The sequence below is a fragment of the Poseidonibacter ostreae genome (genome assembly GCF_009208075.1).
Classification (GTDB): domain Bacteria; phylum Campylobacterota; class Campylobacteria; order Campylobacterales; family Arcobacteraceae; genus Poseidonibacter; species Poseidonibacter ostreae.
In genome coordinates this window covers 57,672-115,342 of the sequence record NZ_WFKJ01000003.1, presented here as the reverse complement: position 1 = coordinate 115,342, position 57,671 = coordinate 57,672, and the positions used below count along the sequence as shown (strand labels likewise).

The following is a 57,671-nucleotide window of genomic DNA, read 5'->3' as shown; positions in this document are numbered from 1 at the left end:
AACTTCATTGTGTTGAGATAATAAAATACCATTTGATAGTCCTACATATCCTGTTCCAGCTATAGCTATTTTCATTTTACTTATATCCTTTTAAAATATGTATTGGAAAAAATGATTTTGTTTTCATTTTTAGTTGTTGATGTAAATCTTTATCAAAAAAATCATATATATAATTTGCCGTAATTTGTGCTAATAATGTAGCAACGGCTGCACCATTAATACCATGTGTAGGTATTAGAATATAATTCAAAATTATATTAAGTGCAGCACCAAGTAATGTTCTATAAAATGACTTCTTTGTCAAATTCTCAGCTGTTAAGAACCTACCAAAAGCAACCCCTAAAAATACAAATACTGCAGTCCAAATATGTATCATTAGCACAGGCCCAGATTGATTGTACTGCTCCCCATATAGTACTTCTACAACCCAATCAGAGAGAAATGTCATAGGAAGAGCTATAGCTATTGCCATCCATACCATCATGTCGTAAAGTTTTTGGAGTCTTGAGTAGTAGAGTTCTTTACTTTGTTTTTTAGCGTTTAGAATCGCAGGAAAAAGTGAAGATGCTATTACCATAGGTATGAAGTACCATAGTTCACTTATTCTTACTGCTGCTGCATATTGTCCTACTGCTTCAGTATTCATCATCTCTTTTATCATAACTTGATCGATTTTCATATATATGGAGATAACTATTCCACTAAGAATAAGAGGCCAAGAGTCTTTTAAAAGTGAAACTGCCATTTCTCTTTTGAATTTTAAATTTTGAATTTTGAATTCTGAATTATTTTTTATATAAAAATAAATAAAACCACACGCCAAAATAAAACTATCAAATAGTATTACCCATGCAAAAGCGATAAGTGGTGCTTCATTGAGGATAAGTATTACTTTTACGATACTAGTTAGCAAAAGTGAAAACACATTTGTATATACTACATATTTACTTAAAACTTTTGATTGGAAATACAAATCGACTACGTTAAAAGACTGAAATATCGTAGCAGATGCAATGATAAATACTAAAGCATTAGTATAAATGTCATTTGAAGTAAAGTTTATAGCAATAGCAAGTATAAGTAACACTACAATAGCTCCTATAACTTTGAGCCAAAAAGCAGTACCTATAAGCTCATCTGTTCTACTCTCATTTTTTACAAGCTCACGGACTACGATTCCATCAAGACCGAGAGTAGCAATAGCAGTAAATAAGCCAACAAAACTTTGAGCATAAGAGAAAAGTCCAAACTGTTCAGGTCCTAAATACCTAGCTACCCAAACACCCACAAAAAGTCCTACTACCATTCGAAGTATTTTCTCACCAAAAAGCCATGAAGTATTTTTGAAGTACTTCATGAATCCTTGGTTGTTTTGTAGGGATTTTATTTTTGTTATCAATTATTTATTCCACCTTTCTACATTATAACATTTTGTGCAAATAGCATCAAAAATTATTTCTTCTTTTTTCAAGTAATCTTTATACTCTTCAATCTTATCCTTTTGACCTTGAAGTTCTGGTGATACTAGACAAAATTGAAAGCCATTTTCTTTTAGTAATTTGTAATTTTCTTTGTTTATTGGTAGTTTTGAGAAACAATCTACCCATATCCAATCTACTTTATCTTTCATATTTAAAATAGTATCTGTTCCCTCAAATTCTGAAAATCTAAGAGCAATATTCTTCTCACCACTTTTTGAGAGTAAATATGTCATAGGAAAGGAGCTATCTAAAAAGAAGTATTTTTTGATGTTATACTTTTGGATAAGTTCTAAGACTTTATGTTCTATTCTTTCACTTTTAATGTTTAGTATCATAGTACCATGCTCATAGTATTTTAGATACTCTTCAAAATCTTCTCCATCTGTAAATGGATCGTGTTGCAATACAAGTCTATCTGAATAGTCTCTTAAATCAAGTTCTACACCATACTCTTTTGGTATTTGTTTCAATTCTTCAATGGTGTTGATTCTATGTGCTATATATTCCATATTTATAATTCCTTTTTAAGTTTAAAACTAAAAGCAAGTGTTCGTTTGATAAATTTCCACTTTGAAGCAAAACCATCATTCCAACTTGATTCGCCATGAAGTCTTTCAGGGAAAACTACATTAAATCGGATAACATCAAGTCCATCTATTTGAGCTTTATATAGAAAGTATAAGTCAAGTGAAAAGTCTTTTGGACAACTTAGTTTTACAGAGTCAAAAAAACTTTTGTGAAAAATATTTGGTTGAGCATTTATATCCCAAAGTTTTTTACCTAAATATATACTCTCAAATGCACTCATCCCCATAGTAAAAATCTGATCAAAAAGAGGTCTGCCTTTTCTGTCACCTTTTACATAGCAGTGTATAGGATTGTCTTGTTTTTCTATGATTCCAAGAGATTTAAGTACATCGGATGGGTCTGTTTGCATATCAGCATGTGTGTAACTTATAAACTCTCCAGTTGCTTTATTTAGTCCAGATGTTATACCAAAACCATAACCTTGATTTTCATCTATATTTACAACCCTAGCAAAAGTGTATTTTGGGACAAGTTCATCAAAAACCGTTTGACTGTTGTCTGTTGATCCGTTATTCACTAAAAGGACCTCTACATCATTTCTATTAATTACGCTTTGGAATTTTTCTAAAATCAAAGGTATATTTTTTTCTTCGTTGTAGCAAGGTACTACTATTGATAATTTCATTTTCTTCTCCATACATAAAAGTATTCATTTTCAGCGTATTTTTCATAACCTAAATTTCCACCTTGATTGAAATTATATATGATTTGTTCAGCTTTTAGAAAGCCTTCTTTATCAACCATTTTAGATAGTTTTTGCTCATCAAAATATATATCTTCTTTAGATAAAACAATAAAATCTTTTTCTACAAACTTTGATGGATCTTTAGAATTTGATTTTTCTAAATATGCATCTAGTTTTATACTATGAAGTGCTATAGGTCCATATATCCCATGAATATTTTTATAGTTTAATCCTAAGATTCTAAAATCAAAAGGCTGATACGAACTTATCAAGATATTCGTATCTTTATCAACTACAGGACTCAATATTGCTATCAAACTATGGCTTATATCATCTTGTTTTGATTTACTGATCTCTTTTGAGTGAAATCCTTTTGTAAAGACATATTTATATTCATCAATGTGGGTAGATACTTGAACAACCAATACACCTATTAGAAAAAAGTATTTATACTTTGGAAATTTATCTCTTAGATATATCAAAAGTAAAGGAGTAAGTGTAAAAATAGTCAAATAGTAGTGTTGCCAATCTTTATTTACCATTAAAAACAAATAACCAATATTTAAAACAATGTAAAGAGCTATCAAAGGCAAAATAGATTTACTTTTGTTTTTATAAAAAATAGAAAATAAGACTACAAGAGAAATTAGAATTAAAATAATAAATAAAAAACTTTCAAGGTAGTAAAAATTAATAGCATTTGAAAGCTTTTCTCCAATAGTCACAGTTCCAACTTTACCATGGTTTGTTGCATTTGACTCCATATTCGCAAGAAACATAGCAACAAATACTTTTAGGCCACTTGGATGTATTAAATAAGGATTAGTAATTACAAAAATAGCTACTAAAGATACAAATGATTTAGCAAATAGTTTTAAGCCTATCTTGATATTTATAAAAGACTTTTTCTGAAAACTTTCATAAAATATATAGACAAAAACAAAAGGTAAAAATGTTATAGCTTGTATCTTTGTAGATATAGCAAAACCTAAAGTCACTACTGCCCACCAAAAAAACTTTTTGTATTTAAAATTATCTTTAACAAAAAGATATACAGATAATACAACAAAAAAAGTCATCATCCAATCTGGATGAAACCATAATGCATTTCTATAAAAACCTGGCATGGTAAAAATAAGTAAGGCTATTAGTACAGAACTATATCTATCTACATACACTCTCGCTATTTTATAAACAAACCATACAGAACCAACTGCAAAAAGTGATGTTATAATCCTTGGCATATATATGGTCATCTCTATGTTGTCTGTAGCAAAAAATGGAACTGTAGCTAAAAGATTTAAAAAGAAAAAGCCAAATCCATAGCTATAAAATCCAAAAGAAAAAAGCTTTTTGATATCTAAGGAAACTAAGCCATCGTACATGTTGAGCAAACTACCATGAAAAGCGTATTCGTCTATGCTATAAAGAGATAAAAAACCTATATTTAAGTGCCTGTAGTTTAAATACACTAGTGCAATTAGGACTATTACTGAGATTATTTTCATTTTACCATTCCTATATATTCAAATTTATCACTTGTTTTCATTAATATTTTTGAAATTACAATTGGCAATAAAATACTTAAAACAGTACTTATTAATAAAAATAAAAAGTTAGTATAATTACTATCAAATTTTATTAAATTAGGTAGTTTGTACAAGATTATTAAATGTAATAAAAAAATAGGAAATGAATAATTTCCAATAAACTCTAATATTTGATTTGATTTGATTTTAATAAAAAATATAAAAATAGATATATTTAAAATAAAAAATGAAATATATCCTATTACTGTAGTTGCAACTGAAAATTGTGCCAAATCTATAATTTTATACCATTGTGAATGAGTTTTAATAGGTTCAAAATTAAATAACAACAGTGATGAAATAATTAATAATCCTAAAATTTGATACATATTAATTTTTATAAATCTTTCTTTATTTTCATAAATGTATTTAATTGTCAAAACCAATAAAAACAAATATATAGCAACATCAAAACCAAAAGGTATTTGATAATGAAGCATTGCAATTTCACTTGCATAAATAAATGAAGCAAGTGATATTATTAAAAATAGCACTTGTATTTTCTTATTTGATTTTTTGAATAAAAAGAAAAGTAAATTTAATGTAAATAAAGCAGGTAAAAACCATAATATTGAATTGAGTGTACTCCAATTACCCATGAGTACCCCCCCCATGAACTCAATTGGATTTTCTAATAACATTCGTTTATGTCCATAAAAAAACCAAAATAAGTATGGAATTAATACTAAACTTGCTCTTTTAAATAGCCATTGATAATCAGTTTTAATAAATAATACGCTAACAGCAAAGAACAAAGGCATATGAAAAATATAAAACCATTGACCAAAATATTTTATTATAGATATTCTTTCTATGTTAAAACTGCCAAATGGTATATGACCAATTACTACAAGAACAATTAAAAATCCTTTTAATGAGTCCAATTTCAAATCTCTAGTCATCTAAAAACCCACCATTTCTGTCCAATAAAATTAAGTACCGTACTAACTCCCGTAGCTACTAAAAATGCTACAAATACTAAACTTGTATATTCTAAAAACAAGTTATTCGTCACTACATTCGCTCCTAGTGTTACACTATAAAGTAGTGCAAATTTTAATATTTCTTTATATGATCTTTCGTATTTCTCAAAAGTCCAATATTTGTTGATAATAAAAGCAACTACAGTTCCTAAAAGAAAAGAGATCGCTTTTGCAATATCATGAGGTAAAAAGTTTAATAACATATAGTATGTAACTAAGTCAGTTCCAACTGCACTTAACCCTGCTACTAAAAACCTCTTTAACTCTTTTTTAATCTTACTCATCTATTCTCTTGATTAAATGCTCTATATTTTTTATTTAGTATTTCTATTTTATCTTGATTAACAGTTATGTCTTTTTCTAAGCTATATGGATGCCAATCTACTTTATGAAAAAAACTTTGCCAATAAACAAATGTTTCATAATCATCAGGTGTTCCCCAACAGATATAATCATCTACTTCAAATACTTTAACATTAAGTCCTAGTTCTATTAGCTCACCCATTAAGCTATCTACATAATACTCACCATTTACTCTTATATCTTTGGCTAATAATTTTTCTAAAGCTTTGTTAAAATACTCAACTTTTTTAAACCAAAATGTTCCAACTATCGCATGGTCTTCAAATGGATTATCAGAAATAGGGACTTTTACAGATACACCAGTTGCATTGTCTTTATCATCCGTTTTTACCCATCCGTACATTTGAGGGTTATTTTTACTACTTACATGATGTCGGAATGTAAAAATAATTGCATCTGCATTTTTATCTTCTACTAAACTTTGATATTTTTCATGATTATATATCATTCCATTATCTGTAGCTGCTACAAGAAGTGAAGCATTTGTATCTACATCTTTTAATCCTAAACTACAAGTGATAGCTTGTCCTTCTGTTACTTCATCTATTGGGATTATTTTAGAGTTTGGATATTCATTTTTTAAAGTATCTTCTAGAGGATATTTAGATAAATGCTCTTGTAGTGTGACAAAGATATGTTTTTTGCTATTTGGTAAAGAGTTTGCAGCTTGTATTATCATCGGCTTACCACTAATATCAATAAGAGGTTTTGGATCTTTATATCCAACTTTGGCAAATCTACTTCCGCGACCAGCAAGTGGAATAAGGGTAATACTGTTTTTTTGTGCTTTAGGTTTCTCTTTTTCCTCAATAACATCTCTAAAATATTTTGACCAAGTATTGTACTCTTCAACATCTTGAGGTGTTCCCCACTGAAGCATATGTTGAACATCATAAATAGAAACTTTCAATACATCATCAACCAATAGATTATAAATAAGAGATACATAAAACTCACCTTTAAGATTTATATCTTTATCCATTAGCTCTTTAAAATATTTTTTTACATAAGAGCCTTTTTTGAAGTAATAAGTTCCATTTGAAGCGTATTCGTTCATACGATTGTCTGTAAATGGTTCTTTCTCTTTTATCTCAAGCATCCATTGATTTTCATCTCTCATAAATGCATAGTTTGTACTTCCTAACATATGAGGATGAAATCCTTTATAAGATGGAACCGCTCCATCTGCATCTCTATCTCTAGTGTGTTTTAAAAAGTCAGCATAGTCCCAATATGTACCAAAGTCACAATAATTTACTATCACTTCTTCATCATCTTCTATAAAATCTTCTACAAGTGATACTGCATAAACTGGACCTTTTTTATGGTTAGGTATCTCTACAATATTTGCATTTGGTTTTATGCTTAGCAGCACCTCTCTCATATTTGTCTCTGCTAAATGCTTTGAGTTACAGATAAATGTAAATTTAGTTTCATTTGGAAATAAATTACAAACATGTTCTATTATTGGTTTACCATCTATTACTATCAATGGTTTTGGATCTTTATATCCTGCGTCTATAAATCTTTTTCCTATTCCTGACATTGGTACTATTATGTGCATTATTTTATCTCCTATACTTTCTGTCTATATTTTTCAGCTTCCCAATTACTGAGGTATGCTAATTCTTTCATCTCTAAAAAACTATTATCTCTTTTCCTATTTTTCTCTAAAACCATTATATGAAATTTAAAAACCTCTTCTATTTCTTTTGCCTTTTTTATATTTTGAGCTATGAAGAACAGATTGTGCTTATAACTTATTACTTTTGGTAGTTCAAAGTATCTTTCTTTATAGTTTTGTAAACTTTCGATATCAAATAGATTTTCTATTTCACAACAACTTATCCCACAGTAAACTAAACTATCTGGACAAAATGGTGTATTAAAAAATAGTTCTTTATTTGTGTTTAATTTATTATTTAAATAAATATCTTCGCTTAAATATGAGATGTTTGAATTTTTTTCTATAGCATTTAAAAGATATGTGATACTATTTGTCATTTTATATCTATCCATTTCTATATTTAGATATTTAGATATTTTTGTTATTACATTTTCTGTAATCTGTTTTATCTCATTTTTATGATTTGATGTAACTATCAAACCATGATTTTGTAAAAATATGATGTTTGGAATTGTTTCAATGTTAGATAACTCTGTATCAAGAGCTAAAGCTAGTTCTATTCCTGGAGTTTTATACTCAACTATTGCTATGCTTTTATCTTTAAAAATACTTTTTAGTATATTTTTGTAATCTTTTTGAATCACTATCATATTGACTACAATAGGATGAGTATGAAGAGTATATTTATGTAAAAATGAGTGTAAAAGTGTCTCTATTGATGGACGATTCTCTTTGTCTAGTGTAAAATCTTTTACAAGTTGTGAAGTTAAAGACTCTCTTTCTCTTTTATCTTTGCTATTTATTATAGTTTGATCTTTTACAATAGATGCTATTTTAGACGTTACAACTTTAGAGTATCCATTATTTTCACCTAGCTCACTAAGCAGAAAACCAGATGCTTTGATAATCATTTCATCATTGTCATATTTGACAGAACTATTTCCACCACCAGCTTGAACTAGATCAAATCTCTCACCTGCATACTTTGATATCTCAACCAAATCTTTTATTTCACTCATACCAACTCCAATATTTCATTAAATGTTTTTACTTCTTGAACTAAAGTATTATCATAGTTTTCTATTTTTTTATCACTATTTAACCAAATTGATTTTATGTTTAAACTAGATGCTCCAACAATATCCTTCTTTAAGCTATCTCCTATCATGCAGACATCTTTTGCTTTTAAGTCAAGCTTTCCTAATGCAGACATAAACATATAAGGATGTGGTTTTTCTCGACCAGACTCTTCACTTGTCACTATTTTTGTACAATATCTATCTAATTCTAACTTTTGCACTTTTCTATGCTGTATATGTGCAGTAAGGTCTGTAACTAAACAAATTTTACCTTTGTACATCTCTAATAATTCATACACTCCATCAAATGGTTTCATATTTTCTAAAAAAGTATCCCAGTAAATGTTATAAATATCTAGAGTATGTTCAAGTGGATTGATATTTAGATGTTCTAACATCTTTTGAATATATAAAAGTCGATTGTGTGAAGATGCAGTTTCACTTAGCTCTATATGTACTTTTTTTCTAGCTATATCATAAGCTTCTTCAATACTTGTGTTTGTAAGATTAAATTTACTATTACAATAATCTAGAACACTATTTTTTGCAATTTTGTGTGTTGAATCATACCCATATAGAGTATTGTCTATATCTAATAATAATCCTTTATATCTCATCTATTTTCCTCTTTTAGTTTTTCACTTATCATTTTTAAAGATATAAGCTCTAGTAATCCATCATATCCACTACTCCAGATTATTCCTGATGGTATAATCTCTGTTATATTTTCAATAGTATCTATAGCTATATCCTCAAAACCTACTTTTGGTATATCTTTTAAAATTAAATATTGAGATTGTAAATCTTCATTATAGTCCCAATCAGCTTTTACATCTAATCTTTCTAATACATCTTCTATATGAATATTTGCATCTAGAGTTATCTTTAAGCCAAGGTTTATAATTTCAGATTTATCACCCAGTTTAAATTCTTCTAGTGAAAAATATTTGATAACTAAGTCTGCAAACTCTTTTTGTGGATAGATATATTTCCTAGCATCTTCAACACGAGTCTCAATTTGCTCTATAATTTTTTCTACTGAATAACCTCTTTTTTTAGTATCACGGATGATTTTCCAATGTCTTCTTAGTGTTTCATCAGTGTCTATATATACTTTAAGATCTATGTTCTTTCGTAGTTTTGGCAGGTAGAATGGATGAAGTCCCGCTATAACTATAAACTCTTTTGGTGTAATTTTAAAAGCTTCTGTAAACTTACCAGTTGAATGATCGTACTCATTTCTATAAGTTTCTTGATTGTTTTTGAGTCTTAGTATCGATTCTGCTTGTTTATGTATATGATTTGCTTTTGGATCAAGATGTGTAAAGTTTGACCAGTTTTCATCTCCTCTTTCCCATTTATGCTCACCATCTCCTTCTAATTGAATCAGTTTATCACCCAATATATTTTCAAGATTTTTAATAAGTGTTGATTTACCAACTCCACTATCTCCACCAATACCAATAGTTAGGTTCGTTTGTTTTTTATAAATAGAATTACTTTTGATACCATGCTTATAAAATGCATACATAATCGCTAATAGCGTGACTTCTAATAATGTAAATGATAGGTTTTGCAAATTTTCATTATGAATTTTAAAGTCTATTACCTTACCTAAAAATAACATATCTTGATATTCACTTTTATAAAAGAATATAAAAAATAAAAGATATGTAAAAGAAAAAGCACCATATAAAATGAGCGTTTTACTTTGATTTTGATTTTGTATAAAATAGATAGTTACAAATGGAATCATCCACACATACCAAGCAGGACCAGGATAGATGAAGAATATAGTAGCAGTAAAGAGAAGCCCAAAGTAAAAGAACAATAAATCATCATTGACTTTATTTTGATTAAAAAAGTGAAAATAAACCATACAAATAGCAGCTACAGGAAGTAGTATCTTTACTGAACCTATAAGATAAAAAGTATCAAAAAGTAGTGATTGTTTAGGATTAAAAAGTACCATATGAATAAAACCATCACTAAAAATAAAGGGTAAATCAAAAGTGATAAAAACTAAAATAGAAATTATTAAATATGTTAAAATACTCTTAAAATAAAATTTTCTATAAAGATAAAACAAAATTAATGGCAAAGCAATGATAACATGAAATTTTGTAGCAAGTGCAAAGCCTAGAAATAATGCAGATATTTTTAGTCTTTGTAGAGCCAAAAAATAAACACTTGCAAAAAGCAAAGCTGTGGGAATTATATCTAATTGAGAGTGAATATATGTAGAATAAAGTATTATAGGGTTTAAAAAATAATACATGTAAATATTTTTTTCTTTATGAGGGAAAAGCTTTAAAAGAACAAATAAAATTCCTACGTCAGATATAAGTAAAGGAATTTTTATCAGTATTTCGCCCATCCCAATAATCTCTCCTAGTAAAGCAAAAGGTGCAAGTAAAAAAAGCATCAACCCATGGTATGGGAATGATTCTAGATTCATACTATTCTCAATATAATATTGCCAAGGATTAAGGTTTTCAAATGATATTGAGGTTAAAAATGAATAAAAAAGTAAATCATTATATTCAGATGAAAATAATATTAATATTATTAATTTAATACAAATTGCATAAATCAAAATATTCTTTCTATATTTATTTTCCACTATCATATCTATAGTTTTCCAACTAAATACCATTTATACATAGCTCGAACCCCATCTTTAAGTTCAACCTTATGCTTCCAACCTAAACCATGAAGCTTAGAAGGATCAGTTAATTTAACCATAGTACCATCAGGCTTAGTGTCATTAAAAGTAAACACACCTTTAAATCCAACAACTTCTTGAATTAACAGTGCAAGTTCTTTGATAGATATATCTACACCAGTACCAATATTGATATGAGTATTTATAACTTCTTTTGAATCTTTTTCATAAGTATCTTTAAAATCTCTATTTTCTAAAAGAAACACACAAGCATCAGCCATATCTTCAGAGTATAAAAACTCTCGTCTTGGTTTTCCTGATCCCCATATTTCTACAGAGTTTTCATTTACACCAAAGCTTTCTAGATATGTTTTTGCAACTTCAATAGAATTTACATTTAAATCTTTTATAACTTCATCATATTTTTTTTCATTTAGAAGTTTTGCACAATGTATCTTTCTAATTAAAGCAGGAAGAACATGAGACTTTTCTAAATCAAAGTTATCATTTGGTCCATAAAGATTTGTAGGCATTACAGATATAAAGTTTGTACCATATTGTAAGTTATATGATTCACACATTTTTATACCAGCTATTTTAGAAATAGCATAGGGTTCATTTGTATATTCTAAAGGGCTAGTTAATAAACAATCTTCTGGCATTGGTTGTTGTGCCATTTTAGGATAGATACAAGTTGATCCTAAAAATAGAAGTTTTTTAACTTCATATTTATAAGCATTATGAATTACATTATTTTGAATTTGAAGGTTTTCATATATGAAATCAGCTCTATAGGTATTGTTTGCAACAATACCACCAACTTTAGCAGCTGCTAGTATTACATATTCTGGCTGTTCTGTTTTAAAGAAATTCTCTACATCAACTTGAGATAATAAATCCAGTTCTTTATGTGTTCTGTAAACTAGATTGGTATAACCTTTTGTTGTAAGATTCTTCACTATTGCAGAACCTACTAAACCTCTATGTCCTGCTATATATATTTTAGAATTTTTATTCATTATCCCTCCAATTATGCCTTTGGCATATAATTTCCAGTTCCAAGTCTATAAAAGTGAAGCAGTTCACTTTTTCTTAACGCCTTTCACCTATTCAAAGTAACTTAATGTTTTATATCCACCATCTTGAAGGTAAACATCTTTTGTCATTAGTTTAAGATCTGATTGCATCATATCATTTACTAATGTTTTTAAATCATATTCTCTATTCCAACCAAGTTTTGTTTCAGCTTTTGTAGGGTCACCTAAAAGTAAATCAACTTCTGTAGGTCTAAAGTATTTTGGATCAACAGATACTACATTTGTTCCTACTTTGATTTGATAATCAGGATTTGAACAAGATACAACATATGCTTTTTCATCAACACCAGTTCCTTTGAATTCTAATTCAATACCAGCGTGTTTAAATGCCATTGTTACGAAGTCTCTTACTGTTGTAGTTTGTCCAGTTGCAATAACCCAATCTTCTGGCTCATCAGCTTGTAAAATCATCCACATCATTCGAACATAATCTTTTGCATGTCCCCAGTCTCTTTTTGCATCTAAGTTTCCAAGGTAAAGTTTATCTTGTAATCCTAGTGCGATTTTTGAAGCAGCACGAGTAATTTTTCTAGTTACGAAAGTTTCACCACGAACTGGCGATTCGTGATTAAACAATATACCATTACAAGCAAACATTCCATATGCTTCTCTATAATTTACAGTAATCCAGTATGCGTACATTTTTGCAACTGCATATGGAGATCTTGGATAAAAAGGAGTAGTTTCACTTTGTGGAGTTTCTTGTACTTTTCCATAAAGTTCAGAAGTAGATGCTTGATATATTCTAGTTTTATTAGTCAAACCTAATAATTTAACAGCTTCAAGGATTCTAAGTGTTCCTGTTCCATCAGCATTAGCAACATATTCAGGAGTTTCAAAAGATACAGCAACATGAGACATAGCTGCAAGGTTATAGATTTCATCAGGTTGAGTTTCTTGGATAATTCTAGTTAAGTTCATAGAATCAGTCATATCACCAAAATGTAAAATAAGGTTTCGGTTTTCAACATGTGGATCTTGGTAAAGGTGATCAATTCTGTCTGTATTAAACATTGACGATCTTCTTTTTAATCCATGTACTATATAACCTTTTTTTAGTAGAAATTCTGCAAGATATGATCCATCTTGTCCTGTGATTCCTGTTATTAGTGCTACTTTCTGTTCTGCCATTTTTTTATTCCTTATTATTTAATATTACAATTACTATTTGTAAAGTAATTTTTAACGTATTGATGAACTTCTTCTGAATTAAGAAGCTCATCTAAACTTAACCATACATAATCATTGTGTTGATTCTTTGGTAAGTTTTGCATATAAGATATATCTATCTCATATGCAAAGTTTACATAATGTGTTGATATATTATCATCACAAAAGCTATCTTTATAAAAATGTGCAAATATTCCAATAAACTTTGGATTTAAATCTTTAAACTCTAAGTTTAACTCATCATTTAATATTCTTGTCTTTGCATTCTCTATTTTCTCATTTTTGTATATTCTTCCACCTATAGTAAATAAAAAATCTTTTGCTGGTTTATTTATTCTTCTTCCCAGTAATATTTTATTTTTACTATTTCTTACTATAAAATCTATAGATATTAGTGGAGCTAAATTAACAACTGTTTCAAACTGCTGCATTGAAAGAATACTACTCACTAATTAATTCCAACAATACATTTTGATAAAGTAAAGCATTCTCTTTTGTATCAGCTTCAAACCTAGTAACTAATTTAGGAGTAGTATTAGAAGCTCTTACTAATCCCCAACCATTTTCAAATACTACTCTTACTCCATCTACTGTTATTATCTCTTTTATTAAAGGAAAATCTTTTGGTGGATTTGAAAGTTTTTCTTTTAAATCATCTATTATTTTAAACTTTTTTTCTTCTGTTGTATTTATATTTATTTCATCTGTTGAAAAAAGTTGTGGTAGTTTTTCATACTCTTCATCATAGTTAAAACCATTATGTAAAAGTTCTAAAGCTCGGAGTGTTGAGTAAATAGCATCATCATAACCAAAGTATCTATCATTAAAAAACAGATGTCCTGATACTTCTGCTGCAAATGACGCGTTTGTTTCTTTGATTTTTACTTTTAGATTTGAATGTCCTGTTTTATACATAATAGCAGTACCGTATGTATTTATAATATCATACATAACTTGTGAACATTTTACTTCACCAATTACTGTAGGATTATCTATAAATCTAGAAAAGAAAATAGCTAACACATCACCTTTAAAGTTATACTTAGGAGATAGTACTGCTATTCTATCTGCATCACCATCATAAGCAAATCCTAAAGCATATTCTTTAGTATCTAGTTCTTTTTTAATATCGATTAGATTATGTGCATCACTTGGATCTGGATGATGATTTGGGAAAGTACCATCTGGTGTTTCAAATATAATTTTATGATTTAACTTAAGTCCATCTAATATTTCTCGAAGAACTGAACCAGCAGCTCCATTTCCACAATCAAAGATAAACTTTTTATCTTGAAGTTGTAAGTGTGAGAAGTTTTCAATCATATAAGAAATATATTGTTCTTTTGCATTGATATCAATTGATTTTATATTATCTTCTATTGTAATATCACTTTGTATTACTGTATCACCTAAAGCATAAATATCTTCACCAAAAAATGGTTGTTTATCTATAGTAATTTTAAAACCATTATATTCAGGAGGATTATGAGATCCAGTAATCATGATAGATGCAGATGTTTTTTTATCTTCAAAGTTAGTGAAATTTGAGAAGTAGTTTACAGGAGTAGCAACCAGTCCCATAGTTAGAACTTTTAAACCTGCTTTATTAATACCACTTATTAACCATTCACATAATTGCTCTGAGTGAGTTCTTGCATCATATCCTACCGAAATATATCCAGCATCTGGTGTTTTTGCTTTTACTTCTTGTGCAAAATAGTATGCTATTTTTTTTACTGTTGTTTCATTTAACTCTTTTTGATATATTCCTCTTATATCATACTCTCTAAATATACTTTTAGGCATTAGTATTCCTTTTAAAATCATCGTCAATACGAACAATATCATCTTCACCAGTATATTCACCAACTTGAGCTTCTATTAAAATCACAGGAATCTTTCCTTCATTTTCTAATCTATGAAGTTCTCCCATTTTGATATATGTAGATTCATTTGGTCTTACATATCTAGTTTCACTTCCAACTGTTACTGTTGCAGTTCCTGATACTACTATCCAGTGTTCATTTCTATGGTAGTGTTTTTGCAAGCTTAGTCTTTTACCTGGTTTTACTTCTATTCTTTTTACTTTATAGCCTTCTTGTTCTGTTAGAACTGTATATGTTCCCCAAGGTCTATGTCCTGTAAGATGAATATTATGAAGTTGTGTAGTTTTTCTGATCTGGGCTACTACTTGTTTTACTTTTTGAGAACTTCCTTTTTTAGATATTAGTAGTGCATCTCCAGTATCAACTATAATAGTATCTTCGATATCTACTGTTGCTATTTTTCTTTCATTTCCATAGATTAAATTATTTTTTGAATCAATTGAAATATGATTTGGGTTTAAAGTATTATTATCTTTATCTTTTGGTAGTTCTTCAAATAGTGCATCAAAGCTTCCAACATCGCTCCAGTTAATATCAGAAGGTATAACTTTTACTTTTTTAGATTTTTCCATAACAGCATAATCTATACTATCTTCTGGAATATTACTCATATCTTCATGCGTAATTCTAACAATGCCTTCATTTTTTGCATTTTCATAGGCAGTTTTTGAAGTTTCATATATTTTTGGAGAGTATGTTTTTAATTCATCTAAAAATACTCCTGCTTTAAAACAGAACATACCTGAGTTCCAGTAGTAGTTTCCTGCTTTTACGTATTGTTCTGCTGTTTCTTTATTTGGTTTTTCATGAAAGGCTTTTACATCTCTGCCACTAAATGGCGATGCCCCCGATGCTAAAGCAGGAGTGGGGTAAATACTTTCTGCTTCAATATATCCAAATCCTGTTTCTGCAAATTGTGGAGTAATTCCAAAAGTAACAAGATTATCTTCAAGAGCAAGTTCTTTTGCTTGATCTAATACTTTTGCATATTCTATTTCATCTTTTATAAGATGATCAGAAGGAGTTACAAGAACTATTTCATCATAAGGAAGATCTAGACAAGCTAATGCAATTGCAGGTGCTGTGTTTCTTCCTACTGGTTCTAGTAGATATTTATTATTTGTTTTATTTAATTCTTCAAGTTGATCTAATGCTAAGAAGTATTGTTCTACATTTGAAACTATATATTGAGTATCACAGATTTTTGAGTTACGTTCTACTGTTAATTGGAATAATGACTCGTTATTAAATAGTTTTACGAATTGTTTTGGCATAAGTGTTCTACTGATTGGCCATAGTCTTGTTCCTGAGCCTCCGCATAGGATTATGTTTGTCATTTAATTAATTCCCTCTTTACTTTTAGCATACGAATATTGCGATTTATAACTTTCCATCTCACGTTGAAGCTCTTCATACTCTTCTTTTTTTCTTTTGATAAACTTATCTGTGATATCTATCTTTTCTTTTATACCATCTTCTGTTAGTAAGTATTTGTATTGGATTTTATTATTTGAGTTTAAAAATCTTTCTGATTTGATAAAACCTTTTTCTATCAAAGCTTTTAATACATAGTTTACTTTACCTACACTATGTCCTATTTCATTTGCAATAGATTTTTGATTTTTAGCATTTGTGATATTTTTAAGTATTTCTAGCTCAATTTCTTGATTCAATAAAATCTTCCTTTGATAAAAAAGTTGGGGGGTCTTGATAAATTTTGTGTAATTCTATCCTATTCAAACTTTGAACATACTAAAAATAGTTATTTTTAAATAATAAAAATACTTGAAAAAAGCTACAAATTTTGAATAATAAAATATTTTCTATCGGACCAGCATCGGACTTTTTTTATTTTTAAATTAAAATTCAGAGATAATTAAGTGTTTTATTTTATAAATTTAGATAAAATCACGACAATTTACAAAAGGATACCTAGCTATGAAGTTTTTAATATTAGTCTCTATATTCTGTTTGAGTTTATTTTCAGCAGAACCAACACCAGCTCAACTGCAATTGTTACAAAGTGCAGGATATACACAAGATGATGTAAAAAAAGCATTATCTTCTACTTCAAAAGAAGAACAGATTGTTAAAAAACAACAAATTATTAAAAATGAGATTGAAAATGATGAGATTGAAAATGATGAGATTATTCTGCAAAGATATGCTTCACAATTTTTTCAAAATAAAAACGACATAGATCCCTACTCTATACCTACACCAAAAAATTATCTATTAAACTATGGTGATAAACTATCTGTTACAATCTTTGGAGCAGTAAGCGAAAGTTTCAACTTAAATATAAACAAAGATGGAAATATTACTATACCGCAAGCAGGTGAATTTAAACTGATTGGATTATCATTTTATGAAGCAAAAAAACTAATAACTGATGAAATAAAAAAGGCTTATCCAAATTCTACAGATATACTTATAAATATATCTGAATTTACATCTATACAAGTTACAGTTTCTGGACTGGTAAAAGCACCAGGACTTTATAATCTTTCTTCTTTTTCTACTATAAAAGATGCACTGATAAATAGTGGAGGAATTTTACCTAGTGGTTCATATAGAAATATATCAATTAAAAGAGATGGTAAAATTATTAAAACATTTGATCTATATAATTTAGTAAGATATGGAAACAATAGTTCTGATATAGTACTTAAAAGTGGTGATATTATAATAGTTAATTCAGTAAAAAAAGAAATCACTATAAAAGGTGAAGTAAAAAATCAAGCAATTTATGAACTAAATAATGATGAATCTTTTAGAACACTTTTTAACTTTGCGTCAGGACTAAAAGCAAAAGCTAATAAAAACGCTATTAAATTAAAAAGATATAAAAACAATACAATTAAAGTATATACTCTTTCAGTAAATCAACTGTATTCAATGAAGCCAGAAAATGGTGATGAAATTGAAATATTTGCTTTAAGTGCACAAAATGCAAACCTAGTAAAAATTTCTGGAAATGTTTTAATTCCAGGAGAAAAAGAACTTCCAAAAGATAATAAACTTTCTACTTTATTAAATAATGAGCTAAAAATATTTGGTAAAAATGGTTTCTTCAAAGTAGATACAAACTATGAATATGCACTTGTTAAAAATCTAGACATTTCAAGAAGTTTTAATTTAAAAAATGTTCTTTCTATGAAGGAAGATATAGTTCTCAAAAGTGGTGATGAAATAATAATATACAACAAATCAGAATTTAAAGAAATCGCTTATATATATGCTAATGGTGAAATAGTAAGTGATGATAATCGTAAATATGATTTTTATGAAGGATTAAAGGCAAAAGATTTATTTAGTATAGTTAATTTTAAAACTGAAAAAGAAGTTGATGAAGAAAGAGTAGCATTAAATCCTGACAAAACAAAAGTGCAAGTTACAAGAATAGAAAACAATAAAAAGATTACACATTTTGTTGATATAAAAACAAATGGAAACTTTGAAATAAAACCATATGACGAAATTAATTTCTTTGATTTTGAGCAAACAAATGAAATAAAAAGAGCAACAATAAAAGGTGAGATTTTTATACCAGGTACTTACAATATTTCAAAAAGCACAACAATAAATGATCTTATCAAACTTTCAGGTGGATTAACAAAGAAAACATTGATGTCAAGATGTGAACTTGCAAGATATGAAGTAAAAGGTGATGAGCGAATCAGAACTATATTAAGTTTAGATCTTAAGAAAGCTATTGACTTAAAGCTTCCAATTTTTGAAGATGATGAGTGGACTATTTTTGCAATAGAAAATTGGAATGAAAAAAGATATGTAGAATTAAAAGGTGAAGTAAAATATCCAGGTAAATATAGTATTGCTGAAGGTGAAAAACTATCTAGCGTGTTAGCTCGTGCAGGTGGATTTACAAAATATGCATTTGTAGAAGGAAGTGTATTCACAAGAGATGAAGTAAGAAAACTTCAAATAAAAAGATTAGAGGAAAGTCTAGATAGATTAAAAACAAAAGCAATGCAAGCAAATGCTATGGCAAATGAAGCAGGTGAAGATAAAAAAAGTAAACAAAATATGCTTATTGCAGTAACACAATTAGAAAAAGAAGCAGATACAAAGAAGCCTATAGGAAGAGTATCTTTAGATTTATATCATGATTTAAATAGATTTGCTAACTCACCTCATAATTTAACATTAAAAAACCTAGATACTCTATTTATACCTGCAATAAATGACACTATATCTGTAGTAGGTGAAGTATTAAATCAAAATACTTTTGTTTATGATGGAAAAAGCGATGCAAAAGATTATCTAGAAAAAGCAGGTGGTGCTACAGAACTTGCAGATGAAGATTATATCTATATTGTAAAAGCAAATGGTGAAGCAAGAAAAATTGAAAATGACTATTTTTGGGGAAATTCAAATGATATATTTAAAGGCGATACAGTTGTAGTACCTTTAAGAATAGATACAATTTCAGATATTGCATTTGCTAAAGATGTAACATCTATACTTTACAACCTAGCAATTACTGCTGCATCACTTAAGACAGTAGGTGGAATATAATATGAATAACACCAATCAAGAATTCATAGAAGAAGATGAAATAGATTTAAGAGAACTTTTCAATACAATATTAAGATATAAATACAAAATTGCAGCTTTTTCTTTTATTGTAGTTCTTTTGACTTTATTTTATGTACTAAGTATTCCAAACTCATATAAATCAGAAATTATTCTAGCACCTCAAAGTGAAAGCAAATCAGCAAGTGGAGGACTAGCTGGTTTAGCTAGTCTTGCTGGTGTATCCTTAGGTGGAGGAAACTCAAAAGATCCATTTACTATGATGCAAACTACCTTGAAAGATTATGAATTTAATAAACTGTTAATTGAAAAATATAATCTAGCCGATAAACTTGCAAATCCTCAAAACTTAGTATTTGCAATGGGTATTGATAGTTTTTATTCAAAAAAAGAAAAGAATAATAAAATAATAAGTAAAGAAGAACTTATATTTTCAACAAATAAATCACTAAATAGTATATTATCATTAAGTAGTGACAAAAAATCTGGTCTTATAGTTCTAAGTGCAGAACACGTAGATAGATTTCTTGCAAAAGAGCTTGTAGATATTTATTTAGAAGAATTAATATCAAAAATAAAATTCCAAGATATGAAAGAAATAGACAAGCAAATAGATTATTATAAAAAAGAGTTAAGTAGCACATATGATGTTTCATTAAAAGAACAGCTTAGTAAATCTCTTTCAGCACTTATGCAAAAAAGAGTATTCTCTCTTGCTAATGATTACTACTTTGTTTCAAAACTTACAGATAGTAGAGTTGCTTATATCAAAGAAAAAACAAATCCTAAACGAGCGCTTATTTTAACTGTATCGTTTGTAACATCTATTATTTTAGGTATTTTTATGGCTTTTTTCTTAGAATTTATTAGAAGTAATAGAAATGATGAAAAAAAGTAAACCCTTAGGGACTATTTTATTTCCTCTTGTATTATCAGCACTTACATTAAGTGCAAAAAATGATACTGCAAACTATTCTGGAAATACAGGTATTTTTGAAACACCAAATACTAGAATTATGCCTGATTGGTCTATGAGACTTTTTTTAAATCAGGATAAACCATATACATATTATGGAGTAGCTATCACACCGCTACCTTTTTTAGAAATAAACTTTCATATGACTGAAATCGATGGAGTTGATGGCTTTGATGAAAATTCAGGTTATGGTGATTACAAAGATAAATCATTAAGTTTTAAATTAATATTGCAAGAAGAAAAAAAGTACTTACCAAGTGTAGTATTTGGCGGTGATGATATTTGGGGAACTGGACTTTATACATCAAAGTATGTCGCTTTAGGTAAAGAGATTGGATACTTTGATTTTACACTTGGATATGCAAAAGGAAGACTTGGTGGAGGTTCTGTAGAAGCTACAACTAGTTCAAATAGTGGAAGTTCTGATAACACAGCTTTTAACTTTATGAAAGATTTGAGTTGGGATGGTGGAAAACCTTTTGGAAGTGTAATTTTTAATGCAACACCAAATTTAAAGATTATGTCTGAATATTCACCTATTGATTATGAAAAAGCTAGAGCTAACCCTTTTACAAATGGAGGTAGCTATGATTTGCCAGACTCAAAAATAAATTTTGGTGCTAAATATGCTTTCAATGATAATTCAAATCTAAGCCTATCTTTTCAAAGAGGAAATCAAATCTCATTTGGATATGCTTATCAATTTGGTTTTTCAAGAAATGCAATGTTTCCTAGACTTCCTGATCCAAAATGGAAAGCTAATGAAAAGAAATTAGAAGAATATAAGAATTTAAATGAAGAACAATTAAGTGAAAAACTTGCAAATGAAGTCGCAGCTGAAAAAATGTCTAATGTAAGAGCCTCTGTAAATAAAAATAAAGTTTGGCTAGAATTTGACAATCCTAGATATAACAGTGACTTAAAAGCTGTAGGAAGAGCTATATCAACTGTTGACGAAGTTGCACCAAAAAATTATGATATTATTTATGCTACTTTAAAGGAAAAAAATACTCCTGTAAAAACTTTCAAAGTAAATAGAAAAGAATATGATGCTTTTGAAAATGAAAAAGTTAGTAATGAATATATGCAAAATGCCTTAATACTTACAAAAAGTGTTGATAAAATGTATAAAGAGTTTAGAGAAGAAAAGAAAACTGTTTACAGATCAAAAGAATACAACGAAAAAGTTTTCTCATATAATATTAGTCCTGTAATTAAAACATATTTAAATAATCAAGATAAACCTCTTGCAACAAAATTATCAGCAAGCCTAAAATTAAAATACAATCCATCTCCTGGAGTTTTTGCAGTAGGTATGATACAACATCCACTTTACAATGATATTGATGAAATATCAACAGATGAAGCTTTAGAAACAAATGACTTGTCTATTAGATCAAATATGATTGATTACTATAAATATAATGGAACACAACTAAGAAAGCTTACTCTTGGATATATGACAAATACCCCCTTAAATAGTTTAGCAAAAATCGAACTTGGATATATGGATTTTGCCTTTGCTGGATTAGATTTAGAATGGTATAAAACTTTTTATAATGAGAAATTTGGTGTTGGGCTTCAATATCAGTATATGTACAAACGACATGTAGATGATATGTTAGCAGTTTATGATGACCTAACTTATGATGCTAAGTTTTTGAATTTATATGCTTTAGTATCACCAAAATATGATCTTCATATGGGATTAAAAGTTGGAGAATTCTTAGCAGGTGATAAAGGTGTAAAAATAGATATATCAAGACATAGCAAAGAGTTTACTCTAGGAGTTTTTGCAACTATTACAAATAGTGATGAAGTTTTTGATAGTGAATCAAATAAAGGTTATATAGATAAAGGTATATATCTAAAAGTTCCATTAGAGGTATTCACGTATAAAAATATTAAATCTATATTAAATTATGGATTGAGTCCATGGACAAGAGACGTTGGTAAATACGCAAGTCCAAATTATAGTCTTTTTCCAATGAATAATGGTGAGAATAATAGTAGTATAATGAAAAAAAATATTCAAAGATTTAAAGAATAATTTAGAAAAGTAACAAGAAATATGATATAATTCAAATAATTTAAAAAAAGGAAAATGAATGAAAAAACTATCTATGATTTTATTATCGATTTCACTTGCACTAGCTTCTGCTAATGCAGCAGTAGCAACTACAGGTGCTGGAGCAGCTGGTGCTACAGGAACAACTGCAGGTACAACTGCAGCGGCGGGTGCAGGTGCAGCAGCAGGAACAGCAGCGGGTGTAGGAGCAGTAGCTGGTGTTAGTGTTGGTGTAGGTGTTGGTATCGCAGCAGCAGTAGTATCAGCAGTAGCAATAGGTGTTGCAGCTTCTAGTGATAGTTCAACTACTTCTCATCACTAAAAAAAAGGGAAGAAACTAAATTCTTCCCCTTTATTTTTTAACTTTTATTTAAACTACTAAATCAATTTTTCAACTATTTTGATTAAATAATTTGCAGAATTAACTGCACTTGATTTTAAAAACTCATCAAAATCAATATCAGCTCCACCATCAGCAGAATCTGAAATAGCACGTAAAATGAAAAATGGTACATTTAAAGCATCACATATTACAGCAACACTTGCACCTTCCATTTCTAAAGCATCAGCTTTAAAAGTTGATTCAATAAACTCTTTTCTCTCAGTAGAGTGAACGAACTGATCACCAGTTGCTATTGTTCCTTCAATTACTTTTAGGTCATTTTCTTTTGCTACTTCAATTGCAATTTCTCTTAATTCTTTTGAAGTTTCTACAAAAACACTTCCACCTGGAACAAAACCATTTGGATGTCCAAAAGCAGTAATATCTAAATCATGTTGACATAATTTATCTGCAATTATTAAATCACCAATTTTAAGCTTAGGATTAATCGCACCTGCAACTCCTGAAAAAAGTAAAGTATCACAGCCAAATTTTTCAATCATTGTTGTTGCTGTTAAACTTGCGAAAACTTTTCCAATTTTTGAATAAGCTATTACAATATCTAAACCATTGTGTGAAACTTCATAATATTTATTATTTGCAAACTCTACTACGTTTACATTTGTAAAGTGGGCTAAAAGAGGTTCTATTTCCTCTTCCATTGCTCCCATAATTGCTAATTTAGTCATTTAATGCCTCGATTGTTTTTTCTAATGATGCAAAATCACTTACATTTAATGTAGGGATTTGCTTACAAATTTTTCTATTTAAACCTTTTAATACAGCACCATTTCCAAACTCAATAAATGCATCTACGTTTGTATTTGCCAAGATTGATTGTTTGTATTTTACAGGTGAAGTAAGTTGTGATGATAATAATTCTATTGCTTCATCTTTCATTGTATAAGCTTCTGCTGTTACATTTGAAATAACTGCTGAGAATTCATCTTTTAAATACTCTTCTAAATATGGTTTTAAGTTCTCAACAGCAGCTGTTAATAACTCACAATGAGATGCAACAGACATATCTAAAACAATAGCTCTTTTAGCCCCTGCTTCTTTAAATGTGTCAACTAATGATTCTAAATCAGCTTTGATTCCTGCAAGTACTAGTTGTCCATCCATATTGTAATTTGCTGGCCAAACTTGTTTTCCAGCTTCTCTTTGCTCTTCACAAATATTTTCAACTGCTTTATCATCCATTCCAACAAGTGCCATCATTCCAGCACCACCGTTTGAACAAGCATCAAGCATAAATAAACCACGTTTATGTACTAATTCTATTGCATCTAAATAATCAAGAGCGCCAGCAGCAACTAATGCTGAAAATTCACCTAGTGAATGTCCTAAAACAAATTCAGCTTGGATATCGTACTTATCTTTAAAAATTGCATTTGCAATTGAACTTACAAGTAAAATTGCTGGTTGAGTAAATTCAGTTTTACCTAAGTTGTCATTTTCAGTAAATAGTAATTCTTCAAAATTAATTCCTAAACGCTCACTAGCTTTTGAAATCATTTCTTTTGCAATATCACTATTTTCAAAAAAATCTTTCCCCATTCCAACAGTTTGTGAACCTTGTCCTGGAAAAATAAAAGCAACTTTTTTCATTATAATACCTCGTATAATTAAATTTTTAAATTTGTAGTTTATTTCAAAACTATTTGTTAAAGTTAAATTTCATAACCCTAAAAAATAGTTTTGCCCAAGTGTATAAATACACTCGGGCAAAAAAGGGGTAATTGTTTGTAATCAATTAAATATTTTGCTAACCTAGCAACTATTAATTACAACCACAACCACCAGATTGTGCAGGTGCAGCTTCAGATGAACCACCACCACAACATCCGCTACTCATTGCAGCCATTCCACCAACAACACCAGTTTGAACTTCTTCTTCACTAGCATCTCTTAAAGATAGAATTGTAACAGAGAACATTAAAGTTTTACCAGCCATTGGGTGGTTATAATCAATAGTAACTTCTTTGTCATCAAATGATTTAACTAAAACTTGAACAGTTTCACCTTGTTCTCCTGTTCCGTATAATGACATACCTTCAGCTAATTCAATACCAGCAAATTGCTCTTTTGGTAAAACTTGAACAGCTTCTTCATTGTACTCACCGTAACCGTCTTTTGGTTCAACTAAAACATCCGCAGATTCGTTAGCAGTCATTGTTTCAACTTTTGCTTCTAAACCTGGAATAATTTGACCTTTTCCTGTAATGAATTCTAAAGGTGCTTGACCTAAATTAGTGTCTAACTGATCACCAGTTTTAGCATCTTTAAGATTATATTCTATACCTATAACTTTATTTGACATAAATGTTCCTTTTTATAATTTTTTATAATTTTGATAAATTTTTCTTGGCTATTTTAGACTCAGATGAATCTGGATAAAGATCTATTAAAGTACTGTAAAAGCTTTTAGCATTTTCTTTATCTTTTGTTTTTTCAAATGAGATAGCACTGTGCAATAATAATGTAGGCATATAAGCTGCTTGATCATAAAGAATAGCAGATTTTTTGAAATGATTTATTGCAAGATCATATTTCTTTCTTACATACCACATTTCAGCTAGATAATAATTACCTTCAGCTGGCTTATAATTTGATTCGACAAGCGCTTCAAATTTTGGAATTGCTTTTGTAAAATATCTATTTTTAAAATCTTCTTTTGCACTTTCAGATAAACTAGATTTATCAGAAAGATCAATTTCATCAGATTTCTTTTCTACATTAACAGTAGAAGTTGTTGCTGAAGTTGAAGTTGATTTAACTCCAACAGCTTTTTTTAATGCTTCAAATTCAGCTCTTGTAACAAACTGATTCATATTAGTTTTTAATTCATCTTCTGAAATATATTGAGAATTGATTTTATTAACTAATTTAGATAGTTTTGAAACTGCACGTTTTAAAGTAGAAATACTTTTTTTAACTTCTTTGTCAGTCTCTTCTTTCATATTTAAAAGTTGTTCTGAAACATTTTTGATTTCTTCTGTGTCTGTACTATTTTTAGTAGCCATATCAGATGATAAATCAACTTTTTTAATAATTTCATTCATTTTTAAAACTGTTGAATTTAACTTTGAAGAGTCACCTTCATAAATTGATTCTAAGCCTTCAATTCTTTTATTTAATGAATCAATCAATAACTTAACATCACTTACTTTAGAAGTTAGTGTGTTTAATTTCTTTTGATTCTTAAGAATATATTTTTCAGAAGAGTTCAATCCATAAGGGTTTTTAGCATTTAAATCACCAGCTCCAAAAACTGAAACCTCTTCGGCTCCAGCTAATGTGCTAATGATTAAAAAAGATAAAATATATTTATTCATAGAATTATTTAGTAAGAGCGTGCTCTACTCTTCTATTCTTTTGCCAACAAGCAGAAGTTTTCTCAGTACAAGTTGGGTTGCTTTCACCTAATGTAACTAATCTAACGTTAGCATTTACACCATTGTTAATTAGAACGTCTTTTACAACTTTTGCTCTTTTTAAACCTAAAGCGTAGTTATATTCATCAGTTCCCCATTCATCAGTGTTACCTGTAACTTTAATAGTAGAAGCAGTGTTAACAGCAGATAATTTATTAGCATTATTCATAACTACATCTTTCATAGATGTTGTTAAGTCATACTTGTTAAATCCAAAGTATACATTTTCAATTAATACTTTTTTACCATTAATTATATAGTAAACACCGTTATCAGCTTCACCAGCCATTGAGAAAGAACCATCAGTAATTTCATTGATTGTTGTTTCTGGAATCGTGTTTAAAGCTGATTCTGAATTATCAACAACTTGCTTTGGAGTATTGTCAACAGTCATGTCAACATTTTTTTCACTACAACCTGTTGTAAAAAGAACAGATGCAACTAAGAAAGAGTAAATACTAATTTTTTTCATAAATTTATCCTTAAATTAAAAATTACACTTATTTTACAAAATCATAACTTAATTACCAATCAATTGATTGAATTCTACCATTATTAGAAGGGAATAAGTAAGACTTATTAAAATTCAATCTAATGATACCAACTGAACTAATACCGTTAAATGACTTAATAAATAAAAGTGATTCTCCATCTGGCGAAAACTTTGGAAATTGATTTATTCCACTTGATGTTAATCTTTTTAAATCATCTGATTTTGTTGACATAAGATAAAGGTTGAATGATTTTGCAGATAATTCATTATCACTATCTTTACTTGCATACACAATATTATCTTTATAAGAAGTTGCAGAAGAGTTGTTTCTACTATGATAAACTAGCTTTTCAACACCTCTTGAGTTAATACTTTTAGCAAAAATATTTGGACTTCCTAAACGATCAGAAACAAAAACAATTCTACTATCATCTTCAATAAATTGTCCACTAACATCAATACCACTATATGTTGTAACTCTAGTTTTTTTACCAGTGTTAGTATCATAAGAATAAATATCAGGTTGACCAGAAGGTGAAGCAGTAATTAATAGCTTGGAAGCATCATCACTTACATCAGAACAAGCTATCATTCCATCTGAACTCATAATAACTTTTTTATCTCTAGTAAAAATATTTAATTTAACCAATGTAGGTCTATCATAGTTATATGATGTATAATAAATACTTTTTTGATCTTTACTTGCCCATTTAGGGAAGATATTTAAACCACCTTGTACAATTGTTTTTTCATACGTTAAAGTATAATCACCAATCATAATATTAGCTTTTCCAGCACCATTATATACAGAATAAATCACAAACTTATCCATCCATTTAATACTTGGAGCTTTAAAATGGTCATTAATTGATATTGCAGTTCTATGTGCTAAAAATGGAAATCTATTTTCTCTAGAAGTTGTAAAACTTTTTTCTAAGATCATAGCTTGAGCATTAATATCATATAATTTTGTTAATAAACTATATCCTCCAGTTGCATTTTTAACTGCCGATAAATTTAAATATAAATCAACATTTTCATTTGATAATGTATTTAAATCTGGAAGTTCATTATAATTTCTATTATGTTGAATATTTAATACTTCAAAATGTCCACTAATTTCTAAATCTTTAGAAAGTAAATTTTTAATTTGACTTAGTGTAGAAATTTCTGCTGTGTCACTTGCAACTGAAATAAGAATCTTTGGTAGAGTATTTGCTTTTTTAACGATCTCTAGCTTTGCATCAACTGCTGCAAAAACTGAACTTATTAGAAATATTGTAATTAGTATTATTTTTTTCATATTTATCCTTTTGATTTAAAATCAACATTTATTTGAACTTTTTTTCTTTTTTTAGGTTTTGGGTATATTATACTTTTTTGTTCTTCTAAAAAAGCTTTTAAAGAAATGTCAAAGTCATTATTTCCTGAATATTTAGTAAACCTATAATCAAATCTTCCATTTGGATCAATTATTACAAGAACTGTTGCCATAAGTCCATCTTCTCTAATTAAGGGAACCCATACATCAAGTAAAGAAGAAACTTGTGAAAAGTATTCGTCACTTTCTTTACTTTTACTCTTACTTGAACTACTTACATTAGTAGTTGTTTTTTTATCATTTAGTAATTTATCAAGTTTTACATTTGAGGATTTTTTTTGTTTTTCAAATTTTGATTTAAATCTTTTAGGATCAATTGATTTAACAACTTTATTTACTTCTTTTTCTGCAACTTTTGCTGACTTTGTACTAACATTTGCAAATAAAGATTTTAAATCAGGTTTTTTCTCAGCAGCTACTGAAGCAGCCTTTTCAACAACTACTTCTTCTTTTTTTTCTATTTTTTTATCTTCTTTTTTTTCTATTCTTTTTTTATCGCTTTTTTCAACTATTACATCAAGTTCTAAAACTGTAACTTTTGTTTGAGTAGTGTATTTTTTTACAGGAGGTGAAGAAATGTAATAAATAACTAAAAAACATAGAAGAATGTAAAAAGAAAAAGATACTATTCCAGATATTAAAAATGATGATTTTTTTTGCATAGATTAGCCATCTGTAACTAAAGCAACTTTAAAAAATCCAGACTCTTTAACTGATTTTAAAACAAAAATAATATCATCATATTTCAATGACTTATCTGCTCTAATATGTACAGGGGTATTTTTATCTTTACCATTAACAAATAGTAAAAAACTATCCGGGAAGTTTGCAATATCGTATTTTTTCTTATTTATAATAACTACTCTATTTTTATCAATTTGAATATCAATTTTTTTGAAATCTGAAACTTGTTTTGATTTACTTCCTTGAGGAAGATTTATTGATTCTTCATAATTAATTACAGGTGCAGTTACCATTAAAATTGCTAGTAGAACTAGCATAACATCAACTAAAGGGGTTATATTTAAATCTGGTTTTTGATTGAAATCATACACGTGTATTAACCCTTAGCAATTAATATTTGAGATTGAGCCTTAATATAAGTATTTAATTCATAAACTTTTCTTACAATAATCTGATGAAAAGTATATGCAAAAATTGCTACAAAAATACCTGCAGCTGTAGCTATTAGTGCTTCTGAGATTGCAGGAGCAATAATTGAAAAAGCAACTTTAGAATGTGTTGAAAATTTTGCAAAAGATTCTAATATTCCTACAACGGTACCAAATAAACCAATAAAAGGTGCTGTAGATGAGATAATAGCTAACCAAGATACACCAACACTAGCTTCTTTAATAATATTAAGTTCGCATGCATATAGCAGTTCTTTTGAATTCGTATTATTTGCACATTTATTTAGTGCAGATAATGGTGAAAATGCAGCTTCTCGTGAAGTTAGAGATTCTAATGATTTTTCTTCATTTCTAATTAATGCATTAAGTGCAAAATATCTATATAAGAAAATCCATATTGTAATAATGAGGTAGACTGACAATAGTGCTAAAACTATATAAGTTATAGCACTACTATTAGTCAAATAATTTAGTATTGTATTTGTCATAAGCTATTATGCGAATGAGTTAATTTTTGCTTCAACTGATGCAACAGAGATATTAGAATCTTTAACAGAGTTAACTAATTCTTTTGCAGCTTCAATATTTTTAGCAATCTTCGAATCTTGTCCTGAAGTTAATGCAATTGCACCATCTGCTAGAACGTCAACTGAATATTCATCAACTTTAACATGTCCCCAATTTATGGCAACAGCTTCAGTTGAATCAGCTTTTTCAATAATAATTACACCAACTGTTAGTGAAGAAACTAACGATGAATGTCCTGGTAAAACTCCGAACTCTCCCTCTTTTCCAGGAAGAGTCACGGTTTTTACATCATCGTTAAAAATTTCTCCATTAGGTGTAACTATTGATAATTTAATTGTATCCATGTTATGCCTTAATGGTTAATTATTTTAAACTTTCAGCTTTAGCTAAAGCTTCGTCCATTCCACCAACCATGTAGAATGCCATTTCTGGAAGGTCATCATATTTACCTTCTAAGATTCCTTGGAATCCAGCAATAGTATCTTTTAATTCTACGTATTTACCAGGAGATCCTGTGAATACTTCTGCAACGAAGAATGGTTGAGATAAGAATCTCTCAATTTTTCTAGCTCTAGAAACAACAAGTTTGTCAGCTTCAGATAATTCATCCATACCAAGAATTGCAATAATATCTTGTAAATCTTTATATTTTTGAAGAACTGATTGAACACCTCTTGCAGTATCGTAATGCTCTTGACCTAATACATCTGCACTTAAAATTCTAGAAGTAGAATCTAATGGATCAACTGCTGGGTAAATACCTTTTTCAGCAATTTTTCTGTTAAGTACTGTAGTAGCATCTAAGTGAGCAAATACAGAAGCAGGAGCTGGATCTGTTAAGTCATCCGCAGGAACATATACAGCTTGTACAGATGTAATTGAACCTTTATTAGTAGATGTAATTCTTTCTTGTAACTTACCCATTTCTGAAGCAAGTGTTGGTTGGTAACCAACTGCTGAAGGAATTCTACCTAATAATGCAGACATTTCAGAACCTGATTGTGCAAATCTGAAGATATTATCAACAAACATTAATACATCAAGACCTTTTTCATCTCTGAAGTACTCAGCCATAGTAAGACCTGTTAAGGCAATTCTATTTCTAGCACCTGGAGGCTCAGACATTTGACCATAACATAATGCAACTTTGTCCAGTACGTTAGAATCTTTCATTTCGAAATAAAGGTCATTACCTTCTCTTGTTCTTTCACCAACACCTGCGAATACAGAGTATCCTGAATGTTTGAAAGCAACATTATGGATTAATTCCATAATAATAACTGTTTTACCAACACCAGCACCACCGAATAATCCTACTTTTCCACCTTTTGAGTATGGAGCAAGTAAATCTACAACTTTGATACCTGTTTCAAACATTTCTGTTTTAGTTGATTGCTCTTCAAAAGAAGGAGCAGATCTATGAATAGACCATTTTGGAGTGTCTTCAGCAATAGCTTCACCTTCATCTACAGGTTCACCAATTACATTGAAAATTCTTCCTAATACAGCATCTCCAACAGGAACCTTAATAGGACCTCCTGTAGCGTTACATTCTTGACCTCTAGTTAAACCCTCAGTCATATCCATTGCAATAGTTCTTACTCTACTATCACCAATGTGTGCAGCAACTTCTAATACTAATCTGTCAGCGTTAGCGTCTGCTAATACTACGTCAATAGCTTCATTTATTTCTGGTAGGTAGCCGTCGAATTCAACATCAACAACTGGACCCATTACCTGAATAACTTTACCTTTCATACGCGATGCTCCTTTATATTATTTTAATGATTCTACACCAGAGATAATTTCGATTAACTCTGTTGTAATTGCAGCTTGTCTAGCTTTGTTATATTCTACTGTTAATGAGTCAACTTTCTCTTTTGCATTTTTAGTTGCAGCTTCCATTGCTTGCATTCTTGCAGAATGTTCAGCAGCTAAAGAGTCAATTAGAGCGTAATACATATTGAAATCAATATATTTACCTGTTAATTCATTTAACACTTCTTCATCATCATCTGGTTCAATATTTAACATAGAACTTGCTTCTTTTACTTCCACAGTTTCTAAGCTAATTGGTAACAATTCTCTAACTCTAATTTCTTGAGCTAGCATGTTTAAGAATCCATTATAAACAACAACTACTTTATCAGTAGTTCCATTATTAAAGTCTTCTACAACATCATTAATAAAATCAGCAGCTCTATCGTACTCAGGTGCTGAAGATAAATCACTAACTGCTTGGTGTAAACTTATACCTTGGAAGTTAAAGTAATCAACACCTTTTCTTCCCGCAGCTCTTAATCTAACTGTTGCACCTTTTGCACTATAGTCTTCCATCATTTTACTAACAGTTTTAATTGTTGCCATATTAAAACCACCGCAAAGTCCCTTATCAGCAGTTACAAAAACAATATCAACTGTTTTTGGGTTATCATTTATTTCAAATGCTCTACCGATGTTTCCTTCGTCTTGAACTTTGCTAACTCTAGTAGCGATATCAGAAAGTACATCATTTATCTTACCTGCATAACTTCTCGCTTGATCAGACAGTTGTCTAGTTCGCGTTAATTTTGCAGAAGATACAAGCTTCATAGCTTTAGTTGTCTTCTGAGTGTTTTTCACACTACCAATTTGTAATTTAATCTCTTTTAAGTTAGCCATTAACTAATCCTTAGTTTGCACTAAATACAGTTTTAAACTCTTCTAATGCAGCTTTTAATTCTGCTTCAGTTTCATCATCTATCTTTTTCTTAGATCTAATTGCATCTAAAATATTAGTATATTTTTGTTCAAAGAAAGTATGTAACTCTGCTTCGAATTTTACTACGTCTTCAACAGCAACATCATTTAAATAACCTTTTGTACCAGCGTAAAGAATAACAATTTGTTTTTCAATTACTAAAGGAGCGTTAACACCTTGTTTAAGTACTTCAACCATTCTTTGACCAAGTTCAAGTTCTTTTCTTGTAGCTTCATCAAGATCAGATGCAAATTGTGCGAATGCTTCTAATTCTCTAAATTGTGCTAAAGATAATTTTAAAGTACCAGCAACTTGCTTAGTAGCTTTAATTTGTGCAGCTCCACCAACTCTTGAAACTGATAAACCAACATTAATTGCAGGTCTAATCCCTGAGTTAAATAGGTTTGTTTCTAAGAAGATTTGTCCATCAGTAATTGAAATTACGTTTGTTGGAATATATGCAGCAACATCCCCTGCTTGTGTTTCAATGATTGGTAATGCAGTCATAGAACCAGCACCATTTTCATCTGACATTTTTGCAGCTCTCTCAAGTAATCTTGAGTGTAGGTAGAATACATCCCCTGGGAATGCTTCTCGACCTGGAGGTCTTCTTAATAATAATGACATTTCTCTATATGCAACGGCATGTTTAGTTAAATCATCATATACAATTAATGCATGTTGTGCGTTATCTCTAAAGTATTCACCAATTGTAACACCTGTATATGGTGCTAAGAATTGTAATGCAGAAGAATCAGCAGCGCCAGCGTTAACAATAACAGTATAGTCCATTGCTCCAGCTTCTTCTAAAGTTCTTACAACAGTAGCAACTGTAGATGCTTTTTGTCCAATTGCAACATAAATACAAGTAACACCTTGATCTTTTTGATTAAGGATTGTATCAATAGCAACTGTAGATTTACCAGTTTGTCTATCACCAATAATAAGCTCTCTTTGACCTCTTCCGATTGGAACAAGCGCATCAATTGCTTTAATACCAGTTTGTAATGGTTCATGAACTGATTTTCTAGCCATGATTCCAGGAGCTTTTTCTTCAACTAATCTTGATTCAGTTGATTCAATTGCACCTTTACCATCAATTGGTTCACCAAGAGCATTTACAACTCTTCCTTTCATTGCGTCACCTACAGGAGTAGATAATAAAGAACCAAGTCTCTTACAAGAACTTCCTTCTCTTAATCCATCACCTTTACCAAGTACAACTACACCAACAGAAGCTTCTTCTAAGTTAAGAGTAAGTCCTCTATCTCCATTGTCAAACTCAACAATTTCACCAGCCATAACGTTCTTTAGACCGTAAACTTGAGCAACACCATCTGCGTAAGAGATGATTTTACCAGTTTCATTTACATCTACATTTAATTCAAAGTTATCAATTCTTTCTTTTATGATCGAACTGATTTCATCAGCTTGAATTTTTGTACCCATTCAATTTCTCCTTTGTTAAGTTCTAAACTGCTTGTAAAATATGATCAATCATTTGCGTCTTTAATCTTTCTTTTGAGAAAGAAATTTCAACACCTAATCCATCAATATCTACTTTTATACCATCAAAATCACAAACATTTTGTGATAAAGATAATTTAACATCAAATTTTTTACTAAATTGTTTTTCAATTGAAGAAACGTAATCTTTCGATAACTCTTCATTTGTATAAACAACTCCAACATAAGTATTATTCATTTTTGCAATTTGAACGTTAAGTTCTGATGCAATAAATGGTAATATCTCTAATCTTCTTTTTTCACCAAGTAATTTAACAAAATTTGTTAAAGTCTTATCAGCTTTTTTCACTAATGAAATAACTAATTCAACTTTTTTGCTATCACTTACTTCAGGAGAAGATATAATAGAGTTAAACTTATCATCAGCAAATGCTGAAGAAATATTATTAAGGTCTTTACTTACAGAAGTAATACTCTTAACATCTCTTCCATCAACTAATGCTTTAACATATTTTTTTGCTATTAAATCATTCATATTAAGCTACCTTTTTTAAAACAATATTAACTAACTCATCTTGAGATAATTTGATATTGTCAGATTTTAATAGCTCTTCAAGAACTTCTGCAACAACTTCTCTTTTAGCTTTTGAAGTTTCTACTTTTATCATTTCCTCTAGATTTTTTTCTAGATTGTTAATATCAGCAGTAACCGCTAAAGATACCTTTTCTTTTACAGAATCAATATCAGCTTTTGCATTTTCAACTATTTCAGCTGCAATTTTACTTGCATCTTCAAGTTGTTTTTTAGCTTCATTTACTTTATCTTCAGAAGCTTTTAAAGTATCTTGTACTTTGTCAAGTTCTGCTTGAATAGATAAAGATCTTTCAGCAAAGTATGCTTTAATTTTATCGGCAAGTAAATACCATAAAATTCCAGCAAAAATTATAAAGTTAACGGTTCTTTGAACAATATCTGTTTCAACCGCACCTTCGCTACTTGCAAATAATGCAACAGGAGCTAAAGCTAATCCAAGTAATAAAATTCTGTTCATATTTTCTAATCCCTTTTAAATTGAGCTAAGCTTAGCTTTTAGGCTCTCATTAAATTGAGGCATAGAAGATACTAAAGAATCTCTTAGAGCTTTAGTTTCATCTTGTAAGTTTTTAGCAAACTCCGAAGATTTTGCGTCTAAATTAGATTTAGCACTTGCAAGTTTTGCATCAGCACTCTCTTTGGCTTCCTTATAGGCTTGTTCTCTAATAGCAGCCGCTTCTTTTTTTGCTTCAGCAATCACATTGTTTGCTTCTGCAATCATTCCATCAACGTTCGCACCGTTTGATTTCGCGTCTTCTAAATCTTTAGAAATAGAAGCTGCTCTATCATCCATATGCTTAAGTAATGGCTTGAATAGACAACTGTTTAGTCTAGCAAGAACTAAAAGAAAGATAACACCAGAGCTAAGCAATAATACAGGACTTATGTCTAACATTCATTCCTCCATATTTTTTACAGTTTAGTTTAACTAAAACTCATATATTTTAGCAAAGTTAACTATAAAATTATATTAAAAGAAAAAATTAGATTGTAAATTTTTAGATTTTGTTACTATTGTAACTTAAAGTAAGAGGAAATCTTTTCTATATCTTCTTGTGAGTTAATTTGGATTTTAAGATAATTCTTTTCAGCTTTGATTTTTAGGCCGTTTGCTTCAAGTTTTGATACAACATTTGAAAGTGGTTTAAAATCAAATTCTGAAGCTTTAGCTTGCTTCTTTGTACTTGGATTAATTCTATTTTTTAAGTCTTTTACAAGCTTCTCTGTTTCTCTAACTGACAGTTTTTGTCCAATAACAGAGTCACAAACCATTTTTTGTTCATTATCACTAAGTCCAAGCATAATTTTAGCATGACCTGCACTAATTTTGCTACTTGCTAAAAGTTGTTGGGCATATGAGCTTAATTGTAACAATCTTAATGTATTTGTAATCGAAGTTCTACTTTTGAAAACTTTTTTTGATAATTCTTCATGAGTAATATTATGTTCATTTATTAATTGTGCATAAGAATATGCTAATTCAACAATATTTAAATCATCTCTTTGAATATTTTCAATTAAAGCTAATTCTCTTAATTTTAAAGTGTCAATATCTAATACAATAGATTTTATTGTTTCTACATTTGCTAATTTATGTGCTCTTAGTCTTCTCTCACCTGAAACTAATGTAAAAGTATTGTCATCATTTTGTATTACAGTAATTGGTTGTAATAATCCATGCTCAACAATAGATGAACTTAATTCTTCAAGTTTTTCTTCATCAAAGATTTTTCTTGGCTGGTTTGGATTTGCTTTTATTAATGAAATATCTAAATCTACTACTTTTGAAGCATAATCATGACTATTGTTACTTTCATATGCTGATTCAACTTCACCTAATAATTCACCTAATCCTCTACCTAATGCCATTGTTTATCCTAAGTTTAATATTTAATTGTAAGTTATGCAGTTATTGCACGTGCTAGATTTGTATATGCTTTAGTACCACTTGCACTTGCATCATATAACATAATTGGTTTTCCAAAACTTGGACTTTCTGCTAATTTTATATTTCGTGGAATTACTACATACGAGCTTTCATCAATTTTAAACAATTTATTTTCAAAGTGTTGTGCTAAATCTGCAAATACTTGCTTTGATAAATTGTTTTGTGAAGAGTACATAGTAGGAAGAAAACCTCTAATTTGTAAAGATTTATTTATTGTTTGTTTTACTAGTTTTATTGTACTTAATAGTTGTGCTAGTCCCTCAAGTGCAAAAAATTCACATTGTATTGGAATAAGCACAGAGTTTGATGCACTTAATGTATTAATAGTAATTGGTCCTAATGCAGGAGGTGAATCAATTATAATATAATCAAAATCTTTCTTTATTGGATCGATTTTTCTTTTTAATACTAATTCCCGCTCTTTTGTATTTTTATAAAACTCTTTTTCAATTCCTACAAGTCCAATATTTGAAGGAGCTACTTTTAAATTCTCAATTTCAGAATCTAAAATGATTTCATTTAATTCTTTTGTACCTAACATTACATGGTAAATATTATACTCATATGTATCTCTATGAAAGCCTAAAGATGTTGTTGCATTAGCTTGTGGGTCAGCATCTATTAATAATACTTTTTTACCCTCTAATGCTAAGGCTGCACTTAAATTTACAGCAGTAGTAGTTTTACCTACTCCACCTTTTTGATTAGCTATTGCTATAATTTCTGTCATCTTAAACTAAATACCTTTTTATTATTTACTTCTATTGAACCATCAATATTTAATATTGCATTTTCTAATGATATTTTCTCATTATCAACGGTTGCTTGGAATTTTCGACTATGTTGGAATTCTATCTTAAAATAGTTGAAAATCTGCTTCCATGAATCTTTTCTTTCTAATTTATCAAAATAAGATTTTAATATATCATTTGAATTAATTTGAATATCTAATTTTCCATAATCTTCATTTACAGATTTTAAATTTAAACCTATTCCACAATATATTAAATCTTTAGATATAGTTGTAATTGTTCCACCAATTTTTTTATCATTTATATAAAAATCATTTGGCCATTTTAACCATACACTTGATTTGTTTTGATTTAAAACTTCTTTTAATATATATGAAAAGTATATTGATGCACTTTGTATTGGTAAATCTTCAGGTAAATCTTTTTTTAGTAGAACAAAAGAGAAAAAAAGATTACCTTTTACTCCACTCCAAGAGTTTCCACGACTACCTATTCCATTTGTTTGATAATCTGTACATATACAAATATTTTCACTGTATGCATTGTTTTGAATATACTCTTTTAGATATGTATGTGTAGAAGATACTTCATTTAGTTTAATTATTTTCATAATAAAAGTATACATAATAACTTTACAAGAGTATATTAATTATAATGTTTCAAAAAAGGTTACTATGTTAGATCCAGTTTTACCAATAGCAATGTATCTTATTCTTGGATATTTATTTAAAATCATTTACCATGATAACTCTAAACAATTAATAGAGTTTATTATATATTTCTCACTTCCTGCAATTGTATTTTCTAAAATCTATCCTTTAGTTTTAGATGAAAAGATACTTGGTCTTATATTAATGTTTATAGGTTTTATTCTATTTAATTTAACACTTGCTTACTTTATTGGTAAGATGATGAAACTAAATAGATTACTTCTTGCAACATTTATGATAATGTCAACATTTGGTAATACTTCATTTATTGGTTTTTCATATATTGATGCTTTTTATGGTCAGGATTATATTGTATATGGTTTAATTTATGATTTATTTGGTTCTTTTCTTCTTTTAGTATCTATTGGAATGTTTATAATTACTTGGGGAAGTGGAAGAAAAAATGACACTAAATCGATATTTAAAAGTGTTTTATTATTTCCACCAAGTTTGATGTTTTTTATAACTATTCTTGCTAAAAACTTTGAAATACCAAACTTTATAATGCTTACAACTGAAACATTAGGAGCAACACTAGTTCCTATTGCTATGATTGCTATTGGAATGAAACTTGAACTTAAACATATTTTTGTTAAATTTCATATAGTTTCAATGGCTATGTTATTAAAAATGGTAATTGTTCCAATAATTGTATTAATTGGGTTTCAAATTTTCTATGGCATTGATGAAACATGGGTAAAAGTAACAATTATTGAAGTTGCTATGCCACCTATGACAATGGCAACAGTTTTAGCAATAAAAGGTGGTTTAGATGAGAAAGTTGCAATTAACTCTTTAGTTTTAGGAGTTTTATTAAGTTTACTTACAATTACAGCCTATACAACCTATCTAGCATGATTATCCTGCTAGATTAATTGTAAACTCTGCTCCTTTATAATCTATACCTTCATATTTATATTCAATATTTTCAACAGCTAAGGTACCTTGCATATGTTTTTGAATAATAAGTTTAGTTAAAAATAGGCCTATTTGACAAGAGTCTTTATCCTCTTTTTTACTATGACTTTGCTCAAAAATATCTTCTAAGATTAAAGGGTCTATGCCTTTAGCATTATCTTTTATGCTTAAAGAAATTATATTGTTTTCCTCTTGTAAATTAATAAAAACATACCTTTTTTCAGTCATTTCAATATTAGCTACAAGTGCTTCTTTTGCATTAGTTAATAAGTTTAAAATACATTGTGTAAACTCATTTTTAAGACCATAAGTATATAAAGAAGTATTAAGATCTAATACAATGATAATATCATTTATAATTAATTCTGTTTCTGCAATTTCCAAACTCTTTTTAATTGCATGAGCAATATTAAAGTTTTCATCCATTGTATTAACGTTATAGAATTCTCTAAAATCATCAATTGTCTTAGATAAAATTTGTGTTGTTTGCACAATTTGTTTTAATTGTGCTTTATTATCTTCAACATCATTATTACCTATTTCTAAATTAAGACATACTCCACTTGCAAGTGTAGAAATTGTACTTAAAGGTTGTCTCCATTGATGAGCAATATTTCCTATCATTTCACCCATTGAGGCCATTTTTGATTGATGGAAAATAATTGCAGATTTATTTTGGTCTTCTAAAATTTTATCTTTAATCTTTGTTTCTAAATCTTCATTTGATTTAATAAGCTGATTATTCAATTCTTGTAGTTTTAAAACATCATCTTGCGCTTTAGAGACAGAAAGAGAGACAAAGGAACTTATCATAGAAACGATATCTTTATCTTTTTTTGTAAATACTAAATACTTATCATCTTCTTTTTTATTTAATAATTGAATAACACCTAGTACTTTATTATCAATTGGATGAACTAAAGGAACAGATATTGTTGAGTGTGTTTTATAGTTGAATTTTTTGTCAAACTCTTTTGCACCTAAAAATTCATAATCTTCAGATGAATAAATATCATCAATTATTATAATCTTTTTTCTCAAAAAAGAGTCAACTGCTAAATATTTATCTTTAGTATCAAGTGGTAGCTTATATTCGTGTGAAGCGTGATAAAATCTGTAAATATCTTCATAAGATAATACATCATTTTGAAAAACATGAAACTTTAAATAATCTTCTTGTTTTATGTAAATAGTTCCAGCTTCTGCATTTAATAATTCTCGAGTATATTTTAATATTTCATGAAGCAAAACATCTAAGTCGCTAATATTAAATAAACTTACGTCATATATATGTTTTAAATCATCTGAAGCCATATTCCTACTTAATAAATAATTTTTACTATAATAACACAAGTTATTTTAAAACATCACCTATTTCTAATCTTTGTCCTCTAATATAGTCAATTGAGCTTAATGCTTTTTTTGAAGGAGCTTGTATAGTTTTTATTTTTATACTACCTTTTTCACATCCAACTAAAATATAATCAGTTTCAATTGCTAAAATAGAACCTGAAATATTTAAAGATTTATTTTCTATTAATTCAATGTTTTTTAACTTTAAACCAGAAGTTAAGAAAACTCCTGGCCAATATGAGTATGCTTTGTACTTTAAAAAAAGTTTTTTTGCTGATTTAAAGTCTACTAAACCATCATCTTTTTTTATTTTTTTACAAAAAGAAACTTCTGCTTCATTTTGTTTTAGTGGTTTTATATTATCAAAATTATCTAAAGTGGTAATAGTTAAAGCGGCAGCGATATCTGAAAGCTTATCAAATGCTACATCAACTTCCATAGTAGGTGTTATTTTTAAATATTGTAAGGCTAAGATATCACCTGAATCTAAACCCTCTTCCATAAACATAGAAGTAACACCTGTAAAATAATCATCATTTAAAAGTGATTCTTGAATTGGGCTTGCACCTCTATATTTTGGTAATAAAGAAGCATGAAGATTGATACAAGGAGCAATATCTAAAATCTCTTTTGGTAAGATTTGTCCATAAGCTGCAACTATTATAAAATCTGGATTTAAATTTTTAATCTCTTCTGCAGCTTCAATATTTCCTCTTAACTTTTCTGGCTGAAAAATAGGAATATTTAAATTTTCATCAATACAAAACTGTTTAATATGAGGTGCTGTTAAAACTTGTTTTCTTCCAACAGGTTTATCAGGTTGAGTAAAAAGACCAATTACTTCATAAGAACTTTTGATTAATTCTTTAAAAATCCTAGTTGCATAATCTGGTGTTCCCATAAAAAGTATTTTTTTACTCATTAATTTTCCTTAAATTTAATTTTCTTTTTGAAAAATAGTTCCACTATTATGATTGTCATATAATAAATAATCATAGGCATTTTTCAAATCAAAACCTGATGTTAAATACATCTTTTTATTTCTCTTCATTAAAAAGTTTGCAGCTTTAAGTTTTGTAACAATCCCACCTGTAGCAAACTCTGAGTTTGGAGTATGTTTCATTTGTAACTCTTCATCATCAATAGAATTAACAATTTTTAAAATTTTAGCATCTTTATTTTCATGTGGATTTGAATCATAGAAACCATCAATATCACTTAAAATTGCTAGCATATCAGCATCAAAAAAATAAGCAGCATGAGCTCCAAGTTGATCATTATCACCAAATAAAAGTTCTTCATTTGCAATAACATCATTTTCATTTATAATAGGAACAATATCATTTTCTAATAATATTTCCATAACAGCTTTCGCATTCTCTGATCTTTTTCTTGAATCAAAGTCTTCTGCAACTAAAAGCATTTGTGCACATTTTATATCATGTTGCGCAAATCTTTTTTTATAATATTTCATAAGTAGTGGCTGACCAATAGCTGCTAAGGCTTGTCTATTTAAAATCTTTTTTCTATCTAAATTTAATTTTGTATTTCCAGCTGCAACTGCACCTGAAGATACTAAAATCACTTGAAGATTTTTTTCTTCTTTCAATTTAGCTATAAAATCGACTAAATTATTTAATCTATTAATAGCTAAGGTTGTATCTTCTCTTAATACAGCGCTACCAACTTTTATAACTAAACGTTTCATTTGTTTTGTTCTAATAAATTATAAAGTGCAAAAGTAATTGATTTTGTATTTTTTCTAGTAACTGATGAAATTGGTAATACAAAAAATGGCTTACTATTGTCAAATCTTGAGTAAGTTAAATCTTGAACATAATATGGATAATCTTTATCAAATCCAAACTCATTTGAAGTAGTACACTCTAAACCAATATCAGAAATAAATTGTTTAATGTCTGCTTCTAAATCTTCTCCATAATATCCATCAATTTTACTTAATGCAATTGCATAATTTCTTCCTGATAATTCAGTAGAGAATTTTGCAACTTCTTCTTTTAATACATTATATTGATCAATCATTGTTCTATAATTTGCAACATCTACCATAAATAGTAAAGTTTTTGTTCTTTCAATATGTTTTAAGAACTCTAATCCTAAACCTCTACCATCAGCAGCTCCATCAATAATTCCTGGAATATCTGCCATTACAAATGAGTTATAATCTCCAACTTCAACAACACCTAATTTAGGAGTTAAAGTTGTAAATTCATAATTTGCAATCTCTGGATTTGCATTTGATGTAGTTGAAATTAGCGTTGATTTACCAACATTTGGGTATCCAACTAATCCAACATCGGCAATAAGTTTTAATTCTAATCTAATATTTTGACTAAGACCTGGAAGACCTGGTTGAAAATAAGTTGGTCTTTGATTTCTAGAGTTTTTAAAGTGAACATTTCCAAGCCCACCTTTTCCACCTTCTAAAATTCTTACCTTTTCACCCTCAGTTACTAAGTCAAATAAAATTTCCCCTGAGTCATCGTCTATAACTTGTGTTCCAGGAGGGACAATTAAAACTAAATGATCTGCAGATTTTCCAGTCATTCTTGATGCCATTCCTTGCTTTCCATTATCAGCTTTAAATACTTTTCTACCTTTATAGTTTGATAACGTATCAGTATTAGAATCTACTAAAAAGTAAACATCACCACCTTTTCCACCATCTCCACCATCTGGTCCACCTTTAACAACAAACTTTTCTCTTCTAAAAGAGGCACAACCTTGTCCACCTTTTCCTGATGAAACATTAAATCTAGCACTATCTATAAACATTTTAACCTCACTTTTGTGAAAAATAAAAAACCAATACTATATTAACTTTTTATTTTCCATTTTTGTATAAATAAAAAAAGGGTGCCAGCATATGCTAACACCCTTTTTAAAGACATAAATAAAGTTCAGAATTACGAAGCGTAAACTGAAACTTTCTTTCTTTTTTTATCTTTAACTTCGAATTTAACAACACCGTCAATTAAAGCATAGATTGTATGATCTTTTCCGATACCAACATTTTGTCCAACATGAACTTTAGTACCTCTTTGTCTAATAATAATATTACCAGATCTTACAACTTCACCACCATATTTTTTCACACCAAGTCTTTTTCCAGCTGAATCTCTATTATTCTGTGTACTTCCTTGACCTTTCTTATGTGCCATAGTTTATCTCCTTAACTTGATTGTGCTTATGCAGCGATTTTTGTAATTCTAATTTTAGTGAAGCTTTTTCTAAAACCTCTTTTTAACTTAGAATCTTTTCTTCTTCTTTTTTTGTAAATGATAACTTTTCTGTCTCTATTTACACCTGTACCATCTAATACTACTTCTGCTTCAACTTTAGCACTTGATACAGCATCACCTGTAACTAATTCACCGTTGTTTACAGCTAATACATCAGTAATTTCTAATGTTTCTTTTGCAGCTTTACCAGTATAATCAATGTCTAAGATATCACCTTCAGAAACTTTATACTGTTTTCCACCACATTTGATAATTGCGTACATTTTTATTCCTCTAAATTAACTTCTCTTGTGTTAACTTCATTTTATTAATGCTAACTTTATTTTGAACGGGAATATTATCTAAAGTTAGTTTAAACTTTCTTTAAGACAATTATTTTTATCTATAATCTGCTGCAGTTGCAATACAATCAATCATAATCATTGCACCAATTGGCAATCCATTAGTTGAAATTGTACTTCTTGCTGGCTTGTGTTCCCCGAATGCTTCGGCAAATAAAACATTTACAACACCAAAATCATCAATATTTTCTAAATATACAGATACTTTTATAACTTGTTCCATTCCACTTTCTGCATCTTCTAATAATGTTCTTAAGTTTGATAATACTTGTCTAGTTTGAATTTTTATGTCTTTTTCAACCATTGTACCATCAAGAGTTATTGGAACTTGTGCCGATGTGTAAACTAAACCATTAACTTTAACCGCAGGAGAATAAGGACCAATTGCTGCTGGTAAATTATCACTTTGTATTAATTTCATATTTTTTCCTTAATGTATTGTATAAAACTTTTTTTGTATTCTACAAAAAATAATCTAGAATAAAAATTAAACATTTATATTAATTTTCAATTATAAATTATAACTGACTAACTTTCCTTGCTTTAGCTGCCTTAAGGCATCTTGTATTTTTCTAAGTTTTAAACTTTTTTCTTTTAATGAAAGTTTTTCATCAAATTTTGTTAATGTTAATTTATTTGTATAAAACTTATAAAGTAATGTAAGAAGTTCTTGGTTTAACCTATCATCATCATAATTTTCTAATTTTTCATTTAGCGTAATAGAATTTAATGAAATATTTGAGATATCACTTAAAAGTAATTCAAACTCATTTTTATGAGCTTCAAACATTGAGGCATCAACTATATCTAAAACAGAATCTAATCTTGAAGGTTTTTCTAAAATTGATTTTATAATACATAATTCTGCAATATCAATTTTAGAAAGATTAGAATCAACTGGTCTTTGAGTTATATTACTATTAGTTTGAACTAGATTTTCTCTAATATTTAATTTTTGAGCAATATATCTTTTATACTCATCTTGATAAATTACGCCTAAGGATTTAAGATAATCATTTGCTTCAAGTAAGGCTTTTTGTTTTTGTGCAGGATTATTAATTTCATATTTTTCAATAATATAATCAATAACATATGGAATAAAAGCTTGTGGATTTGAAAATATTTTATTTAATTCTTCAACTTTCCCTTCTTTTACCATATCAGCAGGATCTACTCCCTCGCCAAAAATCACAACCCCACCTTCAAACTCACCTTGGCTTAACATAACTGAAGCTTTATATGCAGCTGCTAATCCTGCTTTATCTCCATCATAAGCTAAAATTATTTTAGGTTCACCTCTTCTTATTAGTGGTAAGTGATCTTTTGTAAGAGCAGTTCCAAGAGTTGCAACTGCAGTATTAAAACCTGCTTGATGAAGCATAATTACATCTAAGTAACCTTCACAAACTATTAATTGATTCTTTTTATAAATGTGCTCTTTTGCTAAGTGATATCCATAAAGCAGTTTTGATTTATTAAAAACTTTTGTTTGTGGAGAGTTTACATACTTTGCATTATGTCCTGTGATTGTTCGCCCACCAAAACCAACCATTTTTCCATTTATACCATATATAGGGAAAGTAATTCTTTCAATAAATCTTGAATATAAACCATTCGTACCTGTATCAATTACACCTAAATCAATTGCATCTGTTAAGTTATAATGATTTGATTTTAAATAATTAATAGTATCACCAGATACTGGAGCATAACCTATTTCAAATTTTTCAATTGAAAACTCAGAGATAGCTCGTGAATTTATATATTTTTTTGCAGTATTATTATTGACAAATAGTTTTTGATAATACTTATTTATATCTTCTAATATTTTTATATCTTGTTTTTTTGTATTTACATTGTCATACTCTAAATTTACATTATTCATTGAAGCTAATTTTTCAATAGCTTCTGGATATGAAAGTTTTTCATACTCCATCATAAACTTAATAGCATCACCACCAACACCACATCCAAAACAGTGATATATTTGTTTTGCAGGACTTACTACAAAAGATGGTGTTGATTCTCCATGAAAAGGACAACAAGCTTTAAAGTTTGCGCCAGATTTCTTAACTTCCAAAAATTGAGAAATTACATCAACAATATCAAGATTATTTTTTAAGTTTTCAATTGACTCTTTTTTTATCATTTGCGATTATAGCACTTTATTTTTTTATATGTACTTTTATGATAAAGTACTTGTCTATTTAAGATATAAAACAAGGCATAAAGTGGATAATATAGTTTTAGAATATAGAGACCCATTGTTCGGTGTAATAATACTAGTTGCACTTGTATTTATAATTTCATTTCTTGCATACTCTTATGGAATTTATAGAGAAAGAATTGCACGAAAAGATTATAGAAAACTATCACGTAGATTTGAATTAGGAAAACTAAAAGAAGATGACTACGTACACTTATATAAAACATATAATTTACCCTTTGATTCAATACTATTATTAGCCTCTTCTTTTTTACATAAAGGGGATTATAATAAGGCAATAAATGTATATTTAACACTACTTGAACATGTAAATGAAAGAGTGAAAAAAGAAGAACTTTTACAACTACTTGGAACTACATACTTTAAAGGTGGTTTTTTACAAAGATCAAAAGATGTATTTTTAAGAATCCTTAAATTTTCTCCAAGAAATAAAGAAGCCTTAACACATCTACTTATACTTCATGAAAAATTAAAAGATTTTAAAAAAGCAAAGGAAATAACTTCTTGCTTAGAAGAATTAAATAAAAATGTAGCAAAAGATCAAACATATTTAGATGCGCTAATAATTTTATACGACCCAATATATTCGTATGAAAAAAGAACAAAACTTTTACATGAAATTTATAAAAAAGACAAAAACATTCAAAGACTATTTGTGCAATTTTTACTACAGTTTAATAAAGAGTATTTTTGGAATCATGTCGAAGAGTTTGATGCTAAATCTTTTATTGATTTAATGTGGTATTTAAATTTTGATGATATAGATTTTCAAAAAGTTTCTAAAAATGAATTTTTAGTTGAACTATACAATGCCAAGGGTTACTTAGATGATTTAGAGCATAGTAAAGATTTCATTTTTAATATTTTAATATTACTTCACAAATATTCAAAAGAAGTAACTGCTACTTTAGATTTTGAGTTTATTTGTACATCGTGTAAACACTCACATCCAATTTATGAAAATAGATGTCCTCATTGCCATAATATTTTGACTTTTAATGTAAATCATACATTAAGTAAATCTTTAGACCAAGCTACTCAATCACTTCAATAATAAAATAAAAGAAAGATGTGATATAATCTTGACTTTATTAATAATAAAACAATAAAAAATTTAAGGAATATAGGAAAATGAGCGATTATTCAAAGTTAGAAAAGTGTTTGGGTTATCAGTTTAACGATAAAAATCTGATAATCGAAGCACTTACACATAAAAGTTTTAAAAAACCATATAATAATGAAAGATTAGAATTTTTAGGAGATGCAGTTTTAAACTTGATTGTTGGAGAGTTTTTATTTTTAAAATTTCCAAAATCTAATGAGGGTGAGTTATCAAAGATTAGAGCATCTTTAGTAAATGAGACTGGCTTTACAAGACTTGCAAATGATATTAAATTAGGTGAATATATTTTTATATCAAGTGCAGAAGAGAGAAATAAAGGTAGAACAAAAGCTTCAATTCTTTCAGATGCATTTGAAGCAATTATGGGTGCTATTTATTTAGAATCTGGATTAAGTGCTTTAAAACCAATTGTATTAAAACTACTAGATGAATCTTATGACAAAATTAATTTGGATGTTTTATTTTCAGATTATAAAACAGCTTTACAAGAAATAACACAAGCAAGATTTGGTTCAATTCCAGAATATAAAATTGAAGCTTCTTTTGGTCCAGATCATAAAAAAGAGTTTGAAGTATCAATTTGGATTGATGAGCAAACTTATGGAAAAGCAAAAGGTAAAAGTAAAAAACTAGCACAACAAGCAGTTGCAAAAATAGCAATTGATATTTTAAAAGGAAGTGAATAATGAATACCTTTGGACATAGATTTAGGTTCACAACTTTTGGAGAAAGCCATGGGAAAGCACTTGGTTGTGTTGTTGATGGAGTTCCTGCTGGTATTAAAATAGATGAAGAGTTTATTCAAAGTGAAATGGATAGAAGAAAACCAGGTCAAAATAAATATGCAACTTCTAGAAAAGAAGGTGATAAAGTAGAGATTCTTTCAGGTGTATTTGAAGGAATTACAACTGGTACTTCAATTTCAATGATAATTTTTAATGAAAACCAAAAAAGTAAAGATTATACAAATGTAAAAGATTTATTTAGACCAGGTCATGCAGATTTTACATACTTTAACAAATATGGTACTAGAGATTATAGAGGTGGTGGAAGAAGTAGTGCTAGAGAAACAGCTGCTAGAGTTGCTGCTGGTGCAATAGCAAAACTAATGCTTAAAGAACTTGATATTAAAGTTCAAAGTGGAATTTGTGCAATTGATGGAGTGGAAGCTAATGAGTATGACTTTTCTTCAGTAAATGATTCTGAAATATTCGCATTAGATAAAAATGTTGAGCAGAAACAAAAAGATGCAATTCTTGCAGCAAAAAATAAGCATAACTCGGTTGGTGGAGTTGCACTTATAAATGTAAAAAATGCACCTATTGGTTTAGGTGAGCCACTTTATTTTAAATTAGATTCACAAATTGCAAATGCAATGATGAGTATAAATGCTGTTAAAGCTGTTGAAATTGGAGATGGAACACTTTCTTCAAAAGTAAAAGGTTATGATAATAATGACCAAATTAGAAAAGATGGCTTTAAAACAAACCATAGTGGAGGAATTCTAGGTGGAATTTCAAATGGCGATGATATAAATATAAAAGTATATTTTAAATCAACGCCATCTATATTTATTAAACAAGAAACAGTTGATATTAATAATAATGAAGTAGATTGTGAGCTAAAAGGTAGACATGATCCTTGTGTAGCTGTTCGAGGTTCAGTTGTTGCTGAATCAATGATGGCTTTAGTATTAGCAGATATGGCACTTCTAAATATGTCATCAAAAATTGAAAATGTTAAGAAAGTATATTCTAAATAAAGATTAGTTTAAACTTTCTTTATATATAATCAAATTCTTAAAGCAACTCTTTGGTCAAGGGTTGCTTTTTTTATGTCTAAAGACTTGTATTTAAACTTTTAAAGCTCCCTTTTTAATTCTTCTAATCTTGCAATTCTATCTTCTGTAGTTGGATGAGTTCTAAATAAACCTCCAAAAGTTGATTTAAGACCTGAAAATGGATTGATTATAAACATATGTGCAGTTTGCTCTGTTGCATTATGTATTTGATGTCCATTTCTTGCATAATTTTCTAACTTTGATAAAGCACTTTGTAATCCCTCTGCATTTCCTGTCATTCTTGCAGCTCCCTCATCAGCCATAAACTCTCTACTACGACTTACAGTCATTTGTATAATTGAAGCAGCAAGAGGCAATAGTATAGCCATTAAAATCATCATAATAGGATTTGAGTTTTGTCTATTACTTCCAAATATCGCACCAAACTGCATCATATTTGCAATCATTGCAATAGCACCTGCAAAAACAGCAGCAATAGTTCCTACTAAAATGTCATAATGCTTTACATGAGATAATTCATGAGCAATAACACCTTCTAATTCTTTTTCATTTAACATTTCATATAAACCAATAGTTACTGCAACTGCAGCATTTTCATGATTTCTTCCTGTAGCAAATGCATTTGGTGTATGATCTGGAATTAAATATACTTTTGGCATAGGAAGCCCTGCTTTTTTAACTAATCTTTGTGTAATTTGATAAACAGGATGTCTAGTATCTTCTAAAGGTGTAGCATCATAGTGTTTTAACACTTGTGTATCTGAATAATAGTAAGCATAAAAATTCATTCCACCAGCTAATAAAAATGCAATAAGCATTCCAGTAGGTCCTCCAAAAGAGTAACCTATAAAAACAAATAGTACAGTTAGTGATGTTAATAAAAATATTGTTTTTGCTTGTTCCATAATATTCCTTTTATAATTTTAGCAATTATAATAAAGAAAAGTTAATAAATATTAAACTAGATTCTATTTAATATTGACTCTTCTTTATATAATACTTTTGCACTTGGAGTTTGCTTTGAAGTACTTTCTAAATGCACATCTTGATCATCAAAGAAAATATCAGCACCAAAAGCTTTTACCACTTCATATTTATCAACACCACCTAAGAAAAAAGCTTCATCTAATCGTACATTCCAATCAGATAAAGTTCTAATAACTCTTTCATGTGCTGGAGAGTTTCTAGCTGTTATAAGTGCTGTTCTAATTGGTGTTTTTTCTTGTGGATATTTTGCTTGAATATTTGAGATAACTCTTAATAATTGAGCAAAAGGGCCATCTTTCATTGCATTTGAAACATTCATTTTTTCATGTTCTAAAAATGCTTCTAAACCTTGAGTTTTATAAATAACCTCAGACTCTTCAGAAAATAAAACAGCATCACCATCAAAAGCAATTTTTACTTGTTCTGAAAAATCATTATCTAAATTTTCATAAGGTAAAATCCTAGCAGATGCAATTCCTTCATTTATAGCATTTTGAACATCTTCTTCATTTGCTGATAAAAACAAATCAACTTTAAAAGGTTTTAAATATTTTGCAATATCATTTCCACCTGTCCAAGCTGAACGTTGAATATCTAAATTATATTTTTCAATTGATTTTGTAATTCGTAAAGAAGTTGCAGAATTATTTCTAGACATGATTATTACTTCAACTTGTTTATCTTCTGGAAAATCTTCATTTATTTTTAATAAATTATTTACAAGTCTAAATCCAGTTCCTTGTGCAATTTGTTTATCTTCATTTTCTATTTGATATTTATAATAGTCATCTAAACCTTTTTCTTCAAATATTTTATTTTCATCTTCTAAATTAAATAATGCTCTAGAAGAGATTGCAATAACTAATTTTTTGTTTAAATCATATCCCACTTTTATTAACCTTAATTTTTTTTCTATTATACAAATATTAAACTATAAAATATATATTTTATATAAAATATGTAGAAGAAAGAAATTAATCTAATGTTATTAATTATTATGTTATTCGACATATTTATTATTTATATTTTATAAAGCCCTTAAAAAAAATATAAAAAACATTATTTGTAAATAATAAAATAATAATCGTATTTATCAAGAAAAACTTGTAAAAATTACACACTAGTATTGATTATTTACAATAGTCATTAAATTTTATTATATAAAAAGGATATTTCTTTTAAAATCATAATTACTAATTATAAAGAGTTAAAATATGAAAAAGTTATATATTGTAAGACATACACACAAAGCATTAGAAAAACCTGGTCAAGATGATTATGATAGAGAGTTAAGCCAAGAAGGTTTAGAAGAAGCTAAATTAATAGCGCAAAAACTCAGCAATACTTCTATTAAAACAGATTTAATTGTTTCAAGTCCAGCGGTTCGAACAAGACAAACAGCAGAAATTTTTGCAGATATATTAGAGTATGATAAATCAATTATGTATAATGAAGTTTTATATCTAGCTTTTGTAAATGAACTTCTAGAAACAATTTCTTACACATTTGATACAGTTGATACAATGATTTTAATTGGTCATAATCCATCTTTAACAGCCTTAGCTATTACGCTTATTGACTTTAAAGAGAAGTTTGAAATTGGCGGAGTAATGGAAATTGAGTTTGATTGTAATTCATGGATTGATATAAGTAAAGAGAATGCTAAATTAGTTTCATATATTTTACCTGATAAATAAAAGTAGCTAATATACAATCTACTTTTATTTATACTATTTTATTTACGTAGTCTTACTTTCCTAAACAGAACTCACCAAACATTACATCTAACATTTGATCATTATCATATGGTCTTGTAATATTTGAAATATTTTCTAAAGCCTCAGTTATATGATGAGCAAAAAATTCTAATTCACCACTATCTAAAGGCATAATAGATTGTTCTATATGAGATAAAGTATCTTCTACTGAAATTACTTGTCTTTTAGAGATTAAAGTCATTTCATCACTATGAGTATTTGAATCTAAAATTGTTTCAATCTCTTTAACAAGAGGATTTATATCTTCTTTAGTTGATAATTGAATAAACTCATTTAAAAGTGATTTATCGAACATACTTTCTAAATCAGATTTATTTATTACTTTTATAATCTGCTTATTTTCATTTTGATTTAATAATTCAAGTATCTTTTCATCTTCACTATCGCAAACTTTACTATTATCAAATAATGCAATTACAATATCTGCTTCACTTATTGCTTCAATAGATTTTTCAATACCTATTTGCTCAATAACATCAGATGCATTTCTAATACCAGCAGTATCAACTATTTTAATTATATGCGTTCCAATTTTAACAGATTCTTCAATTGTATCTCTAGTAGTTCCTGCAATATCTGAAATAATCGCTCTATCATAATTTAAAAGTTTGTTAAGTAATGATGATTTTCCAACATTTGGTTTTCCAATGATTGCCACTTTAAAGCCCTCAATCATTCCCTCACGTCTTTTACTTGCATCTAAAGTATTAGATAATTTAACAATAATCTTATCCATTTTAGATTTTATTTGTTCAAAAATATCAGTGGGTAAATCATCTTCTGCATAATCAATTGAAACTTCTGTATAAGCTAGCATAAATAGTAAATCTTCTCTAATATCGTTTACAAAAGAAGTTAGCTCACCTTTTAATTGTCTTGCTAATAATTTAACAGCATCTTCACTTCTAGCTTCAATAATTTTTGAAATTGCTTCTGCTTTTGATAAATCTATTTTATTGTTTAAAAAAGCTCTTTTTGAAAATTCACCAGGATTTGCTAATCTAGCACCTCTTTTTAAAGCTTCATTTACTATCATATTAGCAATAGCAACTCCACCATGACATTGAAATTCAACTACATCTTCACCTGTGAAAGAAAATGGTGCTTTAAAATATAAAACTAAAGCTTCATCAATTAATTCATCTTCAATACTATATAAAGAACTTAAAGTAGCAAGTCTTGGTTGAAATTGTGTTTTTTTTGAGATTTTAGAAGCTATATCAAGAGCTGAAGCTCCTGATAATCTAACTATAGAGATTGATCCAATACCATTTGCTGTTGCAATGGCTACAATTGTACTATCATCAAACAATTTATTGTTCTTTACTTTTATACTCGTTTACAAGTACGTATTTGTCGCCTCTTACATTTGTTTTTACAGCAACATATTTATTTGGGAACTCTTCTCTTAATTTTTTTAAAGCAATATGAACTAAAATACCATCTAAAGGTTTAGTTTTAAAAGTACCTTTTTCTTTTATTACTTCAATAACTGGCTCTAAATATGCATAGATTGAAGCTTCTTGATTTTTTAAAAACTCAGCAACTTCTAATCTTAACATTAATCCATACTTTTCATTAATCCAGTTAAATAAGATATATGATAAAGCTTTATATCTATATCCCTCTTTACCAATTAATAAAGCACAGTCATCTCCTGTGAACTCTACATATAATGTTTCATCATCATAAAAATCAATTTTAATATTATCGATTTTATAACAAGTATCTTTAAATAATAAATCCATAGAAGTTCTAACTTCATTAATGATTTCTTCTTTATTCTTTTTTACAACAAGTGTTGATATATCTGATTGAGATTCATCTTCATTGTAAAAGTTATCAAAAATTTTATTTTTTGAATTATCTTTTGGAACTTCATTCAGTACTGGCTCTTCTTTAGCTTCAAAATTTTTCTTAGCTAATTCATCACTTTTATTTGAGTCATCTATTCTTTTTGAGACATCATCAATTTGTACATCTTTTTTTCTAAATGTTTGTGTTGCAGATTCTTTTTCATACTTTTTACAGTTATCTTTAAAACAAACTTCAATTATTGCAGTCTTTTTCCCAAAGCCAAGAAATCCTTTACTTGGCTGTTGGATTACATCAATTTCTAACTCAGTGATTGAACACTTAAAGTCAGCAGCTGCTAATTCATAAACTTCTTCTAAACATTTAGCTTCAAATTTTTTCATAGTAAATTCCTATTGTTTTTCGGCTCTTTTTCTTTCAAAAATTTTATTAATATAATATTGTTGTGAAATTGTAAATACGTTATTTACGAACCAATATAATGTAAGTCCTGCTGGGAACCATAAGAAGAAGAATGTGAAAATAACAGGTAACATTTGGAATATTTTCTTTTGCATTTCATCTTGCATTGTATTTGGCGTAATTTTTTGTTGTAAGAACATTGACGCACCCATTAAAATAGGTAAAACAAAGTATGGATCCATTTCAGCTAAATCATGTACCCACCAAATCCACTCAGCACCTTTTAACTCAATTGAGTTAAGTAATACTCTATAGATTGCAAAGAATACTGGAATTTGTAAAATTAATGGTAAACAACCACCCATTGGGTTAGCACCATGTTTTTTATATAATTCCATCATATGCATAGATTGTTTTTGCTTGTCATCTTTATATTTAGCTTGAATATCTTTCATTTTTGGTGCTAAATCTTTTAATTTTTGCATTGATACCATACCTTTGTATGATAAAGGATAAAGTACTAATTTAATTAAAATAGTTAAAGCAACAATTGTCCAACCCCAGTTTCCTATATAACTTTGTAAGAACTGTAAAAGTAAGAACATTGGTTTTGCAATAAATGTAAACCAACCATAATCAATAACATGAGTTAATTCTTTATTAAGTGCAGCCAAATCTTTAAAGTTTTTTGGCCCTGCGTATCCTGAGAATGTAATATTATCTTTTGCATGAATAAATGCTTGTGCATTTGCTTCTGCATCTGGCATTAATGATATTGCTAAAGTTTTTTCAAAATTGTAAATAACAGTTGCATAATATCTATCAAAGTTTGAAATAAATTTTATTCCATTTAAATTTTCAATTTTATCTAAATCACCATCTTCAATTGTTTGTAAAGTACCATCTGCTAATTGAGCCATTAATCCATGTACAGCATACATATCAGCTAAAACATTTGGTCTAAATCCATTAGTAATAAAGAAATTCTTATTATTTGTAGATGTAACATTTAAATCATAATGACCATCTGGGTAAATAGTAAACTTTTTAGTTAATACAGTTTCACCTAAGTTTTGAGTAATAATTAATTCTTGTTTTGAAGAGCTTGCATTTAATGTAGCCGCACTTGAACTTGCTGCAACTTTAAAAGCTTTTTCATTTACATTTTTATCTTCAAATCTAACTTCTAAAGGTCTTAATTGATTAGCTTCAAAAAGTTTTATTTTATTTCCATCTTCATCTTTGTACTTAGCTTCAAGTAGAGTAATTTGTGCAATTCTACCAAGATTATCTATTTCAATAATATTTCTAGCTGTTGTAATAACAGAGATTATTTCTGATGATGCAATTGCTTTTGATGATAAAGCTTCAACAGATTTTGACATATCAATTGGATTACCAGATACATCAGTCGCCACCATATTTGCTTCAGGTGTTGCTTTTTGTGTAGTAGTTTGCTCTTGTTTAGCTTGAGCAGCTTTTGCTTCTTGCTGTGGTTTTAATACTAAAAACTCATAAGCTATGAAAAATACAAAAACGACTACTGTCATTATTAACATTCGTTTTTGCATACCATTATTTTGATTCATATTATTCCTTCTCCTGTTTCCATTCCCGATTTTTAACTACAAAATACTTACCATTTTCTACTGGAATATACCAATATTTTATTTTGATTTTCTCAAAATTAATATTTTGTAATTTTTTTAACTTTATAACTGGATAATCTATTCCACCAGCAAAAAGTTGATTACATTTTAATACGCGTGATATTGTAAAATAAATCGCCTTAAAAAATGTATTATTATCTAGTTGCCACAAGGCATATTGCGAACAAGTTGGATAATATCTACACGATCCGTATGAAATAACACTTAAATACCTTTGATAAAATTTAACTAAGTATTTAAAAATTGTTTTCATCGTAATAATTCTAGTCGTTTAAGTGCGAAATCAAAATCTTTTTTTAGCTGCAAGAAGCTTTTTTCATGTATATTATTTTTAACAACAAAAATATATTTACCTGATTTTATTTGATTTTCGTAAGTAGCAAATAAAGCTCTCATTCTTCGTCTTGCTTTATTTCTTAGTACTGCATTGCCAACTTTTTTAGAAGTAACAAATCCAGCTTTTAATGTGTCATTAGAACCAAAAAAAGCGATAAAAGATGACGTATGCCATCTTTTATCGCTTTTATATAGTTTGTTAAAATCTTTAGAACTATTAAGTCGATGTCGCTTATTTAAACAGCTAATCTTTTTCTACCTTTAGCTCTTCTTGCTTTAATAACTTTTCTACCGTTTTTAGTAGCCATTCTGATTCTGAAACCATGCGTTCTCTTTCTTGGAGTGTTATGCGGTTGGTATGTTCTTTTCATGATTGTTATTCCTCTGTATTCACTAATTAAGTTGGGGATTATAGTTAAACAAAGCTTAAATGTTCTTTAGTTTTGTTTTAATTTTATTTTTTAATCAAAGGTAATTTAATTTTAAAGGATGCACCTTTAAAACTTTCACCTTTATATTTATATCTAACATTTGCAACTTTTATTGAACCTTTTAAATGCTTAATAATTATTTGTTGACTCATAAACAACCCTATACCAGTACCTTGAGCTTTATTTTTAGTTGTAAAATATGGTTCAAATATTTTAGCTATTATTGCTTCATCTATCCCTATTCCATTATCTTTAATTTCAATAACAATCTCTTCATCTTTAATTTTTGTACTTATAAAAATATATTTTTTATTTTCAACTTTATCTAAAGCATCGCTTGCATTAGTTAGTATATTGATTAATACCTGTAATAGCTCGTTTTCCAAAGTAAAAACTTCTATACTTTCTATTTCTTTTATAAAAGTAATATTTTTTTTAGCATTTTGAACTTCAATCAAATCGAAAGCTTTTTTAAATAATTCATCTATTTTAAACTTATTAGCTTCCTTATTTGGTTCAAAAAAGTTTCTAAAATCATCAATAGTTTCAGATAAATATTGTACATGCTTATTAATTCTTTCCATTGCATTGTTTTCTAATTCTGTATTAACTATTCCCATATCTCTTTGGAATTTAATGCCTGTAGTGATTGTTGATATTGTAGAAAGGGGTTGACGCCATTGATGTGCAATATTTCCAATCATCTCACCCATTGCTACCATTTTTGATTGATAGGCTAAGATTCTATCTTTTTTAATATTTTCATCAATTTGTTTTTCAATCTTTTTTGTATACTTAATAAATTTTGATTCTAAAACTTTTGAAATATAAATAAGAATAATAAAT

General features: G+C 28.5%; 62 protein-coding genes (2 of these 62 cut by a window edge). 9 read left to right on the top strand and 53 right to left on the bottom strand.

Going from position 1 to position 57,671, the window contains the following annotated elements; translation table 11 throughout:
• From GBG18_RS02055 to GBG18_RS01975, 17 genes are all read right to left on the bottom strand, one after another.
• Positions 1-75 carry the start of a nucleotide sugar dehydrogenase gene (locus tag GBG18_RS02055; protein ID WP_152187924.1) on the bottom strand. The gene continues 1,095 nt to the left of window position 1, outside the view, so the window shows 75 of its 1,170 coding nt (coding positions 1-75); it begins with the start codon at positions 73-75; the stop codon falls past the left edge of the window.
• A gap of 1 nt (position 76) precedes the next feature.
• Complete coding sequence (locus GBG18_RS02050) at positions 77-1,357, bottom strand: flippase (RefSeq protein ID WP_152187923.1); 1,281 nt, start codon at positions 1,355-1,357, stop codon at positions 77-79.
• A gap of 42 nt (positions 1,358-1,399) precedes the next feature.
• Positions 1,400-1,990: a PI-PLC domain-containing protein gene (locus GBG18_RS02045; protein WP_152187921.1), complete on the bottom strand. Its 591-nt coding sequence runs from the start codon at positions 1,988-1,990 to the stop codon at positions 1,400-1,402.
• Between the two features lie 2 nt (positions 1,991-1,992).
• The gene (locus GBG18_RS02040; protein ID WP_152187919.1) at positions 1,993-2,694 is read right to left on the bottom strand and encodes a glycosyltransferase family 2 protein; all 702 of its coding nucleotides are present in this window, start codon (positions 2,692-2,694) and stop codon (positions 1,993-1,995) included.
• Positions 2,691-4,262: an ArnT family glycosyltransferase gene (locus tag GBG18_RS02035; RefSeq protein ID WP_152187917.1), complete on the bottom strand. Its 1,572-nt coding sequence runs from the start codon at positions 4,260-4,262 to the stop codon at positions 2,691-2,693. Before GBG18_RS02035 ends, GBG18_RS02040 begins: the two co-directional genes overlap by 4 nt.
• Positions 4,259-5,245 (bottom strand): acyltransferase family protein, encoded by a 987-nt coding sequence (locus GBG18_RS02030; RefSeq protein ID WP_152187916.1) that lies wholly within the window; start codon positions 5,243-5,245, stop codon positions 4,259-4,261. Before GBG18_RS02030 ends, GBG18_RS02035 begins: the two co-directional genes overlap by 4 nt.
• Positions 5,242-5,610, bottom strand: a complete 369-nt coding sequence (locus GBG18_RS02025; RefSeq protein ID WP_152187914.1) for a GtrA family protein — start codon at positions 5,608-5,610, stop codon at positions 5,242-5,244. Before GBG18_RS02025 ends, GBG18_RS02030 begins: the two co-directional genes overlap by 4 nt.
• A complete protein-coding gene (locus GBG18_RS02020; protein ID WP_226898687.1) occupies positions 5,607-7,253 on the bottom strand; it encodes an NTP transferase domain-containing protein in 1,647 nt (548 codons plus the stop codon). The genes GBG18_RS02025 and GBG18_RS02020 overlap by 4 nt, the downstream gene beginning before the upstream one ends.
• 11 nt (positions 7,254-7,264) lie before the next feature.
• Positions 7,265-8,335 (bottom strand): class II aldolase/adducin family protein, encoded by a 1,071-nt coding sequence (locus GBG18_RS02015; protein WP_152187912.1) that lies wholly within the window; start codon positions 8,333-8,335, stop codon positions 7,265-7,267.
• Positions 8,332-9,012: an HAD family hydrolase gene (locus tag GBG18_RS02010; RefSeq protein WP_152187910.1), complete on the bottom strand. Its 681-nt coding sequence runs from the start codon at positions 9,010-9,012 to the stop codon at positions 8,332-8,334. Before GBG18_RS02010 ends, GBG18_RS02015 begins: the two co-directional genes overlap by 4 nt.
• Positions 9,009-10,853, bottom strand: coding sequence for a uridine kinase (locus GBG18_RS02005; protein ID WP_193311050.1), 1,845 nt, complete (start codon positions 10,851-10,853; stop codon positions 9,009-9,011). The genes GBG18_RS02010 and GBG18_RS02005 overlap by 4 nt, the downstream gene beginning before the upstream one ends.
• A gap of 173 nt (positions 10,854-11,026) precedes the next feature.
• On the bottom strand, positions 11,027-12,079 hold the full coding sequence (locus GBG18_RS02000) for a GDP-L-fucose synthase family protein (protein ID WP_152187906.1): 1,053 nt from the start codon (positions 12,077-12,079) through the stop codon (positions 11,027-11,029).
• Positions 12,080-12,166: 87 nt separating this feature from the next.
• Complete coding sequence (gmd, locus tag GBG18_RS01995) at positions 12,167-13,288, bottom strand: GDP-mannose 4,6-dehydratase (RefSeq protein ID WP_152187904.1); 1,122 nt, start codon at positions 13,286-13,288, stop codon at positions 12,167-12,169.
• 14 nt (positions 13,289-13,302) lie between these two features.
• Positions 13,303-13,776, bottom strand: a complete 474-nt coding sequence (locus GBG18_RS01990; protein WP_226898686.1) for a GDP-mannose mannosyl hydrolase — start codon at positions 13,774-13,776, stop codon at positions 13,303-13,305.
• Positions 13,769-15,133, bottom strand: coding sequence for a phosphomannomutase/phosphoglucomutase (locus GBG18_RS01985; protein WP_152187902.1), 1,365 nt, complete (start codon positions 15,131-15,133; stop codon positions 13,769-13,771). Before GBG18_RS01985 ends, GBG18_RS01990 begins: the two co-directional genes overlap by 8 nt.
• Positions 15,126-16,550, bottom strand: coding sequence for a mannose-1-phosphate guanylyltransferase/mannose-6-phosphate isomerase (locus GBG18_RS01980; protein WP_152187900.1), 1,425 nt, complete (start codon positions 16,548-16,550; stop codon positions 15,126-15,128). Before GBG18_RS01980 ends, GBG18_RS01985 begins: the two co-directional genes overlap by 8 nt.
• Positions 16,551-16,886, bottom strand: coding sequence for a MarR family EPS-associated transcriptional regulator (locus GBG18_RS01975; protein ID WP_152187898.1), 336 nt, complete (start codon positions 16,884-16,886; stop codon positions 16,551-16,553). It abuts the gene before it with no gap.
• A gap of 265 nt (positions 16,887-17,151) precedes the next feature.
• Between GBG18_RS01975 and GBG18_RS01970 the strand changes: the two genes are divergently transcribed.
• The 4 genes from GBG18_RS01970 to GBG18_RS15270 are packed head-to-tail and all read left to right on the top strand — an operon-like array spanning position 17,152 to position 23,136.
• Positions 17,152-19,752, top strand: a complete 2,601-nt coding sequence (locus GBG18_RS01970) for a polysaccharide biosynthesis/export family protein (RefSeq protein WP_152187897.1) — start codon at positions 17,152-17,154, stop codon at positions 19,750-19,752.
• A 1-nt stretch (position 19,753) separates the two neighbouring features.
• Entirely contained in the window at positions 19,754-20,668 is a 915-nt protein-coding gene (locus GBG18_RS01965) for a Wzz/FepE/Etk N-terminal domain-containing protein (RefSeq protein ID WP_152187895.1), read from the top strand.
• Positions 20,652-22,796 (top strand): YjbH domain-containing protein, encoded by a 2,145-nt coding sequence (locus GBG18_RS01960; RefSeq protein ID WP_152187894.1) that lies wholly within the window; start codon positions 20,652-20,654, stop codon positions 22,794-22,796. The genes GBG18_RS01965 and GBG18_RS01960 overlap by 17 nt, the downstream gene beginning before the upstream one ends.
• Before the next feature lie 58 nt (positions 22,797-22,854).
• Positions 22,855-23,136 carry a hypothetical protein gene (locus GBG18_RS15270; RefSeq protein WP_193311049.1) on the top strand — a complete coding sequence of 94 codons (282 nt, stop codon included), beginning with the start codon at positions 22,855-22,857 and terminating at the stop codon, positions 23,134-23,136.
• Positions 23,137-23,192: 56 nt separating this feature from the next.
• Here GBG18_RS15270 and GBG18_RS01950 read toward each other — a convergent pair whose 3' ends face one another.
• The 19 genes from GBG18_RS01950 to GBG18_RS01860 form a co-directional block, all read right to left on the bottom strand.
• The gene (locus GBG18_RS01950) at positions 23,193-23,885 is read right to left on the bottom strand and encodes a 5'-methylthioadenosine/adenosylhomocysteine nucleosidase (RefSeq protein ID WP_152187892.1); all 693 of its coding nucleotides are present in this window, start codon (positions 23,883-23,885) and stop codon (positions 23,193-23,195) included.
• On the bottom strand, positions 23,878-24,807 hold the full coding sequence (gene fabD / locus GBG18_RS01945) for an ACP S-malonyltransferase (RefSeq protein ID WP_152187890.1): 930 nt from the start codon (positions 24,805-24,807) through the stop codon (positions 23,878-23,880). Before fabD ends, GBG18_RS01950 begins: the two co-directional genes overlap by 8 nt.
• Positions 24,808-24,979: 172 nt before the next feature.
• Positions 24,980-25,519 (bottom strand): FKBP-type peptidyl-prolyl cis-trans isomerase, encoded by a 540-nt coding sequence (locus GBG18_RS01940; protein WP_152187888.1) that lies wholly within the window; start codon positions 25,517-25,519, stop codon positions 24,980-24,982.
• A 22-nt stretch (positions 25,520-25,541) separates the two neighbouring features.
• A complete protein-coding gene (locus GBG18_RS01935; RefSeq protein ID WP_152187886.1) occupies positions 25,542-26,534 on the bottom strand; it encodes a tetratricopeptide repeat protein in 993 nt (330 codons plus the stop codon).
• Positions 26,535-26,538: 4 nt separating this feature from the next.
• The gene (locus GBG18_RS01930; RefSeq protein ID WP_152187884.1) at positions 26,539-27,105 is read right to left on the bottom strand and encodes an OmpA family protein; all 567 of its coding nucleotides are present in this window, start codon (positions 27,103-27,105) and stop codon (positions 26,539-26,541) included.
• A gap of 52 nt (positions 27,106-27,157) precedes the next feature.
• Positions 27,158-28,429, bottom strand: coding sequence for a Tol-Pal system protein TolB (gene tolB, locus GBG18_RS01925; RefSeq protein ID WP_152187882.1), 1,272 nt, complete (start codon positions 28,427-28,429; stop codon positions 27,158-27,160).
• Positions 28,430-28,431: 2 nt separating this feature from the next.
• On the bottom strand, positions 28,432-29,169 hold the full coding sequence (locus GBG18_RS01920) for a TonB C-terminal domain-containing protein (RefSeq protein WP_152187880.1): 738 nt from the start codon (positions 29,167-29,169) through the stop codon (positions 28,432-28,434).
• A gap of 3 nt (positions 29,170-29,172) precedes the next feature.
• Positions 29,173-29,508 carry a biopolymer transporter ExbD gene (locus GBG18_RS01915; protein ID WP_373279281.1) on the bottom strand — a complete coding sequence of 112 codons (336 nt, stop codon included), beginning with the start codon at positions 29,506-29,508 and terminating at the stop codon, positions 29,173-29,175.
• Positions 29,509-29,567: 59 nt separating this feature from the next.
• Positions 29,568-30,128: a MotA/TolQ/ExbB proton channel family protein gene (locus GBG18_RS01910; RefSeq protein WP_152187876.1), complete on the bottom strand. Its 561-nt coding sequence runs from the start codon at positions 30,126-30,128 to the stop codon at positions 29,568-29,570.
• Positions 30,129-30,134: 6 nt separating this feature from the next.
• Entirely contained in the window at positions 30,135-30,512 is a 378-nt protein-coding gene (atpC, locus tag GBG18_RS01905) for an ATP synthase F1 subunit epsilon (protein WP_152187874.1), read from the bottom strand.
• 19 nt (positions 30,513-30,531) lie between these two features.
• Positions 30,532-31,926: a F0F1 ATP synthase subunit beta gene (gene atpD, locus GBG18_RS01900; protein WP_152187872.1), complete on the bottom strand. Its 1,395-nt coding sequence runs from the start codon at positions 31,924-31,926 to the stop codon at positions 30,532-30,534.
• Between the two features lie 18 nt (positions 31,927-31,944).
• Positions 31,945-32,829: an ATP synthase F1 subunit gamma gene (atpG, locus tag GBG18_RS01895; protein ID WP_152187870.1), complete on the bottom strand. Its 885-nt coding sequence runs from the start codon at positions 32,827-32,829 to the stop codon at positions 31,945-31,947.
• A 10-nt stretch (positions 32,830-32,839) separates the two neighbouring features.
• Complete coding sequence (atpA, locus tag GBG18_RS01890; RefSeq protein WP_152187868.1) at positions 32,840-34,357, bottom strand: F0F1 ATP synthase subunit alpha; 1,518 nt, start codon at positions 34,355-34,357, stop codon at positions 32,840-32,842.
• A gap of 22 nt (positions 34,358-34,379) precedes the next feature.
• The gene (locus tag GBG18_RS01885) at positions 34,380-34,910 is read right to left on the bottom strand and encodes a F0F1 ATP synthase subunit delta (protein ID WP_152187867.1); all 531 of its coding nucleotides are present in this window, start codon (positions 34,908-34,910) and stop codon (positions 34,380-34,382) included.
• Between the two features lies 1 nt (position 34,911).
• Positions 34,912-35,427, bottom strand: a complete 516-nt coding sequence (locus tag GBG18_RS01880; RefSeq protein WP_152187865.1) for a F0F1 ATP synthase subunit B — start codon at positions 35,425-35,427, stop codon at positions 34,912-34,914.
• A 15-nt stretch (positions 35,428-35,442) separates the two neighbouring features.
• Positions 35,443-35,865 (bottom strand): F0F1 ATP synthase subunit B family protein, encoded by a 423-nt coding sequence (locus GBG18_RS01875; RefSeq protein WP_152187863.1) that lies wholly within the window; start codon positions 35,863-35,865, stop codon positions 35,443-35,445.
• Positions 35,866-35,981: 116 nt separating this feature from the next.
• Complete coding sequence (locus tag GBG18_RS01870) at positions 35,982-36,839, bottom strand: ParB/RepB/Spo0J family partition protein (RefSeq protein ID WP_152187862.1); 858 nt, start codon at positions 36,837-36,839, stop codon at positions 35,982-35,984.
• 32 nt (positions 36,840-36,871) lie between these two features.
• Positions 36,872-37,648 (bottom strand): ParA family protein, encoded by a 777-nt coding sequence (locus GBG18_RS01865; RefSeq protein WP_152187860.1) that lies wholly within the window; start codon positions 37,646-37,648, stop codon positions 36,872-36,874.
• Positions 37,645-38,280, bottom strand: a complete 636-nt coding sequence (locus GBG18_RS01860; RefSeq protein WP_152187858.1) for a biotin--[acetyl-CoA-carboxylase] ligase — start codon at positions 38,278-38,280, stop codon at positions 37,645-37,647. The genes GBG18_RS01865 and GBG18_RS01860 overlap by 4 nt, the downstream gene beginning before the upstream one ends.
• Before the next feature lie 64 nt (positions 38,281-38,344).
• Here GBG18_RS01860 and GBG18_RS01855 point away from each other — a divergent pair, with 64 nt between their 5' ends.
• The gene (locus GBG18_RS01855; protein WP_152187857.1) at positions 38,345-39,238 is read left to right on the top strand and encodes an AEC family transporter; all 894 of its coding nucleotides are present in this window, start codon (positions 38,345-38,347) and stop codon (positions 39,236-39,238) included.
• On the opposite strand, the gene GBG18_RS01850 is transcribed toward GBG18_RS01855, so the two are convergent.
• The 8 genes from GBG18_RS01850 to dnaG all read right to left on the bottom strand — a co-directional run bounded on the left by GBG18_RS01850 (position 39,239) and on the right by dnaG (position 46,404).
• Entirely contained in the window at positions 39,239-40,612 is a 1,374-nt protein-coding gene (locus GBG18_RS01850; RefSeq protein ID WP_152187855.1) for a GAF domain-containing sensor histidine kinase, read from the bottom strand. It abuts the gene before it with no gap.
• Between the two features lie 40 nt (positions 40,613-40,652).
• Positions 40,653-41,573: a methionyl-tRNA formyltransferase gene (gene fmt / locus GBG18_RS01845; protein WP_152187853.1), complete on the bottom strand. Its 921-nt coding sequence runs from the start codon at positions 41,571-41,573 to the stop codon at positions 40,653-40,655.
• A gap of 15 nt (positions 41,574-41,588) precedes the next feature.
• Positions 41,589-42,359 carry a glutamate 5-kinase gene (gene proB / locus GBG18_RS01840; RefSeq protein ID WP_152187851.1) on the bottom strand — a complete coding sequence of 257 codons (771 nt, stop codon included), beginning with the start codon at positions 42,357-42,359 and terminating at the stop codon, positions 41,589-41,591.
• On the bottom strand, positions 42,356-43,447 hold the full coding sequence (gene obgE / locus GBG18_RS01835) for a GTPase ObgE (RefSeq protein ID WP_152187849.1): 1,092 nt from the start codon (positions 43,445-43,447) through the stop codon (positions 42,356-42,358). The genes proB and obgE overlap by 4 nt, the downstream gene beginning before the upstream one ends.
• 131 nt (positions 43,448-43,578) lie before the next feature.
• Positions 43,579-43,833, bottom strand: coding sequence for a 50S ribosomal protein L27 (gene rpmA, locus GBG18_RS01830; RefSeq protein ID WP_152187848.1), 255 nt, complete (start codon positions 43,831-43,833; stop codon positions 43,579-43,581).
• Between the two features lie 26 nt (positions 43,834-43,859).
• Positions 43,860-44,177 carry a 50S ribosomal protein L21 gene (gene rplU, locus GBG18_RS01825; protein WP_152187846.1) on the bottom strand — a complete coding sequence of 106 codons (318 nt, stop codon included), beginning with the start codon at positions 44,175-44,177 and terminating at the stop codon, positions 43,860-43,862.
• Positions 44,178-44,292: 115 nt separating this feature from the next.
• Positions 44,293-44,676, bottom strand: a complete 384-nt coding sequence (locus tag GBG18_RS01820; RefSeq protein WP_152187844.1) for a Rid family detoxifying hydrolase — start codon at positions 44,674-44,676, stop codon at positions 44,293-44,295.
• Positions 44,677-44,766: 90 nt separating this feature from the next.
• Complete coding sequence (gene dnaG / locus GBG18_RS01815; protein ID WP_152187842.1) at positions 44,767-46,404, bottom strand: DNA primase; 1,638 nt, start codon at positions 46,402-46,404, stop codon at positions 44,767-44,769.
• An 82-nt stretch (positions 46,405-46,486) separates the two neighbouring features.
• Here dnaG and GBG18_RS01810 point away from each other — a divergent pair, with 82 nt between their 5' ends.
• The 3 genes from GBG18_RS01810 to aroC all read left to right on the top strand — a co-directional run bounded on the left by GBG18_RS01810 (position 46,487) and on the right by aroC (position 49,367).
• Positions 46,487-47,536 carry a tetratricopeptide repeat protein gene (locus GBG18_RS01810; protein WP_152187840.1) on the top strand — a complete coding sequence of 350 codons (1,050 nt, stop codon included), beginning with the start codon at positions 46,487-46,489 and terminating at the stop codon, positions 47,534-47,536.
• Positions 47,537-47,613: 77 nt separating this feature from the next.
• Positions 47,614-48,291, top strand: coding sequence for a ribonuclease III (gene rnc, locus GBG18_RS01805; RefSeq protein WP_152187838.1), 678 nt, complete (start codon positions 47,614-47,616; stop codon positions 48,289-48,291).
• A complete protein-coding gene (gene aroC, locus GBG18_RS01800; protein WP_152187836.1) occupies positions 48,291-49,367 on the top strand; it encodes a chorismate synthase in 1,077 nt (358 codons plus the stop codon). The genes rnc and aroC overlap by 1 nt, the downstream gene beginning before the upstream one ends.
• A 98-nt stretch (positions 49,368-49,465) precedes the next feature.
• On the opposite strand, the gene htpX is transcribed toward aroC, so the two are convergent.
• Together htpX and GBG18_RS01790 are read right to left on the bottom strand one after the other, a co-directional pair.
• Complete coding sequence (htpX, locus tag GBG18_RS01795) at positions 49,466-50,311, bottom strand: zinc metalloprotease HtpX (RefSeq protein WP_152187834.1); 846 nt, start codon at positions 50,309-50,311, stop codon at positions 49,466-49,468.
• A gap of 56 nt (positions 50,312-50,367) precedes the next feature.
• Positions 50,368-51,282 (bottom strand): 5'-nucleotidase, encoded by a 915-nt coding sequence (locus tag GBG18_RS01790; protein ID WP_152187832.1) that lies wholly within the window; start codon positions 51,280-51,282, stop codon positions 50,368-50,370.
• A gap of 325 nt (positions 51,283-51,607) precedes the next feature.
• Between GBG18_RS01790 and GBG18_RS01785 the strand changes: the two genes are divergently transcribed.
• The gene (locus GBG18_RS01785; protein WP_152187830.1) at positions 51,608-52,090 is read left to right on the top strand and encodes a SixA phosphatase family protein; all 483 of its coding nucleotides are present in this window, start codon (positions 51,608-51,610) and stop codon (positions 52,088-52,090) included.
• Between the two features lie 52 nt (positions 52,091-52,142).
• Here the strand turns inward: GBG18_RS01785 and mnmE are convergent, their stop codons facing one another.
• The 7 genes from mnmE to GBG18_RS01750 form a co-directional block, all read right to left on the bottom strand.
• Positions 52,143-53,483 (bottom strand): tRNA uridine-5-carboxymethylaminomethyl(34) synthesis GTPase MnmE, encoded by a 1,341-nt coding sequence (mnmE, locus tag GBG18_RS01780; protein ID WP_152187828.1) that lies wholly within the window; start codon positions 53,481-53,483, stop codon positions 52,143-52,145.
• Position 53,484: 1 nt separating this feature from the next.
• Positions 53,485-54,369 carry a Jag N-terminal domain-containing protein gene (locus GBG18_RS01775; RefSeq protein ID WP_152187827.1) on the bottom strand — a complete coding sequence of 295 codons (885 nt, stop codon included), beginning with the start codon at positions 54,367-54,369 and terminating at the stop codon, positions 53,485-53,487.
• A 9-nt stretch (positions 54,370-54,378) separates the two neighbouring features.
• On the bottom strand, positions 54,379-55,977 hold the full coding sequence (gene yidC, locus GBG18_RS01770) for a membrane protein insertase YidC (RefSeq protein ID WP_152187825.1): 1,599 nt from the start codon (positions 55,975-55,977) through the stop codon (positions 54,379-54,381).
• A gap of 1 nt (position 55,978) precedes the next feature.
• Entirely contained in the window at positions 55,979-56,311 is a 333-nt protein-coding gene (yidD, locus tag GBG18_RS01765; protein WP_152187823.1) for a membrane protein insertion efficiency factor YidD, read from the bottom strand.
• Positions 56,308-56,643, bottom strand: a complete 336-nt coding sequence (rnpA, locus tag GBG18_RS15715) for a ribonuclease P protein component (RefSeq protein ID WP_152187960.1) — start codon at positions 56,641-56,643, stop codon at positions 56,308-56,310. Before rnpA ends, yidD begins: the two co-directional genes overlap by 4 nt.
• Positions 56,631-56,765, bottom strand: a complete 135-nt coding sequence (rpmH, locus tag GBG18_RS01755; protein ID WP_076087857.1) for a 50S ribosomal protein L34 — start codon at positions 56,763-56,765, stop codon at positions 56,631-56,633. Before rpmH ends, rnpA begins: the two co-directional genes overlap by 13 nt.
• 83 nt (positions 56,766-56,848) lie before the next feature.
• Positions 56,849-57,671: the final stretch of a sensor histidine kinase gene (locus GBG18_RS01750; RefSeq protein ID WP_152187821.1), read on the bottom strand. Its footprint extends 1,088 nt past the window's final position; 823 of the gene's 1,911 nt are visible here — the last part of the coding sequence; its start codon lies off the right edge, out of view; its stop codon occupies positions 56,849-56,851.

What these genes read in the sequence shown, in the direction of transcription:
- GBG18_RS01875 (WP_152187863.1), bottom strand. Translation starts at nt 35,865, where the DNA reads ATGTTAGACATAAGTCCTGTATTATTGCTTAGCTCTGGTGTTATCTTT.
- GBG18_RS01855 (WP_152187857.1), top strand. Translation starts at nt 38,345, where the DNA reads ATGTTAGATCCAGTTTTACCAATAGCAATGTATCTTATTCTTGGATAT.
- GBG18_RS01920 (WP_152187880.1), bottom strand. Translation starts at nt 29,169, where the DNA reads ATGCAAAAAAAATCATCATTTTTAATATCTGGAATAGTATCTTTTTCT.
- rpmA (WP_152187848.1), bottom strand. Translation starts at nt 43,833, where the DNA reads ATGGCACATAAGAAAGGTCAAGGAAGTACACAGAATAATAGAGATTCA.
- GBG18_RS01860 (WP_152187858.1), bottom strand. Translation starts at nt 38,280, where the DNA reads ATGAAAATAATTAAACTAAATGAAGTATCTTCTACACATACATATCTA.
- yidD (WP_152187823.1), bottom strand. Translation starts at nt 56,311, where the DNA reads ATGAAAACAATTTTTAAATACTTAGTTAAATTTTATCAAAGGTATTTA.
- tolB (WP_152187882.1), bottom strand. Translation starts at nt 28,429, where the DNA reads ATGAAAAAAATAATACTAATTACAATATTTCTAATAAGTTCAGTTTTT.
- GBG18_RS02020 (WP_226898687.1), bottom strand. Translation starts at nt 7,253, where the DNA reads ATGCACATAATAGTACCAATGTCAGGAATAGGAAAAAGATTTATAGAC.
- atpC (WP_152187874.1), bottom strand. Translation starts at nt 30,512, where the DNA reads ATGGATACAATTAAATTATCAATAGTTACACCTAATGGAGAAATTTTT.
- GBG18_RS01850 (WP_152187855.1), bottom strand. Translation starts at nt 40,612, where the DNA reads ATGGCTTCAGATGATTTAAAACATATATATGACGTAAGTTTATTTAAT.
- GBG18_RS01980 (WP_152187900.1), bottom strand. Translation starts at nt 16,550, where the DNA reads ATGACAAACATAATCCTATGCGGAGGCTCAGGAACAAGACTATGGCCA.
- dnaG (WP_152187842.1), bottom strand. Translation starts at nt 46,404, where the DNA reads ATGATAAAAAAAGAGTCAATTGAAAACTTAAAAAATAATCTTGATATT.
- GBG18_RS01985 (WP_152187902.1), bottom strand. Translation starts at nt 15,133, where the DNA reads ATGCCTAAAAGTATATTTAGAGAGTATGATATAAGAGGAATATATCAA.
- obgE (WP_152187849.1), bottom strand. Translation starts at nt 43,447, where the DNA reads ATGTTTATAGATAGTGCTAGATTTAATGTTTCATCAGGAAAAGGTGGA.
- GBG18_RS02045 (WP_152187921.1), bottom strand. Translation starts at nt 1,990, where the DNA reads ATGGAATATATAGCACATAGAATCAACACCATTGAAGAATTGAAACAA.
- GBG18_RS02040 (WP_152187919.1), bottom strand. Translation starts at nt 2,694, where the DNA reads ATGAAATTATCAATAGTAGTACCTTGCTACAACGAAGAAAAAAATATA.
- GBG18_RS01940 (WP_152187888.1), bottom strand. Translation starts at nt 25,519, where the DNA reads ATGTCAAATAAAGTTATAGGTATAGAATATAATCTTAAAGATGCTAAA.
- GBG18_RS01870 (WP_152187862.1), bottom strand. Translation starts at nt 36,839, where the DNA reads ATGGCATTAGGTAGAGGATTAGGTGAATTATTAGGTGAAGTTGAATCA.
- htpX (WP_152187834.1), bottom strand. Translation starts at nt 50,311, where the DNA reads ATGGAACAAGCAAAAACAATATTTTTATTAACATCACTAACTGTACTA.
- atpD (WP_152187872.1), bottom strand. Translation starts at nt 31,926, where the DNA reads ATGAAAGGTAAAGTTATTCAGGTAATGGGTCCAGTTGTTGATGTTGAA.
- rnc (WP_152187838.1), top strand. Translation starts at nt 47,614, where the DNA reads ATGAGCGATTATTCAAAGTTAGAAAAGTGTTTGGGTTATCAGTTTAAC.
- gmd (WP_152187904.1), bottom strand. Translation starts at nt 13,288, where the DNA reads ATGGCAGAACAGAAAGTAGCACTAATAACAGGAATCACAGGACAAGAT.
- rplU (WP_152187846.1), bottom strand. Translation starts at nt 44,177, where the DNA reads ATGTACGCAATTATCAAATGTGGTGGAAAACAGTATAAAGTTTCTGAA.
- GBG18_RS02000 (WP_152187906.1), bottom strand. Translation starts at nt 12,079, where the DNA reads ATGAATAAAAATTCTAAAATATATATAGCAGGACATAGAGGTTTAGTA.
- GBG18_RS01915 (WP_373279281.1), bottom strand. Translation starts at nt 29,508, where the DNA reads ATGCTAGTTCTACTAGCAATTTTAATGGTAACTGCACCTGTAATTAAT.
- GBG18_RS01930 (WP_152187884.1), bottom strand. Translation starts at nt 27,105, where the DNA reads ATGAAAAAAATTAGTATTTACTCTTTCTTAGTTGCATCTGTTCTTTTT.
- GBG18_RS01910 (WP_152187876.1), bottom strand. Translation starts at nt 30,128, where the DNA reads ATGACAAATACAATACTAAATTATTTGACTAATAGTAGTGCTATAACT.
- GBG18_RS02015 (WP_152187912.1), bottom strand. Translation starts at nt 8,335, where the DNA reads ATGAGTGAAATAAAAGATTTGGTTGAGATATCAAAGTATGCAGGTGAG.
- GBG18_RS01950 (WP_152187892.1), bottom strand. Translation starts at nt 23,885, where the DNA reads ATGACTAAATTAGCAATTATGGGAGCAATGGAAGAGGAAATAGAACCT.
- GBG18_RS01960 (WP_152187894.1), top strand. Translation starts at nt 20,652, where the DNA reads ATGATGAAAAAAAGTAAACCCTTAGGGACTATTTTATTTCCTCTTGTA.
- GBG18_RS02030 (WP_152187916.1), bottom strand. Translation starts at nt 5,245, where the DNA reads ATGACTAGAGATTTGAAATTGGACTCATTAAAAGGATTTTTAATTGTT.
- GBG18_RS02010 (WP_152187910.1), bottom strand. Translation starts at nt 9,012, where the DNA reads ATGAGATATAAAGGATTATTATTAGATATAGACAATACTCTATATGGG.
- GBG18_RS15270 (WP_193311049.1), top strand. Translation starts at nt 22,855, where the DNA reads ATGAAAAAACTATCTATGATTTTATTATCGATTTCACTTGCACTAGCT.
- GBG18_RS02035 (WP_152187917.1), bottom strand. Translation starts at nt 4,262, where the DNA reads ATGAAAATAATCTCAGTAATAGTCCTAATTGCACTAGTGTATTTAAAC.
- yidC (WP_152187825.1), bottom strand. Translation starts at nt 55,977, where the DNA reads ATGAATCAAAATAATGGTATGCAAAAACGAATGTTAATAATGACAGTA.
- GBG18_RS01865 (WP_152187860.1), bottom strand. Translation starts at nt 37,648, where the DNA reads ATGACAGAAATTATAGCAATAGCTAATCAAAAAGGTGGAGTAGGTAAA.
- atpG (WP_152187870.1), bottom strand. Translation starts at nt 32,829, where the DNA reads ATGGCTAACTTAAAAGAGATTAAATTACAAATTGGTAGTGTGAAAAAC.
- rpmH (WP_076087857.1), bottom strand. Translation starts at nt 56,765, where the DNA reads ATGAAAAGAACATACCAACCGCATAACACTCCAAGAAAGAGAACGCAT.
- GBG18_RS01785 (WP_152187830.1), top strand. Translation starts at nt 51,608, where the DNA reads ATGAAAAAGTTATATATTGTAAGACATACACACAAAGCATTAGAAAAA.
- atpA (WP_152187868.1), bottom strand. Translation starts at nt 34,357, where the DNA reads ATGGGTACAAAAATTCAAGCTGATGAAATCAGTTCGATCATAAAAGAA.
- GBG18_RS01880 (WP_152187865.1), bottom strand. Translation starts at nt 35,427, where the DNA reads ATGAACAGAATTTTATTACTTGGATTAGCTTTAGCTCCTGTTGCATTA.
- fmt (WP_152187853.1), bottom strand. Translation starts at nt 41,573, where the DNA reads ATGAGTAAAAAAATACTTTTTATGGGAACACCAGATTATGCAACTAGG.
- GBG18_RS01970 (WP_152187897.1), top strand. Translation starts at nt 17,152, where the DNA reads ATGAAGTTTTTAATATTAGTCTCTATATTCTGTTTGAGTTTATTTTCA.
- GBG18_RS02050 (WP_152187923.1), bottom strand. Translation starts at nt 1,357, where the DNA reads ATGAAGTACTTCAAAAATACTTCATGGCTTTTTGGTGAGAAAATACTT.
- GBG18_RS01820 (WP_152187844.1), bottom strand. Translation starts at nt 44,676, where the DNA reads ATGAAATTAATACAAAGTGATAATTTACCAGCAGCAATTGGTCCTTAT.
- GBG18_RS02025 (WP_152187914.1), bottom strand. Translation starts at nt 5,610, where the DNA reads ATGAGTAAGATTAAAAAAGAGTTAAAGAGGTTTTTAGTAGCAGGGTTA.
- aroC (WP_152187836.1), top strand. Translation starts at nt 48,291, where the DNA reads ATGAATACCTTTGGACATAGATTTAGGTTCACAACTTTTGGAGAAAGC.
- proB (WP_152187851.1), bottom strand. Translation starts at nt 42,359, where the DNA reads ATGAAACGTTTAGTTATAAAAGTTGGTAGCGCTGTATTAAGAGAAGAT.
- GBG18_RS01885 (WP_152187867.1), bottom strand. Translation starts at nt 34,910, where the DNA reads ATGAATGATTTAATAGCAAAAAAATATGTTAAAGCATTAGTTGATGGA.
- GBG18_RS02005 (WP_193311050.1), bottom strand. Translation starts at nt 10,853, where the DNA reads ATGAATCTAGAATCATTCCCATACCATGGGTTGATGCTTTTTTTACTT.
- GBG18_RS01775 (WP_152187827.1), bottom strand. Translation starts at nt 54,369, where the DNA reads ATGAAAAAATTTGAAGCTAAATGTTTAGAAGAAGTTTATGAATTAGCA.
- GBG18_RS01965 (WP_152187895.1), top strand. Translation starts at nt 19,754, where the DNA reads ATGAATAACACCAATCAAGAATTCATAGAAGAAGATGAAATAGATTTA.
- GBG18_RS01935 (WP_152187886.1), bottom strand. Translation starts at nt 26,534, where the DNA reads ATGAATAAATATATTTTATCTTTTTTAATCATTAGCACATTAGCTGGA.
- fabD (WP_152187890.1), bottom strand. Translation starts at nt 24,807, where the DNA reads ATGAAAAAAGTTGCTTTTATTTTTCCAGGACAAGGTTCACAAACTGTT.